Source organism: Actinomadura alba, assembly GCF_014323705.1.
GTDB classification, from domain to species: Bacteria; Actinomycetota; Actinomycetes; order Streptosporangiales; family Streptosporangiaceae; genus Actinomadura_C; species Actinomadura_C alba.
Window position 1 is genome coordinate 1 of sequence record NZ_JABVEC010000030.1, and the last position, 55,602, is coordinate 55,602.

Genomic DNA, 55,602 nt, shown 5'->3' on the forward strand with positions numbered 1-55,602 from the left:
ACGATGGAGTCGTGGACGGCGACTTCGCGGCAGGTGAGGCGCGGTGGCGGGAGCGGCTCGGCCGGCTCCGCAATGTCGTCCGGCAGGAACTCGTCGCACGCAGGCTCCGCGACCACCTGCCCGACCGGCCGTCCCGGCATGTTCTCGATGTCGGATGCGGCCAGGGCACGCAGGCTCTCGCGGCGGCCCGCCGCGGTCATCGCGTGACCGGGCTCGACTCCTCCCCGGTGCTGCTCGAGGACTTCACGGCGGCTCTCGCGGCCGAGCCGCCGGAGGTCCGCGAGCGGGTCCGCCTGGTCCACGGGGATGTGGGCGAGCTGCCCGCACCGTTCGCGCCGGCGGAGTTCGACGCCGTGCTCTGCCATGGCGTCCTCATGTACTTCCCGGACCCGGCGCCGATCCTGGACGGCATCGCCGCCGTGCTCGCGCCGGACGGCATCGTGTCCCTGCTCGTGCGCAACGCCGAGTCGCTGGCGATGCGGCCGGGCCTCTCGTGGGACTGGGCGGCGGCCCGGCGCGCCTTCGACGACGCCACCTACCGCAACCGGCTCGGCGTGACGGCGCGGGCCGACCGGCTGGGCGAACTGACGGCCGCGCTGGCCCGGCGCGGGCTCGAGGTGCGCGCCTGGTACGGCGTCCGGGTGTTCACCGACCTCGCCCCGGGCGACGCCCCCGTACCGGAGCCCGCCGAGCTCGCCGCGCTGCTCGCGTGCGAGGAACGCGCCGGGCGCACCGATCCCTATCGCGGCGTGGCCCCGCTCATCCACCTCATCGCGGGCCGGGCATAAGCCCGTCCCGACGTCCCGCCGTCCTGCCGTCCCGGCGGGCGGCTCGGCGCGAGCCGCTCAGGAGAGCGCCGCTCCGGCCTGGTCCGGCACTTCGCGGGCCCCGGGACCGGCCGGCCGGCGGGCCACGAGCGGCTCGCACAGCAGCACGACGAGTGCGCAGGCCGCGATCGCGGCACCGGCCAGCGGGATGGCGCGCGGTTCCGTGTGCGGCAGCAGTACGCCGCCGATGAGGGCGCCGCCGGAGATGCCGACGTTGAAGGACGCGGAGGTGCCGGCGGCCGCGATCTCCGACCGGCCGGGCGCCACCTGCAGTGTCCTGCTCTGCAAAGCCGTGACGAGCGCGCCCATCGAGAAGCCCGACAGCGCCATCAGCGCGGCCGCCGGGAGCCGTGCGGCGCCCGCGGCGTACAGCCCGAGCAGTGTGACCGTCAGCAGCGCCACCGGAATCACCATCGCCGTGCGCGGGGCGCGGTCGACGAGGAAGCCGAATCCCGCCGTGCCGGCGATCCCGGTCAGCCCCGAGAGCAGCAGGAGCGGGCTGATCGCCGCCGCGGAGAAGCCGCTCACGTCGGTGAGGAAGGTGGTGATGTACGTATGGCAGGTGAACTGGCCGAGGATGATCAGCCCGGTGGTCACCACCACGATCCAGTAGCGGCGGGCGTCCGGCGTGGTGCCGGTGGCGGCGTGGCCCTGCCCCGGTGGCTCCGTCGGCAGCAGGACGATGACCGCGACGAAGGTGAGCGCGCCGAGTGCGCTCAGGGCCAGGAAGGCGGCGCGCCAGCCGGACTGCTGGCCGAGCCAGGTGCCTGCAGGCACGCCCGCGACGATGCCGAGGGAGCTCCCGGCGAACAGCACGGAGATGACCCGGCCGCGTACCTCGGGGCGGAACAGGCCCGCGGCCGTGATGCCCGCCACCGACCAGAACACCGCCTGCGACAGCGCGGTGATCACCCGGGCCGCGAGCAGCACCGTGTAGCTGGAGGTCGAGACCGACACCACGGTGGCGAGTACGAACACGGCCAGCAGGCCCGAGATCAGATGGCGGCGCGGGATCCGCCGGGTCCAGTGGGTCAGCGGGACGGAGACGATCGCGACCGTCACGCCGTAGCCGGTCACCAGCAAGCCGACGGCCGGCAGCGATACGCGCAGATCCTCCGCGATCACCTGGAGCAGGCCGATCGGCAGATTCTCCGTCGTGACGTAGGCGAACGCCGACACCGCCAGGGCCACCAGGGCTCCGACCGCGGAGAGCGGACTGCGTGCGGCGGCGGTGGTCCGGCCGGTGGGAGGGCTTGGCTGGTTCATGCGTCCTTTCCCGGGTGCCGTTCCGGCGCGGTCAGCGCGGGTCGCCGGGCAGTCCTGTGTACTCGAACCAGTCGAAGTCGGCGACGTTGGTGCTCTGTGCCCCGTTGGCGCTCGCGTACATCCCGATGTAGGCACCGGTGAAGCCACCGGCCACGGGGGAGCTGAGGATCCGGCCGTCGACCGGCCCGCCGAGCGGCCGCCAGCGTCCCGGCTCGGTGGCGTAGCGCATCTGGTACTCCTGCCCGTGCGCCTCCACCGCCAGGTGGACGCGGCCCGCGTCGACCGGTTCCTCGGCCAGTACCGTGTCGACCCCGTCCGCCCGCCAGACCAGCCGCAACCCGCGTGTGGTCACCACGAGCAGGATGTGGAACTCGTGGTTCTGCACCAAGGCGAGCCCGGCGCATTCGCCGTCCCCCTGGGGCGTGAAGTCGAGCGCGGCGTGCGCCGCGAAGTGGTGGTGCTGTTGCCGCCGGGCGACCAGGCTGGGGTTCGCGAGGTCGGCCAGGCTCTCGGGGCGGAGCCGGAGCCGCAGGTGGCCGGGCCGCTCGGTGAGGCTCCAGAACGGCTCGCGTGGCGTGCGCAGGAAGTTCCAGTACGGAGCCGGCTCGGGAGCGTCGAAATGGTCGCAGGCCGGTTCGGCGGGCCACCGGCAGGCGGGCAGGCCGGGCGTGGGGAGGACGTCCTCGACCGGCCCCGCGACCGGCCAGCCGTCCTCCCAGCGGACCGGTGCCAGGAAAGTCTCCCGGCCCAGGTTGTAGAAGTAGCCTCCGCTGGGCCGCATCGCGAGCAGGACCATCCACCATTCGCCCTTGCCGGTGAGCACGAGATCGGCGTGCCCGGTGCCGACGATCGGATGGTCGAGCCCGAGATGCCGGTGGGTGAGGATCGGGTTGCGCGGATCGCCCTCGTACGGTCCGGTGACCCGGTCGGCGCGGGCGACCACGACCGCGTGGTCGTGTTCGGTGCCTCCCTCGGAGGTCAGCAGGTAGTAGCGGCCGTCCACCCGGTAGAGGTGCGGGCCCTCGGACCAGATCGCGTCCTTGGCCGCGCCGTCCCAGATCACGTGCTCGTCGCCGACGAGCCGCAGGTTCTTGGCATCGAACTCCCGCAGCCAGACCTCGGTGTGCCCCTCGTAGCGGCCGGTGAGCCGGGAGGCGGTGAACCACGCCCGCCCGTCGTCGTCGAACAGCAGCGACGGATCGAAACCCGCACCGTCGAGCCAGTGCGGCTCCGACCACGGACCGGCCGGGTCGGTCGCCGTGACGACGAAGTGACCCGACCGCGCCGGGCCGTCCACCAGTGTGCACACCACGTAGAAGGTGCCGCCGGCGTGGCGGATGGTGGGGGCGTAGAGGCCGCCGGACGGCCTGATCCCGTCGAGCGCCAGCTGGGCCGGCCGGTCGAGCACGTGACCGAGCGGCCGCCAGTGGACGAGGTCGCGGCTGTGGAAGATCGGCAGGCCCGGGAACCACTCGAAACTCGACGTCACCAGGTAGTGATCCGACCGGACCCGGCAGACCGACGGATCGGGATGGCAGCCGGGCAGGATCGGATTCCGGAACCCTCTCGTGTCGCCTTCCGCAGGCACCCTCATGCTTCCTTTCGTCGTCACGCCCTGCCGACCGGTCAGTGTCGACCGGTCAGTGTTGACCGGTCAGTGTTGACCGGTCAGCAGGGGGTGACCCGTACCGGCACCGTGAGCACCCGGTCGGACCCGAGGACCCGGGTCGGGCCGTCCAGGGTGAAGCAGCCGCGCAGCGGCAATTCCTCGCTGGAGGGGCCGATGCCGACCTCGATCAGTCCAGGTTCGACGATGCGTTCCAGGTCACGGCCGGTGAACGACGTCCGGTCGGCGTGCACGGTGAACTCGGCCCGCGCCGCCCGGCCGGGCTCCAGGCGGACTCTGGCCCATCCGGCCAGCCAGCGCACCGGCCGTACGACCGAGGCCACCGGGTCGGTGAGGTACAGCTGTACGACCTCGGTGCCGGCGTGCTCTCCCACGTTGCGCACGACGGCGCTGATCTGTACGGAGCCATCGGTGGACGCGGAAGGGGTCACGCTCGCGTCGGAGTATTCGAAGCGGGTCCAGGTCAGGCCGTGACCGAACGGGTAGAGCGGTGTGGGGTCCACCGAGCTCCACGCGTTGCGCCCGCCCAGCCGGGGGTGCAGGTACGTGCCGGGCTGCCCGCCGGGGTGACGCGGCACGCTCACCGGGAGCCGCCCCGACGGCTCGACCCGGCCGGAGAGGATCCCGGCCAGTGCCCCGGCGCCCTCCTCACCGGGGAAGAACGCCTGGACCACCGCGGCGGCCCGGTTGGCGAGGTCGCCGAGAGCGTACGGCCGACCGGACAGCAGCACGACGACGGTGGGCGTCCCGGTGGCGAGCACGGCCTCGGCCAGCTCGGCCTGGCGGCCCGGGAGCGCGAGGGTCTCGGCGTCACACCCCTCACCCGAGGTGCCCCGGCCGAACAGGCCGGCGCGGTCTCCCAGCGCGAGCACGCACACCTGCGCCCGTCGTGCGGCGTCGACGGCGGAGGTGATGTCGGCGTCCCGCGAGACGGCGACGTCGGAGGCGGGCGCCGCGTCGAGCACCGCGCCGGGCAGTTCGGAGCGCAGCGCGGCGGCGAGTGCCGGGAACTCCACGCCCACGGGCATGTCGGGATGCTGGCCGCCCATGTGGTTGGGGAAGGCGTAGCAGCCCATCATGCCGAGCGGGTCGTCGGCGAGGGGGCCGACCAGCGCCACCCGGGTGGCCCGCAGCGGCAGGGTCCCGTCGTTGGCGAGCAGGACGATCGACTCCTCCGCCAGCCTGCGCGCCAGGTCGCGGTGCTCGGGCGGGTCGAGACGCGTGGCGTCGGTCACGGGCGCCACGGTGTCGGCCAGGCGCTGATCCCAGTCCTCGTCGAGCAGGCCCAGCTCGCCCTTGAGGGAGAGCACCCGGGCCGCGGACCGGTCGAGGAGCTCCTCGGGCACCGCGCCGCGGCGTACCTCCTCGAGCAGCGGCTCACCGTAGCAGCGCACCGTCGGCAGCTCTACGTCGATGCCGGCGCGCAGGGCGAGCGCGCCCGCCTCGCCGTGCGAACCGGCGACGGCGTGCAGGCTCGCCAGGTGGGAGATCCCGTAGTAGTCCGCGACGACCAGGCCGGTGAAGCCCAGCCGGTCGCGGAGCAGGCCGGTCAGCAGACGTTCGTCGGCGGCCGCGGGGACCCCGTCGATGTCGGTGTAGGAGTGCATGACCGCTCGCGCGCCGCCCTCGCGCAGCGCCATGACGAACGGCTCCAGCACGACGTCGGCGAGCTCACGGGGTCCGATGGCCGTCGGCGCCATGTTCCGGCCGCCGCGCGAGGAGGCGTAGCCGGCGAAGTGCTTGAGGGTGGCCACCACACCGGTTCGTTCGAGCCCGCGGACGTAGGCGCTGCCGATGACCCCGACGAGGTACGGATCCTCGCCGATGGACTCCTCGACCCGGCCCCACCGGTAGTCGCGGACCACGTCGAGCACGGGCGCGAGGCCCTGGTGCACCCCGACCGACCGCATGCTCGCGCCGATCGCCGCGGCCATCTCGCCGACCAGCTCCGGGTCGAAGGACGCGCCCCAGGCCAGTGGGCACGGGAACACGCTCGCCGACCAGGTCATGAAACCGGTGAGGCACTCCTCATGCACGATCGCGGGGATGCCGAAGCGGTTCGCGCGGGAGACCTGGGTCTGCAGCTCGACGAGCCGCTCCACTCCCTCCAGGGGCGACACCGGAGCGGTGCCGAACACCCGGGTGAGCTGGCCGAGGCCGGCCTTGATGATCTGGTCGAGTGAGGGCGCGGGCTCGCTCCCGTCGTCGTCGACGGGCGCCACGGGCGCCTCGGGGTCGGCCGGCGTCGCCCAGAACGCCGAAAGCTGACCCGCCTTCTCCTCCAGGGTCATGAGCCGCAGGAGCGCTGCCACCCGGTCGGCCATCGGTAGCCGGGGGTCCCGCCAGGTCTCGGCCGTGGCCTCGTCCTCGCCTGACATCGCGCTCATCGGCTGCTCGCCTTCCTCGTCGCGTCGCTCATCAAGAAGCCTCCGTCTCGGGAACCTGGGCGGCCGGTCGGCCTAGTCGCGTGGGGGAGCGGCGGTGGAGTGCCGGATGCGCAGTTCCGTGGCGAGCTCGACCCGCGTGCTCACCAGCGTCTGGCCGTCGAGCAGCTGGAACAGGGTGCGCGCCGCGGTGCGCCCCATCTCCTCGAGCGGCTGTCGTACGGTCGTGAGCGGCGGGGACAGCCACTCGCACATGGGCAGGTCGTCGAACCCGACGACGCTGAGGTCCTGGGGAACCCGCAGGCCCGCCTGCCGGGCCGCCTCGTAGGTGCCCATGGCCTGCTGGTCGCTGCCGGCGAAGATCGCGGTCGGCGGATCGTCCAGGTCGAGCAGGTCCTGCGACTGGCGGAACGCCCCCTCGTGCCGGAAGTCGCCGTACCGGATCAACCGGCGGTCGATCTCGATGCCCGCGCGTTCCAGCGCCGCGCGGTAGCCGTCGATGCGGGCCTGGCTGCAGAGCATCTCGCGGGGGCCGCCGATCACGGCGATCCTGCGGTGCCCGAGAGCCAGCAGGTGCTCGGTGGCCGCGAGCCCGCCGGCCCAGTTGGTGGCGCCCACGCTGGCGATGTCGGTGTCGGGGAGGTTGACCGGATCGATGACGACGAGCGCCACCCCGGCGCGTTCGAGCTGCTCCCGCTGCTTGTGCGTCATGCGCGACGTCACGAGGATGACGCCGTCGCTGTGGTGCAGCGCGGGAAGGCTCGTCCAACTCGGCGGACGGGCGTCCTCGTCGCGGACCAGCGAGATCACGGCGCCCACCCCGCGCTCGGCGCACTCCGACTCGACGCCGCGCAGGATCTCGATGGCCCAAGGGCTGTCGAGTCCGTTGATGACCAGGTCGATCAGGCCGGAACGGCGGGCGCGCCTGCCGCCCGGCGCGAGGTAGTTGTGCGACTTCAGCAGGCCCTCGACACGCTCTCGGGTCGCCGGGGCGACATCGGTCCGGCCGTTGAGGACCTTCGAGACGGTGGCCTGGGACACCCCGGCCTCCTCGGCGATGAGAGCGAGCGTGGGGCGAGAATTCTGCTCACTCACCGGCCCGCCCCCCTCCGAACTGCACGCCCACAGGCGTTCTCCTTACTGTTGACTGCGAACAGTATCGCAATGTTTCGATGAGTCCTAGACCCCGCCGAACGCCGCATGAACGCCGATGGGCGCGCGGGTTTCCGACACCGGACAAGATCCTTGGATAAGGGCCTTGACCGATGGAGAGGGCTTTCCTAGGGTACGGCAGCAACACGGTTCGACAAATTTTCGAAACAGTTGCGAAATGCGGTGGAAATGCCGCACCCCCATCAACGGCAGTGACCGACCCCGAGCCCAGGAGGTCCCTGATGGGCCCCGAACCCTTCTCACGCCGCACCTTCCTCTCCGCAGCCGGGCTGGCCGGCCTGTCCGTGCCGCTCCTCGCCGCCTGTGGCGGAGACGACTCCGGTGACTCCGGCGGCTCCGCCGAGACGGTCACCATCGAATGGTGGAACATCGCGACCACCGAACCGGGGAAGACGCTCTGGCCGAAGCTCGCGAAAGAGTACGAGGCCGCGAACCCCAACGTGAAGATCAAGTTCGTCGCGACGGAGAACGACGCGTACAAGGCCAAGATGACCGCGCAGACCGCGTCGGGCAAGCTGCCCGACATCTTCCACACCTGGGGCGGAGGTGTGCTGAAGCAGCAGATCGACGCCGGTCTGGTGAAGGACCTCACGAAGGACGTCGCGCCCTGGTTGGGCACGCTCTTGCCGATCTCGCTGGAGGCCTACAAGTTCGACGGGAAGACCTACGCGGTCCCGTTCGACATCGGCATGGTCGGCTTCTGGTACAACAAGGCGCTCTTCACCAAGGCCAAGATCGACAAGCCGCCGGCCACCTGGGCCGAGCTCATCGAGGACGTCAAGAAGCTCAAGGCGGCCGGGATCACCCCGATGGCGCTGGCCGGCAAGGAGAAGTGGCCGGGCCATTACTACTGGGCCTACCTCGCCATGCGCATCGGCGGGCTCCCCGCCCTTCAGCAGGCCGCCACCAGCAACGACTTCACCGGTCCCGGATTCGTCGAGGCGGGCCGGCGGCTCAAGGAGCTCGCCGACCTCGACCCGTTCCAGCGGGGCTTCCTCAACGCCAGCTATCCGTCGTCCGACGGGCAGGCCGCGCAGATGGGCAACGGCAAGACGGCGATGGAGCTGATGGGCCAGTGGGCGCCGTCCGTGCAGAGCGATGCGGGCAAGGGCCTCGGTGACGACCTCGGCTTCTTCCCCTTCCCCACCGTCGACGGCGGCCAGGGCGCCGCGACCGAGGTCTTCGGCGGCGGTAGCGGCCACGCGCTCAGCAAGGACGCGCCCAAGGCCGCTGTCGACTTCCTCAAGTGGTTCGCCTCCATCGACGTCGATCGCCGTCTCGTGGAGTCGAAGGGGTACCAGCCGGTGGTCAAGGGTGCCGAGAGCGCGCTCACCGACCCGAATCTGAAGATCGTGAACCAGACGCTGGGCAGTGCCACCGGGTTCCAGCTCTTCCTCGACCAGGCGTTCCCGCCCGCGGTCGGCCAGGAGGTCAACGACAGCGTCGCCGCGCTCATCGCCGGCAAGTCGACCCCCGAGCAGGTCACCCAGAAGATCACCCAGACCGCCAAGAGCCAGTAGCCGACCTGCCCGCGACGACGAGGCACGGCCGGAGCGCACGGGTCCGGCCGGCGCGTGGAGTGAACGAATGGCACTTTCCACCCTGAAAGACGGGCAGTCCGAGGACGCGGTCGCCGAGTCCTCGGCCGGCAGTGCGGCGTCCGGCCGCGCGACGCGCCGCCGCAGACGCTGGAACCGGCTGACGATCATCCTGTTCCTGCTGCCGGCGCTGGTGCTGTTCACCCTGCTGGTCCTGGTGCCGATCCTCATCGCCCTGTACGCGAGCTTCTTCAGGTGGGGCGGCTTCGGCCTGCCGAGCGACTTCGTGGGGCTCGACAACTTCACCCGGCTGTTCCAGGACGAGGTCTTCCTCGGCGACCTCTGGCGAGGGCTGGTCCTGATCCTCTTGTCGATCGGGATCCAGCTGCCGTTCGCGCTCTCCATCGCCGTGCTGCTCAACCAGCGGCTACGGGGACGCGCGTTCTACCGGCTGCTGTTCTTCGCGCCGTACGTCCTGTCCGAAGTGATCACCGGCGTTCTGTTCACCATGATCTTCTCGCCGGACGAAGGGCTGGCCAACCATCTCCTCGAGATGGTGGGTCTCGGACATCTCAACCCGACGTGGTTCGCCGACGAGTCGCTGGTCCTCTTCACGCTGTTCCTCGTCATGACCTGGAAGTACTTCGGCTTCCACATGATCCTCTACCTGGCGGGCCTGCAGAGCATTCCCAAGGAGGTGCTGGAGGCCGCCTCGATCGACGGCGCCGGCAGCTGGCAGCGGTTCCGCCACGTCACGCTGCCGCTGCTCGGCCCGACGATCCGGATCAGCATCTTCCTGTCGGTCATCGGGGCGATCCAGCTGTTCGACCTGGTGTGGGTCATCACCCAGGGCGGGCCCGTGCACGCCTCGGAGACGATGTCGATCACGTTGTTCCAGTTCGGCTTCAAGCGCTACCAGGTCGGCTACGCCAGCGCCATCAGCGTCGTGATGTTCGTCATCAGCTTCGTCTTCGCCATCTTCTACCAGCGCTACGTGATGCGGCGCGACACCGAAGGAGCCGTCACCGCCATGCGAGGCCTGCGATGACCACTCACACCGCTCACCGCAAGAGGCCCCGCAGGCCGGCGGCCGTGTTCCGGTCGCTGTCCACGCACGCGCTCATCTGGGTGATCGGGGCGTTCATCGTCGTCCCGCTGCTCTACGGCCTGATCTCCGGATTCAAGACGACCAGCGACCTGTCGACCAACCCGATCGGCCTGCCGGAGGACTGGGTCACTGGGAACTACACCGAGCTCCTGCAGTCCGGCCCCTTCTGGCGGCAGATCTTCAACAGCACGTTCATCGCGCTGGCGACCGCGTTCATCACGGTCGGGGTGGCCGCGCTCGCCGCTTTCGTCTTCGCCCGCTTCGCCTTCCGCGGGCGCGAGGCGATGTTCACGCTCTTCACGATCGGCCTGATGTTCCCGTTCGCCGTGGCGATCCTGCCGCTGTTCGTGATGCTGAGGAGCTTCGGCCTGCTGGACAACCCGCTCGGGGTGATCCTGCCGCAGGCGGCCTTCGGGCTGCCGATCACGATCATCATCCTGCGCGGTTTCTTCCGGACGATCCCGGGCGAACTCGAGGAGGCCGCGACGATCGACGGCTGCACCGCGTTCGGCTTCTTCTGGCGGGTCCTGCTGCCCATGGCCCGGCCGGCGCTGGCGACCGTGTCGGTGCTCGCGATCGTGACGAGCTGGAACAACTTCTTCCTGCCGCTGCTGGTCTTCACCGACCAGCAGTGGCTCACGATCCCGGTCGGGATCCAGCAGTTCAAGGGCCAGTACTCGCAGGACACGGCCCGCATACTCGCCTACGTCGTGCTCGCCATGGCGCCCGCGCTCGCCTTCTACTCCGTCGCCGAACGGCATCTCATCGGCGGTCTCACCACTGGCGCGACCAAGGGCTGACCGGTCCCCCCCACGGCCCGTCCCCGTCCCCCGTTAAGGAGACAGCAATGGCAGTGCCCCGCCTCGTACGCAGGACCGCGCTGGCCCTCGGCACGGTCACGGCGCTCGCCGCGCCCGCCGCGCCCGCCCTCGCCACCGCGCCCGCCCTCGCCACGGGCGCGACGTCCGGCAGCGTGGACTTCCGCGCCGAGCTGCAGCCGATCGATGGCTTCGGCTTCTCGCAGGCCTTCCAGCGCGCCGGCCTCATGCGCGGCACCCCGGCACCGGGGAACACCGAGGGGCTGCCGCCGGCCAAGCAGCGCGAGGTCCTCGACCTGCTGCTCAGCCGGGACAAGGGTGCCGGCCTGTCCATCCTGCGGCTCGGCATCGGGTCGTCGTCGGACAACGTGTACGACCACATGCGCTCCATCCAGCCGGCCGACCCGGGCGGCCCCGACGCGCCGCCGAAGTACGAGTGGGACGGCGACGACGGCGGCCAGGTGTGGCTGAGCAAGCAGGCAAAGGCGTACGGAGTGGAGCGGTTCTACGCCGACGCGTGGAGCGCGCCCGGCTACATGAAGGACAACGGCACGGACGCCAACGGCGGCACGCTCTGCGGGCTGAGCGGCACCGCGTGCGAGAGCGGCGACTGGCGGCAGGCCTACGCGGACTACCTCGTGCAGTACGCCAGGTTCTACCGCAAGGAGGGCATCAAGCTCACCGACCTCGGGTTCACCAACGAGCCCGATCTGACCGTCTCGTACGCCTCGATGCGCTTCACCCCGGCCCAGGCGGCGGAGTTCATAAAGATCTTCGGCCCCACGGTCAAGCGCTCGGGCCTCGGCATGAAGGTCGCCTGCTGCGACGTCGCCGGCTGGGACGGGCAGCGCGAGTTCACCGCGGCGATCGAGGCCGACCCGCAGGCCGCGAAATGGGTCGCCACCCACACCGGCCACCCGTACATCACCCCGGTCACCGCGCCGCTGCCGACCAAGCGGCATGTATGGATGTCGGAGTGGTCGCCGAACGGCACCACCTGGAACGAGAACTGGGACGACGGCAGCGGCTACGACGGCTTCACCGTGGCCGAGGACATCCACCGCACCCTCACCACCGGGAACGCCAACGCCTACGTGTTCTGGTTCGGCGTGTCCATCGGAGCCACGCGCGGGCTGATCCAGCTGGACGGCGCGAACTACAACGTGTCCAAGCGCCTGTGGGCGCTGGCCGCCTACGGCCGCTTCATCCGGCCCGGCGCCACCCGCGTCAACGCCACCGCGGCCGACCCGGCACTGAAGCTCTCGGCCTACCGCAACGCCGACGGCACCAAGGTGGTCGAGATCCTCAACACCGCGACCGCCCGGACCCGGACGGCGCTCACGCTCGACCGGCCGGCGCACGGGCGGGTGACGTCGTACCTCACCGACGACGAGCACGCCCTGGCCAGGACCGACGCGGCGAGCGCGCACGGCAGCCGGCTCGCGGTCGACCTCGCCCCGCGCTCGCTGACCACCGTCGTGCTGGGCCGATGACCGAGGCCGGCACCGAGGGGCGCGGGATCAGGGTCGCCATCGCCGGCACCGGCGGGATCGCGGGGATCTGTCACATCCCCGCGCTGCAGGGCGAGGCGCACCGGGCCGAGGTGGTCGCGGCGATGGACGTGGACGCCGGCCGGGTGAAGACCTTCTGCGACGAGCACGACATCCCGGCCGCGTTCACCGACCTCGACCGGATGCTGGACGAGGTCCGGCCCGACCTGGTGCACGTGTGCACGCCGCCGGTCGCGCACGCCGAGCAGGTCGTCGCCTGCCTGCGGGCGGGCGCGTGGGTGCTGTGCGAGAAACCGCCCTGCCTGTCGCTGGCCGAGTACGACCGGATCACGGCGGCCGAGGGCGCCGATGGCAGCGGCGGGCCGTACGCCGCGATCGTCTACCAGCACCGGTTCGGCTCCGGCGCGCGCCGGATGCGGGAGCTCATGGCGGGCGGCGAGCTCGGCCGGCCGCTCGTGGCCCAGTGCGTGACCGCGTGGTACCGCGACCACGCGTACTTCGAGGTGCCGTGGCGGGGCCGGTGGGACACCGAGGGCGGCGGCCCGACGCTGGGCCACGGCATCCACCAGATCGACCTGATGCTGTCGCTGCTCGGCGAGTGGTCGGAGGTCCGCGCGATGGCGGGACGCCTGGACCGCGACGTGCAGACCGAGGACGTGTCCATGGCTATGGTGCGCTTCGGGTCGGGCGCCATGGCGAGCGTGGTCAACAGCGTGCTGTCGCCGCGCGAGGAGAGCTACCTGCGCTTCGACCTCACGGACGCCACCGTCGAGCTGCGGCACCTCTACGGCTACCGGGACGCCGACTGGAGCTACACGCCCGCGCCGCACGTCGCGGCGGCGCGGGCGGCGGCCTGGACCGCGCCGGCGCGGGCGGGCGGGGCCGATGTCCCGAGCTCGCACGGCGCACAGCTCACCGCGCTGCTCGACTGCCTCGAACGAGGGGAGCGGCCGCCCACCAGCGGGGCCGGTGGCCGGCAGACGCTGGAGTTCGTCACCGGTCTCTACAAGTCCGCGCTCACCGGCCGCCCCGTCTCGCGGGGCGAGCTGGTGCCGGGCGACCCCTTCTACCGCCGGCTGCACGGCGACACGCCCGGCTGGGCCCCGGAGGTCGGGCCATGACGCTGCGACTCGTCCGGTTGCACGGTGCCCTGTCGGTACGGGTCGGCACCGTCGAGATCATGAGGTACGTCTACGAGCCCGAGACGGACGCCTTCGAGGGGGCGAAGCCGTACCTCCACCCGGTCCGCACGCTCGCGGGGGACGTGGTCACCGGCTACCGGCCGCACGACCACCGCTGGCACAAGGGCGTCCAGATGACCGCGTCGCACGTGTCGGGGCAGAACTTCTGGGGCGGCGGCAGCTACGTCCGCGACGAGGGCTACGTCGACCTGCCCAACGTCGGGTCCATGCGGCACCGGGAGTTCACGCACCTGACGGTGGGCGACGACCGGGTCGAGGTGGCCGAACTGCTCGGCTGGCACACGCAGGCCGGTGAACACTGGGTGGACGAGCTCCGGTCCATGACCGTGACCGATGTGGGCGACGTCTCCTGGGCGCTGGACTTCCGGACGCGCCTCACCAACGTGCGCGCCGAGCCGCTGGAGTTCGGCAGCCCGACCACCAACGGGCGCCCGCAGGCCGGGTACACCGGGCTGTTCTGGCGCGGCCCGCGGGCGTTCACCGGCGGCGCGGTCATCGCCGCCGACGACCAGGGCGGCCCGGAGATGATGGGCCGGCCCGCCCGCTGGCTGGCCTACACGGGTCGCCACGACGAGGTCGACCGGAGCTCCACCCTCCTGTTCGTCGACGGCCCGGACAACAAGGCGGCCCCGACGCACTGGTTCGTGCGCAACGAGCCGTTCCCCGCGGTCAACCCGTCGTTCGCCTTCCACGAGGAGTGCGTCCTGGACCCAGGTCGCACGCTGGAGCTGCGCTACCGGATCGTCGTCGCCGCGGCGGCGTGGGACCACGCGCGGCTGGACTGGTACGTGCGGACGCACCCGTGGTGAGCGACGGCGCGGCGGCCCTGTTCCCCGGCGGGGTCGGGGTGTCGGGGCTGCGGGTCTACGACTGGCCGTCGGCCGACGGACTGTGCGGCGGCTCGCCGCACGTCCACCTGGTGTGCGCGGAGGCGTACGTCGTGGTCGGCGGCACCGGGCACGTACAGACCCTGACCGCCCAGGGACTCGCGGAGACCCCCCTCGGCGCGGGCGCCGTCGTGTGGTTCACGCCGGGGACGATCCACCGCCTCGTCAATACGGGCGGGGACCTGCACATCGTCGTCGTCATGCAGAACAGCGGGCTGCCCGAGGCCGGCGACGCCGTCTTCACCTTCCCGCCCGCCACGCTCGCCGACGCCGGGGCGTACGAGAGGGCCGCCGCGCTGCGCGGCGATCCGGGCGAGGCGGCACGGCGTCGGCGCGATCTCGCCCTCGAGGGCTTCGCGGAGCTCGGCGCTCGGGTGCGGCCGGGCGACGCCGGAGCGCTCGAGGACTTCTACCGGGCCGCGCGCGATCTCAAGGCCGGTTCGCTCGACGACTGGGCCGCGCGGTGGCGGGCCGGGGCGCTCGCAGCCGCCGACCGTACCGGCGAGCAACTGCGGCGGCTGGCGGAGGGCGACTGGAGCCACCTCACCGAGGCGCAGGTCCGCCGTCTTGACCCGCCCGACGAGCGCGCGCACGGGATGTGCGGACGGCTCGACACCTACGACCCCTCGGCCGGGCGGCCGCCCGGCGCGGAGCCCCGCTGACCCTCGCCCATTTCCGTCCCGTACCCACCCACAGGAGGAACGCCATGAAGTCACGCGTACTCGTCACCGTGCTGGCGGCGCTCGCGCTCACCGCCACTACGGCCGCTCCGGCGTCCGCGCATCCGGGCCGGACCCCCGAGGACCTCCGCGGGCTCGCGCACAAGACCGGCGTGCGCATCGGCTCGGCCGTCGCGGTGGACCCGCTCACCGCCGAGGCCGACTACCGGCGGGTGCTCCGGCGGGAGTTCACCAGCGTGACCGCCGAGAACGCGATGAAGTGGGAGTCGGTCGAGCCGGAGCGAGGCCGGTACACCTGGGAGGGCGCCGACGCGGTGGTCGACTTCGCCCGGCACAACCGGCAGGCCGTGCGCGGGCACACGCTCGTCTGGCACAACCAGCTCCCCGCCTGGCTCACCGAGGGGACCTTCACCGACGAGGAGCTGCGCGGCATCCTGCGCGACCACATCACGACCCAGGTACGCCGTTACCGGGGCAAGGTCGGCTCATGGGATGTCGTCAACGAGGTCTTCAACGAGGACGGGACCCTGCGCTCGTCGCTGTGGCTCACCCGGCTCGGGCCCGGCTACATCGCAGACGCCTTCCGCTGGGCGCACAAGGCGGACCCGAGGGCCAAGCTGTACGTCAACGACTACAACCTCGAGTGGATCGGCCCCAAGAGCGACGCGGCCCTGGAACTGGTCAAGGGACTCAAGGCCGAGGGCGTGCCGGTACACGGCGTCGGGTTCCAGGGGCATCTCTCGCTGGAGTACGGCTTCCCCGGCGACTTCGCCGACAACATGCGCCGCTTCACCGCGCTCGGGCTCGAGACCGCCATCACCGAGATCGACGTACGGATGCACCTGCCGGTGACCGAGGAGAAGCTGGCCGCCCAGGCCGACTATTACCGGCAGGCGCTGTCGGCCTGCCTGAGCGTGCGGCGCTGCGCGGAGTTCACCGTCTGGGGCTTCACCGACCGCCACTCGTGGATACCGGGCTGGTTCGAGGGCCAGGGCGCGGCCTGCCTGTTCGACGAGGCGCTGAACCGCAAGCCCGCCTACCACTCGCTGCTGGCGCTGGGCCGGCGGCGCTGAGCCCGGGAGCCCGATCCGTCAGTGGAGTCCGGTCCGTCAGCGTGGGTCCGGGCCCTCGCGCGGAACGCGGTCGGTCGGTCGCCGGGGTCGGCCACGCACGTGCCGTACTTGTCGGAACCGGCCGCCGCCTCCTTCGCCGCAGGCCCGAGCGAGGCGGGGACCGCCGTCCACGACGGCTCCGCCGAGGGAGGTTCGGACGCCATGCCGCCGATCACGAGCGCGATGTCGACGACGAGCAACGGTACGAGGGGGGCGAGGAGCATCCAGCGGCAGCGCCGCCGATCCCGTGGTGACCGGGCCCTCCCGAGGGCGCTGAGAGGGCCGTACGGTCGGTGTTCCATGGGCGCGTCTCCTGCCTTTCGGGCATGCGTGAACCGCTTTCCCGGCATGCGTGATCAGGCCGATCAGGCCGGCGTTCGGGGGCGGTGACCCGAGCCTCAGGGATGGAGAGGACACGCACAAGATCTCGTGCTGTCCGGGCTTGTCCGTATATGTCCGTACAGGTCAGTGCCGGTCTCGGACAGGCGGGCTCGGACAGGAGAGGTGGCGCGCCGAACGGAGCGGGGTGCTTCCTCGGTCGCCTCCGCTGGACGCTTATCGATCATCGTCGATAGATTTGCGCCGTGTCCGCGAACGGTTCGCCGCCCGACCCGGACGAGGCCCTCTCGGTAGCCGACTTCGTCGCTCTGCTACGCGGGCTCAAGGGCTGGTCCGGACTGACTTACCGCGAGCTCGAGAAGCGGGCACTGGACAACGGGGACTTCCTTCCGCGCAGCACCATCTCCACCGCGCTGGGCCGCGGGTCCCTGCCGCGAGAGGACCTGGTCAGGGCGCTCGTGACCGCGTGCGGTTGCGACTCCGACACCGTAGACGCCTGGCTTTCGGCGCGTCGGCGGCTGGCGGCCGGTCCGGACGTCGCCCGGCTCATCGCAGGGCGGCCCGTGGACGGCACGGCTGACGAGGTGTCGGCCGACGACGACCTCCCGTCGCCCCTGCCTCGCGGCCGGCTCCGCCGGTGGGCCGCCTGGGCGCTTCTTCCCGCCGTGGCGGTCGCCACGCTCATCGGCGTCGCCTCGGGCGCGGTGCCGGGCCTCCCGAGACCGGGCTCCGGGGCGAGCGTCTCGCCGCGACCGTCCGGGCCGGCCGGTACGGCACCGATCCCGGACCCGGCGGCCTGGTGGCGCTTCGAAGAGGCCGGCGGATCAACGGTGTCGGACTCATCCGGTCGTGGTCGTACCGCGACGCTGCGCGGCGGCGTCGAGCGCGTCGCGGGGGCTTCCGGCGGTGGTGCGCTGCTGTTCGACGGCGCAGGGCACGCCGCCACCAAGGGGCCCGTCGTCCGCACCGACGCGGCCTTCACGGTCACCGCGTGGGTTCGCAACGACGCGCCCGACCGCTGGACCACCGTGATCAATCAGCACGACGGCACCTACCCGGCCTTTCTGATCAACTACGACCCCGACCACTCCGAGTGGGCGCTCATGATGCCCCACCCGGTCAGTGGCTCGATCAGCGGTGACCGGGGCCTGTTCAGCGGCGTCCCGGCGGCGCGCGGCAAGTGGGTCCACCTCGCGGCCGTCTCCGATCCCGGGGCGGGCCAGGTGAGCCTCTACACCGACGGCGTTCTGGCGAAATCCGGGCCCGGCACCGCGATGCGCCGGGGCGACGGCCCGCTCGACCTCGGACGCGGATGGCGCGACGGCAGGGCGATCGACGGCTGGCGCGGCGCCATCGACGACGTACGGGTCTTCGACCGCGCTCTCACCGGCGGCCAGATCAGAGAGGTGCTGAGCCGTCGGACGTAGCGGTTCCGCCGGGACAGGCCGCGCCGCCTCGCCTCACGTGGAGGGTTCGTACTTGTAACCGACGCGGCGGACGGTCCGCAACCGGTGCCCGTGCGGGCCGAGCTTGCGGCGCAGCCGGTGGACGTGCACGTCCACCGTCCGCGCGCTCGGCCCGTACTCGGCACCCCAGACCGAGGCCAGCAGCTGCCGGCGGCTGAAGACCTGGCCCGGGCGGGCGATCAGATGGGCGAGCATCTCGAACTCCAGGTAGGTGAGATCGAGCGCCCGGCCGGCCGACCAAGCACGCCGCGTCGCCCGGTCGACGACGACATCGCGCGCGGCCGGTCCGGGAGGCTCCGGCTCCGGTCTTTCCAGCGCCATTCCCTCGATGGCCGAGACCAGATGGGCCACGATCGCGACGGCCGTGCCGGTGCCGGGCACCGGGACGACGCCGAGGAGCGTGCCATGCTCCCCGGCCGGCGCCCCCGTGCCGGCCGGGTCGGCTCCGGTGGGGTCCTCGACGGCGGTGTCAACGGCGTCCCGCACGCGTGCGAGGAGGTCGATGACGTTCGTGAGCTGGGGCTGGGACATGGCGATTTCCGTTCCAGTGGTCGTCGCGGCAGGTGGGGGTTCCGGGACGGCGGGCGCAGCACAGGGCGCTCGCCTGAAACCGGAGGTCCACATGCAGCCGCGCCACGAGAAGCGGATCGGTCGTCATGGCGTCATCATCGAAGTAGTTTCCGATTAAGTCAACCAATTAAGTTGAGAATTCCCTCACGGTGCTGAGATCGGGAGCGGCAGGATCAGGACGTCCATGACCACGGCGTGGGGGAGGTCGGGGCGGAGTTCGCCGGCCTTGCGCCAGCCCCAGCCGGTGTAGGCGCGGTAGGCCCTGGCGTTGCGCGGACGTACGAGCAGCACGGCCCGCGACTCGGGCCGGGCCGACAGCAGTTCGTCGTGCAGGGCGTGCCCGATGCCCTGGCCGGTCCAGGCCCGGGCGACCATGATCTCGGAGAGGGCGAAGGTCCTGCTCCCGTCCTCGTGGGTGAAGCCGGGCTCCGGCTCGTGGGCCAGCCCGCGCCACCACGCCTCGCCGGACCGCACGGTCAGCGGCCAGCCCCACGCCTGCGCCACCGGTTCGCCGCCGCACCAGGCGATCACCATGTCGAGGTCCGGCCGCGTCGCGTAGGCGTCGAAGCGGCGCATGAACGCCTCCTCGCCGGCGAACGGGTCGTCCGCGGCGATCTGCTCGGCATAGGCCTCGCGGTGGACGAGCGCGACCGCGTCGCGGACGGCGCGTGCCCGCTCGGCGCCGTAGCGCCGGAACTCCGGTTCCACCAACGAAGGACCCTCCCTGTGGCCGGACGACCTGCGATATCGGCGCCCCACCATGGGCACGCCGCGTCACATGGTGTCGCGATCGCCGGATTCACGCGAGCGCGCCCCCGCTGTCACCCGCACGACAGCCCGTGATCATGCAGTTGTTCGCGCGGGCTCCAACGCCACGGGCACACCGGCTTCATGGAATAACTGCATGATCACGGCCTGGAACCCTCCCTGATCGAGGGGCGTCCTCGGGCGGTCCCGGCGGGCTGTCTAACCTTGGTGGCTGGGCGAGGCCCGGCGTACGACCTGGGCGCTCGATGACGATCAAGGAGAGATGGCGTGCGACTGGTCCATTCCGGGAAGGTGCGCGACGTTTACGAGGACAGGGGAGACCTGATCCTCGTGGCGTCGGACCGGGTGAGCGTGTACGACGTCGTCCTGCCCACGGAGATCCCCGACAAGGGGAAGATCCTCACCCGGCTCTCGCTCTGGTGGTTCGAGCGGCTCGCCGACATCGTGCCGAACCACGTGATCTCGGCGACCGACGTACCGCAGGAGTGGGCGGGCCGGGCGATCCGGTGCCGCCGGCTGGAGATGCTCCCCGTGGAGTGGATCGCCCGTGGCCACCTGGCCGGCCTCGGGCTGACGGAGTACGAGAAGCACGGCACCGTCTCGGGTGTCGCCCTGCCGCCCGGCCTGGTCGAGGCGTCCCGGCTGCCCGAGCCCGTCTTCACGCCCACGACCAAGGCCACCGAGGGCCACGACGAGTTCATCACCTTCGAGGACGTGGTCGAGCGGATCGGCGCCGGCGCCGCCGACGAGCTCCGCCGGATCACCCTGGAGGTCTACCGGCGGGGCTCCGAGCTCGCCGCCGAGCGCGGGATCATCATCGCCGACACGAAACTGGAGTTCGGCCGGGCGGCGGACGGCACCCTCGTACTCGCCGACGAGGTGCTGACGCCGGACTCCTCGCGGTTCTGGCCGGCCGGCGACTGGACACCGGGGCGGGCCCAGCGAAGCCTGGACAAGCAGTTCGTCCGCGACTGGTCGGCCACGCTCGACTGGGATCGCACGCCACCCGGCCCGCCGATCCCGCCCGAGGTCGTCGAGGCGACCCGGGACCGCTATGTCGAGGTGTACGAACTGCTCACCGGGCTCCGCTGGTAGCCCTGGTCAGGACACTGATCGCTGCTGGTCAGGCCAGAGGAAGCCTGAGCACGAAGCGGGCACCGCCGAACGGGGAGTCTCCGACGTGGAGGGTTCCGCCGTGGTCGTGGGCGATCTCTCGCGCGATCGCGAGCCCGAGACCGGTGCCATTCCCGTCCCGGCGCACCGCCGGGGCCAGCCGGGTGAACCGTTCGAACACCCGCTCCCGATCCGTCTCGGCGATCCCGTCGCCGTCGTCGGCCACGGTGAGCTCGGCCCTGTCCCCGCTGCGGTAGACCTCGATCTCCAAGTTACGGTCGGCGTGCCGCTGGCCGTTGTCCAGCAGGTTGCCGAGCAACTGGGCGAATCGGTCGGGGACGGCGTTGACGATCACTTCGCGGTCGAGGATGCATCGCACGGGGATCCGATCGGCCCGCTGGGAGACCTCCGCCTCGACCAGCTCTGCGAGATCGACGATCTCCCGTTCCCGGGGTACGCCGGCGTCGATGCCCGCGAGCAGTAACAGGTCGTTGACGATCTGTTCCAGGCGGCCGACGTCGCGCAGCGCCCCGGCGGCCAGGTCGCGAAGTGGGGCGTCCTCCGGATGCAGCCCGGCCTCCTCGAGCCGGGTTCGCAGGCCGGTGATGGGACCGCGCAACTGGTGGGCCGCGTCGTGCACGAAGCCGAGCGGGCGCTCGGGCCGGTCGGCGGAGTCACGGGCCGATAGCGCGCTTTGGAGGCCCCGGGACCTGTCGCAAGCGTTGTGGCACCTGAATCCGTGGTTCCGTAGTCGAACCTGTGGGCGGTTCGGTGCGACGGCGAGACTGGACATGCTGGAGAAAGGCCTTCCTTGATCGGTGACCAGAGAGCATCCGTCAACTGGCGACGGCTACCGCACATCCTCGCCCGGGGGGCCACCGCCCCATATCCCTCATTCGTGTAGCTGTTGTGCCAAGTCCGCGCAGGTCAAGGGCCATAGGGCCATTGCGTCACAGTGTGCGGGGGTGTGGGATGAAGGCATGGTGGACCGGGCGCCTCATGAGCCTCGGGGTACGGGGACGGCCGCCATTCCCCGGCGGTCCTGGCCAGGCTGGCGCGGCCGGGAGCGGGAATGGGAGATCGCCGTGGGCATGCTGTCGGCGGCGGAGCGTACCGGCCGCGGTGGTGCCCTCCTCGTGGAGGGCCGGCCGGGCATCGGCAAGAGCCAGTTGCTCGGTGAGGCGGCCAAGACCGCCGCCCAGCTCGGCATCGGGGTCGCGCAGGGCTGTGCCGACGAATTAGGGCAGCTGACGCCGCTCGTTCCGCTGACCGAGGCGCTCGGTGAGCAGAGCTTCGCGCAGGCTCGTCGCGACGGGGACGGCGGTGCCGAGACGGTCGACCTTCGGCTGGCCCTCGTCGATCGGCTGCGTGAGCACGTGGAGGAACGCGGCCGGCACGGACCGCTGCTCATCACTCTCGACGATCTTCAGTGGGCGGACCCCACCACGCGGCTGGCGCTGCGATCACTGGTACCGGAACTGGCGTCCTACCCGCTCGTGTGGTTACTGGCGCGTACGACCGGGAAGGGCGACCCCGGCATGGACGCGCTCTTCAAGCTGCTGGAACAGGAGGGCGCGGTCCGGCTGGCGCTGAAGCCCCTGGACGACCGCGCGGTGGCCCAGGTCATCAGCGACCGGCTCGGCGCGCCGGCCGGTCCGGACGTCCTGGCCCTGGCGGCCGGCGCCAGGGGCGTCCCGTTCCTGCTCATCGAGCTGCTGCGGACGTGCCGAGAGGAGGGCGTGGTCGAGGTGGCCCCGGGTCATGCGCGGCTCACCTCGGTCCAGCGGATCCGGCAGATCACGCGGAGCAGCCTGGACGAGCTGTCCCCGGAGACCGGTCATCTGCTCCGGGTGGCCGGGATCCTCGGCTCGTCCTTCGCGGTGAACGACCTGGCGGATCTGCTGGCCGAACCGGTGAGCCGCCTGCCGCCGCGGCTGGACGAGGCGATGGCGGCGGGTGTGATCGTACCCGTGGCCGACCGGCTGGCCTTCCGCCACAATCTGCTGTGGCAGGCCGTGACCGACGCGCTCTCCGCGCCGGTACGCGCGGCGTTGCACCGGCAGGCGGGAGAGATGCTGCTGGAGCGCGGCAACGTCGTCTCGGCGGCGGCCCACTTCATGCGCTGCGCCGAGCGCGGTGAGGCGCGGGCCCTCGACGCGCTCGACCGGGCGGCTCGCGAAGTGCTGCCCTCGTCGCCGCAGACCGCCGCGGACCTTGCGATCCAGGCACTCGCGCTGACCGAACCGGCCGATCCCGAGCGGTTCGCCCGGTCGGCCACGGCGGTGGACGCCCTCACTGCCTCGGGACGCCTGACCGAGGCGATGGAAGCCGCCAAGGACGCGCTGCGCCAGGCGCCGCCCCAGCCGTGGGCGGCCCGCCTCCAGTACGAGCTGGCGTCCACCCTGCTCCTGAGCGGCCGGTCGGCCGAGGCGGTGGCCGAGGCCGAGTCCCTGCTCGCGCAGGGCGGGCTCTCCGAGGAGCTGCGGGGGGCCGCCGAGCTGGCGGTGTTCCGGGGACTGATGGCACTGCACGACTTCGGCCGGGGCAGGAGGCGGGCGGAGGCCATCGTCGCCGAACCCGCCGGGCAGGCGGACACCGCGCTGGTCGGTGCGCTGATGCTCCGCGCGCACGCCGCCTGGGAAGAGGCACGGGCCGCCGACGCGTTCCATGACCTCCACGAGGCGGTACGGATCGCGAGCAGCGGATCCATCGAGGCCCGCCGCTCTCATCCACGCCTCTACCTGGCCCGTTCGCTCATCGGTGTCGGAGAGCTCGAGGAGGCCGATGCCGTCATCCAGGCCGCCGCCGCCGATATCGGGGCCCTCGGGCACACCGCGCACGCCGCCAGCCCGTCGTTCTTCCGGGCCTGCCTGTGGCTGGACTCCGGCCGTCTCGCCGACGCCGCCGCCGAGGCCGAGGCCGGGCTGAGCACCGCGGACCGGCTGAAGGCGCACAAGTTCACCCTGATCGGGCTGGCCGTACTGGCGATCGTCGGGTTACGGCGCGGCGACATCGACACTGCCGCGCGGCACATCGAGCGCTTCCTTTCCGAGCTGCACGCCGCGCACGGAGCGATGTTCGGCTCGTTATGGGGCACCTGGGCCGTGGCGCTGGTCGCCGAGGCCCAGAGCGGACCCGAGCGCGCGGTCGAGATCCTGCACCGCTGCTACGGCGACGAGCGAGACCGCCGCTGGATGCTCATGCTGGAGCTCAACGCGGCGGCGTGGATGACCCGTACGGCATTGGCCGCCGGGCAGGACGCGGCGGCCCGGGGCATCGTCGACACGGCCATGCGGGTCGCGTCCGACAACCGCGCCTACCCCGCGCTCGCCGTCGCCGCGTCCCACGCCCGCGGCATCCTGGACCAGGACGCCGCGGCCCTCGCCGAGGCCGCCGAGCTCTCCCGTGACCCGTGGAGCAGGGCGTCCGCCGCCGAGGATCTCGCGGTCCTGCAGAGCGCCGGTGCGGAGGAGACCGACCGCGTAGCCGCCGTCGGCCGTCTCGAGCAGGCCGCCGACGGCTACGAGCGGATCGGCGCGCTGCGGGATGCGGCCCGGGTGCGCGCCCGGCTGCGGCGGCTCGGTGTGCGGCGCCGCCACTGGACCTCCGGCCCGCGACCGGTGTCCGGGTGGGACAGCCTGACCGACACCGAGCGCAACATCGCCTTGCAGGTCGCCCAGGGCATGACCAACCGTCAGGTCGCGTCCCGCATGTTCCTGTCGCCCCACACGGTGTCGTTCCATCTCCGCCAGGTGTTCCGCAAGCTCGGCATCGGCTCGCGCGTCGAGCTCGCCCGCATCTCCGCGGAGCGGGGACACCGGCCGTAGCCCGGGGATCGCCGGCACCGGCCGTGGCCCGGGGATCGCCGCCCGGCCCGATGCGCTGGCCGGGGACCGCGAAATGCTGCCACGATGTGCGGATGCGCGAGGTACGTGATCTCAAGGCGCTGCCCAAGGCGCATGTGCACCTGCATCTGGACGGCGCGATGCGCCGCGAGACGCTGGCCGACCTGGCCGAGGCGGCCGGGATCACCGCCGTTCTGCCCCGCGGGTACGGGTCGTTCGCCGCGTTCATGGAGACGATCACCACGGCGGCCCGTTGCCTGCGCACGGCGGCGGACGCCGAACGCCTCGTCGACGAGGTGGTCGAGGACGCCGGTCGCGCCGGTGCGGTGTGGGTGGAGCCGTCGATGTGGCCGGGCCTGTTCGGCGGACGGCTCGGCTCGGACGCCGAGGCCGTCGACATCGTGCTCGCGGCCGGCCGCGAGGCGGTGCGGCACCACGGTGTCGGGTTCGGCCTGATCGTGGCGGCCAACCGGGACCGGGGTCCGGCGGACGCGCTGGCCGTGGCCCGGCTCGCGGCCTCCCGCGCGGCCGACGGCGTCGTCGGGTTCGGCCTCGACGGTGACGAGACGGCGGCGCCCGGTGCGTGGTTCGCGGAGGCGTTCGCGGTGGCGCGCGCCGCCGGGTTGCGCGTGGTGCCCCACGCCGGTGAGCTGGCCGGTCCGGAGTCGGTCCGGGAGGCGCTGGACGTCCTCGGCGCCGACCGGATCATGCACGGTGTGGGCGCGGTGCGCGAACCGGCGCTGGTCGACCGGCTGGCCGAGACGGGCACGCCGCTCGACGTGTGCCTCACCAGCAATGTGATGCTGGGGGTCGTGCCGTCCATCGACCGGCATCCGCTGCCCGTCCTGCTCGCCGCCGGCGTGTCCTGCAGCGTCAACGCCGACGATCCGTTGCTGTTCGACACCGACCTGCTCGCGGAGTACGAGACCGCGCGCAGCGAGCTCGGCCTGATCGACGAGCAGCTCGCCGCGGTCGCGGGCACCTCGCTGCGGCACAGCGGCGCGCCGCGCGACCTGGTCGACCGGGCGCTCGCGGAGATCGACGCCTGGCTGCACGGGGACGAGCGGGGGCAGGCCTGACGCGGGTCAGGCCTGCCGGGCCGCTCTCCGTCCGGTACTACTTCGTGGGTCTCTGCCCGACCTTGTCGGTGATCGTCAGCGTGAGGGTCGCCCTGGTGTAGAGCACGGTGCCCTCCTTGGCCGATCCGATCGCATCCGGTGCCCTGCCGGACTTCGGCGGGGCGGACTTGCCACCGGAGGGCTTGAACGTGTCGTCGTGGTCCACCACCTGGCGTTCGCCGAGCAGTCGGTACGTCTTCGCTTCGAAGATCAGTTCATGCCGGATTCGGTTCCAGGTCTGCCCGACCGCGATGCCCTTGCGTCCGGCGAGGTCCACGGTGTCGCCGGTCACCGTGACTCCCGGGATCGTCGCCGCGGCCTTGAACATGGCGGCCTTCGCCGCGGGTGCCACGTACGACTCCCGGAGGGTGTCGCCCACGGTGATGAAGGCCTGCACGTCCGGGGGGTTTCCGCCCCGGCTCTCGCGGTAGAGCCATGAGCGCATCGTGCGGGGATCGGTCGGCAGACCGGGCCGGTAGGCCGGAAAGGCGTGGCACTCGCGCGGAGGCCGGGTGAGGTCGACCTCGGGGAGCTTCTTCGGCTCCCGTCCCTTCGCGTTCGGCGCCGTGTCGCAGAGCCAGGTCGGGTCCTCGCCGTCGTTGTGCAGCAGGCCGGCCCGCTCTCCGTTGACCGACAGCCAGACCCTCCGGTGGGTGACCTGGCCCGGCTGGACGGGCTGTCCGGCTACGACGCGGAGGGGAGCCTGCCGGCTCTTCGCCTCGACGTAGACGAACTGGTCCGGACGGGGCTTGATGTCCGGTTGGCCGGCCGCCGTGGCGGCGGCCCGGTCGAGGATCTGGGGCGCGCCGGCGAGCGCCACCGTCGGCTCGTGGTCGACCTCGGCGGTCGGGGCGATGACCAGGGCGGCGGCGACTCCGCCGGCGAGCGCCGCCGTGGTCAGGCCGCCGATCAGCACCCGGCGGCCGGAACGGCGGCGGTGCCGGGTGGTCATCTCGCTCATGAGGTGCGTGCGCCGGGCGGCGTGGTGCCCGGCGGGCATGTCCTGCCGTGGCGGGGGAGTCTGGTCGTTCATGAGGTTTCCTCCGTGAAGAGCGTCGTGGGGCGATCTCCCCTCTTATGTCCGTTCGCCAGGCCCGGTTCCGTGTCCTGACGCAGCCTCGCTCTCGCTCTGGCCAGGCGAGATCGGACCGTGCCGATGGGGATTCCCAGTGCCTCGGCGGCCTCGGCATAGCCGAGCCCCTCCCAGACGCACAGCACGAGCACCTCCTGGTCGCGTCTGGACAGGTTTTTGATCGTGTCGAGCACCTGGCGCATCAGCTGTTGCGCTTCGAGGCGGGCGGAGGCCGCCGCCGCGTCGTTCGGGGCCTCCGGCAGGGCGCTGAGCCGGTCGAGCGCGGCGCGGTGCCGACGCAGGCTTCTGCGGTGGTTGTGCAGGACGTTCGTGGCGACGCCGTAGAGCCAGGGCAGCAGGGAATCCGAGCGCAGGTGCACCTGCGCGCGCCTGCGCCAGGTCTCCAGGAAGACCAGGGAGGTCAGGTCTTCGGCAGCCGCCCAGTCCGCCGTACGCCGGAAGCAGTAGTTGTAGACGGTGCGCGAATGCCGGTCGAAGAGCTCTCCGAAGGAGTGCTCATCGCCGTCACGCGCACGAGTCCACAGCACGGCGTCCGTGAGGGGTTCGAGGGTCATGACCGCTTAGTGTCCGCTCGGGTCTTCCGGTTCCCTGCCCGGCTCATCCTGATCGAGCGCTCCCGCGCCGGGCCGCCCGCCGGCTTTCGTCCGGGCGGGTTTCCCGACGCGGACAATCTCCATCCGGCCTCTGGACGCCGTTTTTTGAGTCCGTTTGTCGGCCGTGCCCGACGATTGTCGTGACGGAGAGGCTTGGGGACGCGATGACCGGCACCTGGCGTACAGATCCATTCCTGACGGACGGGCTCCTCAACCGGATCCTGGCCGACTCGACGATCCTCTACAACCTGTACAAGAAGCACCACCGGCTGGTCCGCGGGCCGCTCTCGCACCAACTGCACCTGCTGCTGGACAAGCACGCCGAGGAGCAGCTCAAGGTGATCGACCTGGTGGGCGAGCGGGTCCACCGGCTCGGCGGGGTGGCCGTCGCCGATCCTCGCCAGGTGGCCGAGATGACCATGGTGCCGAGGCCGCCCGACGGGGCCGAGGACGTCCCGGCGATGCTGTGCCGCCTCTTGGAGGCGCACGAGATCGTCATCGGCGCGGTCCGCGAGGCGATCGAGCGCAGCGCGGCGGACCGCGACGACGGCACCGCGGGCCTGCTGATGGGCGAGGTGCTCAGGACCAACGAGCTCCAGGCCTGGTTCGTCGCCGAACACCTGGCCGCCGCGCCTGTGGTGGGGGTCTGAGGGCGGCCCTCAGACCCCCGGACGGCCGTCGACGCGGCGCCCGCCCGTACGAGGTCAGACCCGGGTCAGGCCTCCAGGCGGCCGTCGACGCGGCGCGGGAGCCCCAGCGGGTTGTCGTCGCGCAGCGCGTCGGGCAGCAGCGTGGGCGGCGTGTCCTGATGGGTGATCGGCCGCAGGAAGCGCTGCATCGCGGCCGTGCCCACCGACGTGGTCGCGGCGTCCGTTGAGGAGGGGTAGGGCCCGCCGTGCTGCTGCGCCCAGGTGACGGCCACACCGGTGGGATGGCCGTTCCACACCACGCGCCCGACCCGCTCGCCGAGCCGGGCACCCGCGCCGGCCGCCACGTCGTCGGCGCCCGCGCCCGTGTGCACGGTGCCGGTGAGACTGCCCGGCACCCGGTCGAGCGCGGACAGCAACTCGGCCTCGTCGGCGTACGAGACCACCACGGTCACCGGGCCGAAGCACTCGTCCAGGAGCAGCTCGGCGGCGTCCGCGTCGGAGAGCACCGTGCTCGGCGCGGCGAGCAGCCGGGCGCTCACGTACCGGTCCTCGCCGCCGGCGCCCGAGGCGACGACCCGTACGCCGGGCAGTGCCTCGCGCTCGGCCAGGCCGGAGCGGAACGCCGCGCGGATGCCGTCGGTGAGCATCGCGCCGGGGGCGACCTCGGTGACGCTCCGGGCCATCCGGTCGACCAGCCGGTCGCCGGTCTCGCCGGCGGGCACGAACACCAGGCCCGGCTTGGTGCAGAACTGCCCGACGCCGAGGGTGAACGAGCCGGCCAGGCCGACCGCGATCTCCTCGGCGCGCTCGGCCGCCGCCGCGGGTGTCACGACGACCGGGTTGAGGCTGCCGAGCTCACCGTAGAAGGGGATCGGCTCGGGGCGGGAGCGTGCGATGTCGAACAGCGCCCGTCCGCCGCGTACGGAACCGGTGAAACCGACCGCCTTGACCCGGGGGTCGCGCACCAGCGTGGCACCGGCCTCCTGACCGTGCACGATCTGGACGACGTCGGCCGGCAGCCCGGCCTTCTCGGCCGACGCGCGCAGGATCCGGGCGCACCGCTCGGACAGGTCCGGGTGGGCGGGGTGGGCCTTGACGATGACGGGGCATCCGGCGGCGAGGGCGCTCGCGGTGTCGCCGCCTGGCACGCTGAACGCCAGCGGGAAGTTGCTCGCGCCGAACACCGCGACCACGCCGAGGGGAACGAGCATGCGACGCAGGTCCGGGCGCGGCACGGGCTTCGCCGACGCGTCGGCGTGGTCGATCGTGACGCCGAGCCAGGAGCCCTCCTCGAGGGCCTCGGCGAAGAGCCGGAACTGGAAGGCGGTGCGGGCGAGTTCACCGCGCAGCCGGGGCTCGCCGAGCGCCGACTCGGCGTCCGCGACCTCGACCAGCTCGTCGGCGGCGTCCTCGAGACCGCTCGCGCACTCCCGCAGCAGGGCGGCACGGCCCCGGATCCCCGCCGCGTCGAGTGCGGCGCGGGCCGCGTCCGCCGCACGACAGGCGTCCGCGACCTCGGCCGAGGTCGCCTCGACGGCGACCGCGACGGCATCGCGGCGCTCTCCCGTGCGCGCGTCGACGCTCCAGACCGGTTCGCTCATGAGATCAACCTCCAGGTAATGAGATTCGATTATGGACACTACTGACGAAGCTGAACAAACGCTGGCCGGCCTCGTCGAACTGGCCGGGCGGCGGCGTCCCCGGTGGCCGTCCGCCGACGCCGGTCTCCGTGGGCGGCTGGACGAGGCCCCCGGGATGCCACCGCCCGGCGGGCATCCCGTGGACGTGCGCCGGGAACGCGGCTGGATCGCGGACGGTCTCGGCGCAATACCGCACCGATCGACCTCGGAATGCCCTCCAAAGCGGCTCCAAGGCACCCCGGCTGCCGAGGCGATGAAGTCGGCGGTCTCACGGGCCCGCCGCATCGGGCTGCTGAACACCGCGTTCAGCCCTACCTGACGAAGCCACAAGGCAGTGCGGCCGGCCTGCTGGCGGCCGAGATCAGTCAACCCGGGGTCACCAGGCCGCGACTCCTTCTCCCCGTGCTGGACCACATAGAAGAGCGTCATGGTGCATAACATTCCGCGCCGGCTCCAGGCTCGGTGCCTCAGCAGGAGGTCAGAGTTCGAAGTCCTGGTAGCCGTACGTGGCGGTGTGCTCAAAGTGCCCGAGGAGCGGGTGCAGCGCGACCACGTCTCCCTCGCGCGCGACCTCCCCGCGCAGGGGCGGCACCTCGATGCGGTCCCAGTGGACGGTGACGTTGACCGCGTCCCCGAGCTCCCCGGCGAACATGCGGAAGGACAGGGTCTCCGTCTCGTCCTCTGCCTCCTCGTCCGCCTCGAAGTCGTACCCCACCGGCTCCTCGGGGCCGGTGAACGTGATGTCCGGGTAGCCCGCTATCGAAATTGTGAGGAACGGATGCAGGTCGATCGAGTCGGTCTGCTTCCCCTTCTGGTAGACGTCCAGAGTCAGGCGGGCGCCGTACCAGCAGAGCAGGTACAGGTTGATCTCCTCCGCGAGCTCCGCGGCCAGATCGTGCTTCAGCTCTTCGAGGCTGCCTCGGACGTAGTGGGTGTCCTTCCTCGCTCCCCCAGGATCGACGCCGAAAGCCAAGTCGTAGAAGCTGTGCGACATGCGCGCGACCCTATCGGTGGGCCACAGCCGCGTCGCCGGCCATGCGGTTGCGTCCACGGGGGTGGTGTACGAACCTTCCACCCGCCGCGTCGAGACGCCCAGCAGGTTTCCGAAGCTGCGCTCGGGTTCGCCATCGTCGGCGGCTCGCCCTGCTCGTCGGCCCGGAGGGGTCGTGGACCAGCCACGAGATCAGCGACGCCGCCGCCCACGCCGCCCGGTCGCAGGGCGCCGAGCTCGTCGTGCTCGGGCCGAACTCGCCCACCGAGCACGGCGGCCAGGTCGCCGCGCCCGAGGTGCTGAGCGCCGGCGCCACGGCGGTGCTCGCCTACAACGACCTGGTGGCGATCGGCCTCATCGAGGGCCTGGCCGAGCTCGGCGTCGAGGTGCCCGACGCCATCAGCGTCGTCGGGATCGACGACATCATGCCCGCGCGGATGGGCCGGCCGAAGCTCACCACGATCGCCATGCCCACCGTCGCGGCCGGGCGTACCGCCGTCGATATGCTGTTGCAGCTCGTCGGCTCCACCGAGCCCTCCGGGGCGGCGCAGACCTCGAGACCACGCTCATCGTCCGCCGCGTGGCCGATCCCGGCCCCTCCGCCGGGCTCGAGGCTCACCAGGGAGGCATCTTGACCGAGGGCACCGAGGGCGTAGCGGCGGGAGGCGTCGCCGAACGGCTCGGGACGACGCCGGACGGAACTCCGGTGGCGCGCTACACGCTGGCGAACGGGCGCGGTCTGCGGGCACGGGTGCTGACGTACGGCTGCGTGGTGGAGAGGCTCGAGGTGCCGGACCGCGAGGGGCGGTGGGGCAACGTCGTTCTCGGCTGTGCCTCGCTCGGCGATTACTTGACCAAGAGCCGGTACTTCGGTGCGGTGGTCGGGCGGTACGGCAACCGCATCGCGGGGGGCCGGTTCCGGCTCGACGGCACGGAGTACCGGCTGGCCCGCAACAACGGGGGCAACAGCCTGCACGGCGGTGAGCGAGGGTTCGACAAGCGAGTGTGGGAGGTGCTCTCCGCCGATGAACGCCGGCTGAGCCTCGGCCATCTGAGCGCCGACGGCGAGGAGGGCTATCCGGGCGCGCTCCAGGTGTCGGTGACCTACACCGTGACCGACGACGACGCCCTGCGCATCGATTACCGGGCCACCACCGACCGGCCGACCGTGCTCAACCTCACCAACCACTCCTACTTCAACCTCGCCGGTGAGGGGTCCGGAGAGGTGTACGACCACCAGGTGACGATCAACGCCGGGCGTTACGCCCCGGTCGACGCCGGACAGATCCCGACCGGAGAGCTCGCGCCAGTCGAGGGCACCCCGTTCGACTTCACCCGCGCGTGCTCGATCGGGAAGCGGATCCGCGACCCGCATCCGCAGCTGCTCATCGGGCACGGGTACGACCACAACTACGTGCTCGACAAGAGCGCACCCGGCGTGCTGGAGCCGGCCGCCCTGGTCGAGGAGCCGACGTCAGGGCGGGTCATGGAGGTGCTGACCACCGAGCCGGGCGTGCAGTTCTACTCGGGCAATGTCCTGGACGGCGGCGTCACCGGTCCGAGCGGGCGCGCCTACGGCAAGGGCGCCGGCCTGTGCCTGGAGACCCAGCACTTCCCGGACTCGCCGAACCAGCCGCACTTCCCCTCCACCGTGCTTCGTCCCGGCGAGGAGTTCACCTCGACGACCGTCTTCCGCTTCCACACGAACTAAAAGCGTTCGCCCGCGCCGGAACCACGAGTCCCCTCCACCGTGATCATGCAATTGTTCGCCGGGGTCCGGCGCTGGGCGGAGATGCTCGCGAACAACTGCATGATCACGTCAGAGAGTTCTAGTCGCATGATGCCGGTGCGGCACGGCTCTCTGAGTCAGGAGGGCGTTGGAGCTCGCGAACAATTGCATGATCACGCCGGGGTTCTCTCTGCCGTGATCATGCATTTGTGCGTCGATGGGTCCGTTTCGGGGGCGGGATGCGTATGTTGCGGGTCTCGGTGCTCGGGTGGCTGGCGTTGATCGAGGGTTGTCGTGGCTCTGGTGCTGGGTGCTTGATCGGTCCGGTGGGATCGCGCGTGGTGGCGTATGTGGGCGGGTCCGGTAACGCGGAAAATCTGCTAGATGACTGACGACTTTTCAGTACATAACGCCAGTTCTTAGGAAGTCGCACCACAAAATATGCTCAGGCCGACCTCATCCAGGTCATGCGGCAAACGCTTGCTCTCAACAGAGGAAGGCCCCCCGCCATGCTGCATCGCACAGTCACGCGCGCCCTGATCGGTGCCGGCGCGATCGCGCTCTCGGTCACCGTGCTCCCGACGGCGAACGCCTCACCCGCCCCGGCGCCGGATCTCGCCCCGCTCGCCATCACCACCCTCTACTACGACGACAGCCAGGCCGCCGAGTTCAAGAGCGCCGTGGCCGCCGGTGCCCAGTCCTGGAACTCCAGCGTCCAGAACGTCCGCCTGGTCAAGGCCGCCTCCGGAGCGCCCGCCGAGATCCGCGTCATCGCCGACGACGGCTGGCCGCGGGCCACACTCGGCCCGGTCCGCCCCGGCGGGCGGGTCACCGTGTGGTTCGGCCGGCAGGCGGTGAACGAGGGGTACAACACCACCCGCATCGCCGCGCACGAACTCGGTCACAGCCTGGGCCTGCCGGACCGCAAGCCCGGCCCCTGCTCGTCGCTGATGTCCGGCTCGACCGGCGGCGTCTCGTGCGCGAACGCCACTCCCAACGCGTCGGAGCGGGCCACGGTGGAGTCCCGCTACGCGAGCGTCCCGAGCGCGGCCCGTGATGCCCGCAGCGGCGGCGTCGTGGTCGTGGACGCCCCCTGACGATCCCGGTCCCCGCCCGTACTGTCGCTTCCAGATCGCCTCGCGCGTCTCGTGAGGTGGGGCGATCAGGGCAATAGGCGGGCGGGGTCGGCGATGACGCGTCTTCGTAACCCTCCGACCATCTGGGAAGACAGGGCGTGTTCTCCGTGTGGCAACAGGAGTCACGGCCGCACTCGTCCCCGGTCTGACCGGTCGGGGCCCTCATGGCGGCCCGGCGTGACCCGGCCGGGAGTGTGCGCGGCGGACCGAGACGCATGCGATCGCGAGCCGGTTTGGTGTCCGTGCCTGTTGGCCATCGGCGACCGCTGGTCATGGATGGGCCGCTGGGAGGAGGGCGTGGCCTTGCTGCGAGGCGGCCGGCCGGTCGTGCAATGGCCGGGGGTCTTCCGGCCGGGCGGGGCGGAGCTCACCGGGCCGGGCCCGTTCTTTCGCTCGCGGGGGCTGCACCATCCGTTCGGTGCCTTGCGCGAGTCGGTGGGGGACGGTGCCGTGGTGGAGGCCGGTGACGTACGAGCCGTACCGGTCGGTGGCACGAGCGACCGCGGGCTCGTCCCGGCCGGGATGTGTACGGTGGTCGGCCGCTCGCTCGGCGAGTGTACGGATGGTGTTCCAGTAGCGGCGGCGAAGGCGACGCCCCCGAGCAGGGCGACCACGAGTGCCACCGCGGCCTTCGTGCTCAGGATCCGCGCCGGGACCGCACGGCGGCGTGCCGCCGGTTGTGTGCGGTGTGCCCGGCGGAAGGCGCTCAGCGCGGAGTGCAGGCCGGCGACCTCGTCGGGACGGGCGGGCACCGTTGCCGCGGCGAGCAGTCCGGCGAGCTCGGTCTCGGGGCCCTCGTCACCTACGGCATCCCTGAGCAGCCGCTCGCGTGCAGCGGACCCGAACAATAAGATTCAGTGGGATACCAAAATATTCATTCACCGTGTAGGGGAATAATGAGCATCATAAGAAGATCTCGCCGCCGCTTTAAGTGGCCCAAGATCGAGGTCTACGGATTTCGTTCCCGCGGTGATATCAAGTTCCTCTCGGTGCAGGAATTGGAGCGGCTTACAGTCGCAGTCTCCACGAATCCAAAATGGAGCGCTAACGGTCGTCCTGAATGGCTCCAGGAGCAGCGAACTCACATAAACACCTTGATGCTGACGGTTTTCGGCACGGAGGGAAGGGGTGTTTATCGATGTCTGGTCATGGCCGTACTCGACGATAAGTCAAAATGCAGCTTCACTCTCGATGTTTCCGTCGATGACTTCGATCGCCTGCCGGATGTGCCGCTGGAAGATATCCTTTCTCTGGCCCATAAGTACCTTATCGGCTTCCCGCCCCTTGAGCTTGACCCGGCGCAGAAGGAGAGCTGGCATCGGCTGAAGGAGAGTGCCGGCGGTTAGCTCTTGCCTCCGATGGTGGGAAGGCTATTGGTGCGGCGTTGCCACAGCAAACGCGATGAGCTGGCGACTCTGTTCAGCCTTGACAATGGTTCGCTGTCGAACCGTGCGCTGATGTATCGCGAGCTGACGCCGACGGTCACGCCAAAAGGGATATCGCTGGGTGATCACTGCATCTAAGTTAACCAAAGCGGCGTCGCAGTTGGCCGGCGCAGCTACGGCCGGCCGCACTGGCTCCGCCCGCGTCGACCTGCCCGTGTGCGGGTGCGATCCATGCTTTCAAAGCCGTCGCGATCTATTCGCCGACCACGTCGATGACGGTCGACTACGCGTCCCGCCCTCCAGTGGGACCGGGCGAGATCAGAACGCGACTGCCGACGGCCGGGCATCGGGGCGGCTAAGGCCACAACGCGCCGCGGCCCATCACGAAGCTGATCGATGGCGTCATCATCAACATCGAGAAATGCCTCAATCTCGTGGTCGTCCAACCCCAACACGTCCAGACTGTCGGCAGCGACCTCGATGTGAAGCGCCTTGTCAGAGGTTCCGGAAGGCTCGATGCCATGATGTGGGCAATGTGCGGAGGAGGCGACTGAGGTGGACGCCCTGGAGACGCTGCGGCGGCTCATGCCACCCACATGCGAGAGCGGCACGTCGGTTGACTGGGCCAGGCTCAGCGAGTCGTGGGGCAAGGAGTTTCCCGACGACTACCGGCAGTTCATCGAGATGTACGGGGCCGGGACGATCGAGAACTTTCTGGTCGTTGTGAAGCCCGGCCCCAAGGGGGAGTCGCCGGAGCAGGAGACCGGCGTCATGTTCAACGAGACGGCGACCGCCGAGTATCTCTGGACGGATGCGCGCAGGTCGCCCGAGTTGGCCGACGTGGCGCCTGAGCTGATCGCATGGGGGGGCGATGAGAGCGCGGACCTCCTGTGCTGGGACGCCTCGGATGACGACCCCGGCAGGTGGCCCGTCCTGGTGTACAACAGGGGTAAGGCCCTGTGGAGCCGTTACGACTGCGGGATGGTGGAGTTCCTCGTGCGCATACTGCGAGCGGACTTCGACGAGCGCCCCCTCAGCGACCTGTCCCTGTGGGGGAAGGAGTCGGCGACCTTCCTGACCTCGAGTGAGGAGGAGCGTCGGCTGAAGGCAGGACTGGACCCGTGGACAGGGGAGCCGGACTCGTACGCCGGAATGTACGGCGACTGACCGATGCGCGGCATCCCAGCTCGATCGGCAAGTGGAAGTCGCAGCTCCTGGAGATCGGCAGGCAGGGCCTGGCTGCGGGTGGGTCTTCGGGCCCGTTCGCTGCGGGAGGAGCAGCGCTACCTGGAGAATCCCGAAGTGCAGGCAGCGCTCGCCACGGTTGCGCTGGTGGCGCTGCCGCTGCGGAGCCGGCCACGAGTCCCTATCGCCGGACCGCTTCCTTGAGCAGGCGTGACACCTGTGCGGCTTCGTCTTCGGTCACAGACCGTTTCGGCAGGTAAATCGTTCGGTAGGCGTCGAAGGCAATGCACCAATGCATCGGCGCCTCGGTCGCCGAGCATACTTTCGACCAGGCGACCTGCGACGACATCCCCGGCATCGCCACTCGGATGCCGGCGTCAGATAGCGTGATCTCGCGTTCGTCCATGGGCCGGTTTTGGAGCTCGTCGCGCACGCCCTCTTCCACGCTTCGATACGGCATCACCATGATCCAGACGCCGACCGCACCCGCGAGCGCCGAGCAACCGGTGATGAGGCCGGTCGATGGAGACGCCGCGAGCTTCGCCAGCACTCCGATCCCCAGCAAGGTGAGAGGCGCCCCGACAAGCCACCAGAAACGAAGCTTGGTGATAGGAGTCGATTTGAGCTCCAACCTCCGGTCCTCGGCGGTGGGGGTGTAGGAGAACGTGATGTCCACGGGCGGCCTCCAGGCGATGGGTGATCGTAGAGGATCGTGGCACATCACGATGACAAGCCAGGCGCCGAACGACAGCGCTCGTAATAGGGTCTCCGGTCACCGAGTTGGAAGGATACCCGCGATGACACTTCGTACCGGGCGGGCCGTCACACTCGAACGATCACCTACCAGCGTCTCACCATGGTCCTGGTGGCCCGGCGATGGCGCGTAGGAAGTCCCGGTCGTAGGGCAGACCAACACGCGCGAACAGGTAGTCCGGTCTCTTTCCTGTCTCCCAAGGGTTCTCCAGCGGCGTCTTGGGCGGTGGTACCGGACGCCAGATGTCCTCATTGGCGATCAGGGCGTGCAGGTATGCGCGCTGTGCATCGGTAAGCGATCCGGTCTCGGAGAACGGCTCGGGAAAGGCCGCCTCCAACAGTGGTCCCCAGTCGGAGTCCCCCGACTCCCGGGTCGCCCTGGCCACCAGCGAGAGGGCTACCGGCAGTAGTTCGTCGAAATCCTCCGTCCTTCTGATGGCGTGGTCAACGAGAAGATTCCACGGGTCGTTGAAAAGCAGTAGGTTGAAGTCGGGGTACCAATCAGGTACGGCATCGGGATCGATTAGCGCATCCATGATCTCACGCGTGGCATTGCGATCGTCGATCATATTTGACGCGGTCGCCGCACAAAGCCGAATCCCTGGATGAGGATCGGCGAGAAATACCCTGTCGACGGCGCCGAGCCGACCTAGTTCAAGCAATACCTTGGCCCGTTCGTAATAATCATCGGCGACCCTGACAATCCATTCGAGCTTTTCGATTATCTCGGCCCGCCTAGATGTCAGTGTTGGAACTTGAATGAGCGCTGCCGCAGTATCGGCGGCGGCCACACGGACCACTACATCATCGTCACGCAGGCATCCCAGGACCGGTTGCAGAAGGGCAGGGGCGATGGTCCGGCAGTCAAGGATGGCCTGAAAATCCATTCGGCCGGATTCCGGGTCCGACGATGAGGACCAGGGGTCATCGGGATCGGCGTCCCGGGGGCCGCAGTACGCGTCCCACAGCTGGTCCTCTGTCCGGTCCGGCTCGGTGCCTTCGGCCACCGCGCTGAGAAACCCGAGCAAGTGCGCTCGGATCGGTTCCGGCTCGCGCCATTTGCTCGGGACGAGACGGGCCAGCCGCGGATCCGGCAACAGTCCGGCGACCACCAGCGCGACCGGAGCCGTCGCCGGATAGATGCTGCTCTGGTGGGTGACGGATCCGAACAGATGACCGATCGCTTCGGACCACCCATCCTCGTCATCACCGACGAGCCGGCGCAGATGACCGGGAGTGTCGATCGCTGGGCCGTAAGCATGAGACAGTCGCGACCAATCAGTTTTGACCAGAACATCCCACCCGATAGGCATGCGGAGCATACTAAGGGCACCGTCGTCGCCACCGCAGGAGCCCCTTCGTGAAGCACGTTTGGGAGCGGCGGCGATCCAGTGCGCGGTCGGCCCGGCACGACCGCATCAGAACTGCGAAGACTCGTTGTCGCATGCGGCCGACCCGGGCGTGATCTGGCTGTCGCCCATGGTGCGCTCGCTCGCCCGGGATGCCTTTACCCATCCCGGAGCTTCTGGGGTGCGCTGGTTTTCCCCTGCTGGCCGAGCCGCTGGTATTCGGGCTTCCCGGGTTCAAGGTGGCGCAGTATTCCAGTGGCGTGATCGGCGGCGGCTGTTACGGCGCGGTTGCCTGGTTGCCTCTCAGCGTCGATCGAACCGATTTTCATGCCCGGTTGGTCGGCGGGGTGATCGGCGCCATCGCTTTCGCGACGCTGGCTCTCGGTGTGTACGCACTTGCGTTCCGCGCTTTCGGCCCACATGACGCTCGCGCCGCCACACGCCCAGATCGTGAATTGCATCAGCCTGTTGACTACGAGGTGCCGGCGGGCGAGCAACTGCCCGTCGGTGGCGGTCGTAGATGGTGCGGTCCGGGAAGGAGTGATGGTGGACAACGAATGGCTTGAACGCACTGGTCTGGTTTATGGCGACACTGATGTGGTGGACCGGTGGGATATTTCTGCCGTCGAGCGGGATGTGCTGCTGCAGAATGGGCTGCCACGATTCGTCCCACCTTTCTTTGAGGCGACTCTGCAGAGCGAGACAGAGCCCGTCATGGCCTCCAAGAATCACGGGATGCTGTACAAGATAGGCTGGGGCCTGGGGAACAATATTGGAATCGCGCAAAAGGGCGGAGGTGTCTACGCGGCAGATGGTGGTGTCTACACGGCAGATTCCGAGGAATTGGAGGACGATTACTTCGTAAATTCATCACTGGGGCACTTTGTTAAGTTAATCCATCGAGTGGGATATCATCAGGCGAAGGTGATTACGAGTAGCGAAGAAGATGCCGACCGAGCTCTCGCTCTCCTGAGGCGGGAGGTGGTGGAAATCGATCCGCCTGCTTTTGTTGAGGGCTGGTGGTCACTGGTCTTCGAGCAAATGGAGCATGGCTTGATGTGAACTGTGCCGCGTCAACTCACCATGATCACGGCGGGTATCGTGCTGCGTGTGTTCCCGGCCCGCCCTGTTCGCCGGAACGGTCCTGGGCGGTGCACCGGCAGTGACTCACTCAGCATTGGCGGCTTCGAGGACGGGGACGGCCGCGGCCCGGCGCGCGGGCAGCGCTGAGGTCGCCAGCGTTGCCACCGCCGCGCCCGCCGCCACCATCGGGAACAGCCACCACGGCGGATCCGGGCGCAGGAACGAGCTGCCGGTCGTCACGTGCAGCAGTGTCAGCGTCCCCATCGCGATCACGATGCCGAGCATCGTGCCGAGGGCGACCACGGTGGCCGCCTCCCAGCGGACGATCGAGCGGATCTGCCTCATGGTCGTGCCCACGGCGCCCAGCAGCCCGAACTCCCGGGTGCGTTCGGCGACGCTCATCGACACCGTGGTCGCCATCCCGAACAGCGCCAGCAACAGCGCCATGCCGACGAAGCCGTACGTCGCCCGCAGTGCCCGGGTGAGCGAATCCGACGCCGCGTTCACGTACGCGTCACGGTCGAGGACGCGCACGCCGGGCACTCCGGCCACGGCGCGCGCCAGGGCCTCCGGGGAGCCGCCCCGTACGAGGATTGCCTGGGTCGCCGCGTTGGTGTCGAGCCGGTCCATCGTCGCGGGCGCCACGAGCGCCTGCTCGGCGAACAGGTGGGACGGATCGTGGTACGAGCCCGCCACCGTGAGTGTGGCCCGACCTTGAGCGCCCCGCACGACGATCTCCTGGCCGCGCCGGAGTTCCCGCTCCTGCATGACGGTCGACGACAGCGCGATCTCCCCGGGACGCAGCACGGGCGGCCGGCCGCCCAGCCGCAGGACGTCGGGCAGCCCGGTCTGGTCGGCGCCGCTGACGAGGAAGTGGAACGGCTCGGGCTTCTCGCCCGGTTCGAGACGGTCTGACGGGGGCGATACCAGCTTGACCTCGGTCTGCGTGAGGGCGGCCGCCCGCGATACCCCCGGCGCGCCCGCCACCAGGGCCGCCACGTCCCGGGCCAGCGGCGCGGGCGCGCCCTCGGTGGTCCTGGCGGTCGCGGCGATCGCGTGCTCGGCCGCCATGACCTGCCGTCCCGCCTCCCTGAAACGGTCGTGCACCGACAGCGTGACCAGCGCGACGGAGGCGACCAGCGCGACGCCCAGCATCAGCGACGAGGCGGCCGACGAGACCCGGCGCGGGCTGCGGGTGATGGTGGCGTGCGCCAGCCGTCCGGTCTCCCCGCTGACCAGCGTCCCGAGGCGGCCCACCAGCCCGCCCAGCGGCCCGACGAAGAACGGGGTGAGGACGGCCAGCCCGGTCACGGCCAGCATCGAACCGAAAAGGATCATAAGCGAGACCGCGAACGTACGGTCCGGGCCAGGGGGATCACCGACGCGGACCGCGACCGCCACCGCATACCAGAAGCCCGCACCGGCGAAGATCGCGGACACGGCCAGCAGCCGCGGCCAGCGACGTCCCCGGGTTTCGGTGACGGTGGTGCGCAACGCCTGTACGGGCGAGATGCCCGCGGCGCGGTGCGCCGCCCGCCAGGCGGCCAGCTGGGTGACCAGGATCCCGGCCGCGGCCGGTACGGCCAGCGCGACCCAGCCGAACTGGGCGTCGGCGGCGGAGACGTCGAACCCGTCCCGCGCGAACAGCCGGGTGATCAGCGCCGACAGCGGAAAGCCTGCGGCCACGCCGCCCACCGAGGCGATCGCGCCCATCGCGAGCGCCTCCAGCCGGATCAGCCGTTTGATCTGCCGTGGCGTGGCGCCGATCGCCCCGAGCAGCGCCAGCCGCCGGGTCCGCTGCCGCACCAGCGTGCCGAACGTGTTGGCCACCACGAACAGGCCGACGAAGATCGCCACGGAGGCGAGCATGCCGATGACGCCGGCGATCGAGGCGCCTTCGCTCGCCGCGGCGGCGGTCTGCGCGTGCCGTACGGACTCCGCGGTGCGCACCGTGGCCTCGCCGCCCAGTTCCCGGGCCAGCTCGCCACGCAGCCGATCGGCGGGCACGCCCGGGGCGGCCTTCAGCCAGACGCTCTGCCAGCTGCCCGCGGGCAGCATGGCGACGCGCCGTACGGTCTCGGGCGGGGCCAGCACCAGGTTGCCGGCGGCCACCGCGCTGCGGCCCTGGACGCTGACGACGCCGGCGATCCTCACCCGGCGCGTCTCGCGGGGCAGCGTCAGCGTCATCGTGTCGCCGACGCCCAGCTTCCCTGCGCGCGACATGTGCCGGACGACCGCCACCTCGCCGTCCGTGGCGGGGGCGCGCCCCGCGTCCAGCCGGTAGGGGTTCAGCCGCGGGTGGGACACCCAGGGACGCAGCAGAGTGCGGCCCTCGGCCGACGCCATGATCGCCTGTCCGTCGGGACGGGCGGCCGTCACCGCCACCGTGGCGTCCCCGGCGGCCGCCGCCACCCCGGGCCGGGACGCGATCCTGTCCATGCGGATCCGGCCGTCGGGCGGCGCGTACGGGTCGTCGGGATCCACTGTCCCGCCCTGCACGAGCACGTCCGCGCGGAAGTACTCGCTCGCGTCGCTGCCCGACACCGCCTCCTGCGTGCGCAGCGCGAACTGCAGCGAGCCCGCGATGAGCGCGATCGATCCCAGCGCCGCCAGCAGCGTGGCGGTCAGCCGCAGCCAACCCTCGGTGAACGAACGGCGCGCGATGAGCCACATGGCGCTCCCCACGGCGTCAGCCCTCCATCTTGCGCATGCGGGCGTGCACGGCGTCGATGGTGGGCGCGGCCAGCTCGTCGACGATCGTCCCGTCGGCCAGGAACAGCACCCGGTCGGCGTACGCGGCGGCCACCGGATCGTGTGTCACCATGATCACCGTCTGCTGGTAGGAGTCGACGGCGGCACGCAAGAAGCCCAGCACCTCCGCGCCAGAGCGGGAGTCGAGGTTGCCGGTCGGCTCGTCGGCGAACAGCACCTCCGGCCGGGTCAGCAGGGCCCGCGCCACGGCGACCCGCTGCTGCTGCCCGCCGGACATCTCCGCAGGCCGGTGGTCCAGCCGCTCGCGCAGCCCGAGCACGTCTACGATCGTGTCGAACCATTGCCGGTCCGCGCGACGGCCCGCCAACCGCCCGGTGAGCCGGATGTTCTCCTCGGCGGTCAGCATCGGCAGCAGGTTGAACGACTGGAAGACGAAGCCCATCCGATCGCGGCGCAACTCGGTGAGCCGGGTGCGCGACAGGCCGGTGATGTCGACCGCACCGATGACGACGGCGCCGGAGGTCACGGTGTCCAGACCGGCCAGGCAATGCAGGAAGGTCGACTTCCCCGACCCGGACGGTCCCATGATCGCGGTGAACTGGCCCCGGGTGAACGCCGCCGACACCCCGCGCAGCGCGGTCACCGCACCATCGCCGGAACCATAGGCCTTCATCACGGCGGTGGCGATCATGACCTGGTCGCGGACGTGCTCGTCGGGTGGGGTTCCGGTCATTGATGGCATCCCGCAAGTGAAGCGTCACGAGCGCGCCGGGACACTGGCGCAGCCTGTAGAGATCGTGGTGGGGAGAACCCCCGATACTCAGCCGCCCCTCACACCTCAGCGACGAGACCACCAAGGAGAGACCGAAACGACCCGAGAGACCGAAACCGAGCCCCAAGCGCTGAGAGCGGCACTCGCGCGGGTGCCGCCCTCGACGTGCCCTGCCTTGTGCGGCGAGCGCAAAGGTTCTTGCGACCGGACCGCGGTGGACGGTTTCGATGCCCAGGCGCGCGGCGTGGTCGATGAAGCGGGTGCGGTAGGCGCTGTCGCCCATACCTTGGTGATCGACGGGTGCGCGCCGGCAAAACCGACAGCACGGGTGGACATGGACTCTCGGCTTGGCCGTGCCATGGAAGCCACCGCGGCCATCGTCAGCTGCTGCCCGATGTCGCCCTGAGATAATCCATGCCATGGAATTGCGTCCGGAACTGCAGCCACCACTGGTGGACGAGGACAGGCTTACACTGCTTACACAAAGGATAGAGGCGATAGCCGATCTGCTAGACAGAGGTTCAGCAGCTGAAGTTGAAGCCGCGATCCGGGAGTTCAATGAACTTACCGGTAGTTCGTATGAGCCATACGACTTCCGTTATTATGCGGCCAGCCGCAGCGCACGCGACTTCGCTCTGGAAGCGGCACGTCCAGTGGGACGGGTGCCGGATATCGCTCGTGAAGAGCTCATTGAGATCGTAAGGAGGATCCAAGACGTTGATCCCGAGGTGGACTACTACGTTGATCTATTCGAGGCGAACATCCTGGATCCGAGGGGAAGTGGTCTGATCTACTGGCCACCCGAGGAGCTTGAGGATGCCACACCCGAGGAGATCGTCGATGTGGCCCTGAGTTACCGACCCATAGAACTGTGATCTCCAGCGGTGGATCTGGTTGTTTGTAAGCTGGTCGTCGTTTGCCGGTGTGAGTTCAGTTCGGGGTGGTGGCCTGGATTTCGCGGTCTTGTGTGGTGGCCGATATTACAGGGCTTGATGCGGGCCGATCGTGAGATCATCGGCGCCATGCTGAAAGAGCACAGGCGCTTGGTGACGCTGGCGCGTCGGCACCTGCCGCCGGCGGTGGCGGAACGTTGGATCGCTTTGATGAGGCCTGCTGTTCGGCTCCGAACCCGTCAGGAAGGCCAGAAGCTCGTAGGTCAGCTGGGTGGTCTCCCAGCTCTGCCCGATGGCCTGCCCTGGCCGGAGTGGGAGGGCGAGGGGTCGTTGGGCTTCGTCGCGTTGATCGACTGCGGGCGTCTGCCGCTGGATCGGCTCGACATCGCGCTCCCGGACAGCGGCACGCTGCTGTTCTTCTACTTCGACCCTGAGGACGGCTACTTCGATCCGGAGTACCCGCCGAGGGCCGTCGAGGGTAGGAACCCAGAGACGCTCGCCGGGGCGCGCGTCATCCACATACCTGCCGGCGTGCCGACCACCGAACGTGCCGCGCCTGCTGACATCGACCCGTACGACCACGTTCCCCTCACCGCGGAACTCATTTCCACCGGTCCGGACTGGGAGCACCCCGCCCTGCGGGCGGCGGTCCGCGCTCTGTCCGATGACGACCGCGCATTCATGAACGGCCATGGCAACAGCGACCCGTTCCGAATGGCACTGTCCAAGCCGCCACAGTTGCCTCAGCATCGGATCGGCGGCTATGCCTACCCAGTGCAGGGAGCGGTCGAACTCGACGTGGCGGCCACGCAACTCGGCGGTGGGACCCCCGTGGATGACACAGCCTGGGAGAAAGAAGCACGGCGTTGGACGCTGCTCGCTCAAATCGATACCGACGACGAGGCTGGGATGATGTGGGGTGATGTCGGTTCTCTGTACTGGCTGATCAAGCCAGAGGATCTGGCCGCCGGTAGATTCGATGCGGCCTCCTTCACCTGGCAGTGCAGCTGAATGAGTACGAGAAGTCGCTGGCGAGATGAGCCGCAAGTCCCGTTGGGCGCGTTCTGAGGCCGGGACAGTACGTAGCGCAGCATGAAGGCCGCCGGACGTTGTCGGCGGCCGGCCGTATGGTCCCCGCGGTCCAAGGCGATGGATGGGGAGGGATCGTGGGGGATTGGTTTCAGACGATCGTGGACGTCCAGGCGGCATCCGGGGAGGCAGAGGCTCTGGCGGCGGACGTGCGGGACTGGCTGATCTCTTCGGGGGTCGTGTCAGCCGAGCGCACCGACTGCGTCCTTGGTAGCGACCTCGGATACCCGCCCGGTCCGCGCGTCGATGAGGTGGTGGACAACTCGGGCTGCAGCTTGCCCTGGCAGAACGTCTCCGCCAACGGCCTGGACATCATTACCGGCCGGACCATATTCCACGCGTGGCAGGGCGGGCCCCGGTCGTCACCTGCCCGCACTGCGCGGCGGAAGTCGAACTGGTCGACGAGGCATGGGAGCCCTTCGACGAAGTCCTGAACGGCTGGGCCGAGGGACGTGATGCCATCATTGCCTGCCCAGCCTGCGCGCAGCCGGTCGAACCGACCTCATGGAAGTGGGCCGACGACTACTTCGCACTCGGGCATCTGGGTTTCACGTTCTGGAACTGGCCACCGCTGCGGCCCGAGTTCGTCGCCGAGTTCACCCATCGCCTGGGCGGCCACCGCACTGTGCTGCTCGCTGGCAAGTCCTGATCGCCGGGCCGCACGACACTTCGTCGTGGAGGTACCGACAGGCGGCTGTGCACGTTGAAACAGTTGCAAGCCGTCCGGGGCCGCTGGCGCGGCGCATCGGCGACGTGAAACGGTCCTGTCTTTAACCAGATCACACGGGGTGAGGTTTGCTTCAGGTCAGGTCGTGTCGGCCGGCTTTGGCGTACGCGGTGAAGGTCTTCCATTCGCCGGGAGTGAAGGTGAGTTCGGGGCCGCCTGGGTCCTTGCTGTCTCGTACCCCGATGGCGGCGTAGAGGTCTGCGACCTCTACGCACTGGTCGCCGGACGAGCCGCTGCGGCTGCTCTTGCGCCATTGGGCGGACGAGACATCGAACGTCATGGCATGTCCTCCAAGACCGTGCGGATCAGTTTCTCCGAGTCAGCGGCGGGCAACGCGACGGACCCGATTCGATCGAAGAGTACTCCGAGCTCGCTCACCTGGCTGCCCGGCTCGATCACCCGGCCGAGGCCGTTCTCGCCGACCGCGTATCCGACGTCCGGTTCGTTGTGGAAGCCCAGGACGGTGAACGGTGCGGTCGGATAGATCGGGACCCCGTCCGGGACGATCCTGACGGTGATGTTGGGCTCGTGGATCGCCTCCAGGAGCCGCTCCAGCTGTGGCCGCATGATGGCCGGGCCGCCGACAGTCCGGTGGATCACCGAGTGGTCCAACAGCACGACCAGCCACGGCGGGTCGTCGCGCCGCAGGATCTCCTGCCGGTCCATTCGCGCCGCGACGATCTCGGCGAGTTTGTCCGCCCGCAGCCCGGCTCGCACGATCTCGCGTGCGTACTCCTCGGTCTGGAGCAATCCGGTGACCAGGAAGTTCTCGTAGATCTTGATGGAGGAGGCGAGGGTCTCCTGCTCTGTGTACTCCCAGAAGTCGGAGGGATCCCTGACTCACGTTTGATGCCGGCGTAGATGCCCTCGAAGAACTGGACCAGGTCGAATGCCTTGTCCATGCCTTTGGAGAGCCGGAGAGTCGGCGGCCGGTAGCAGTTCTCCACCGCTCCGATGAGCTTGCCCGACACCACCACGTCGGGATGACCGCCAAGGTCGGCCTGTGTCATCTTCGCAGCAATGCGCATCCGCCTGAGCTGTACGGCATTTGGACGCCGAGGAAACCTGAGGTACTTGGGTGCCATGGCAATGGACGTGGGTGATGACCGTGACCGCAGGAACCAAACGCCGAGCGCCGCTGAAGATCGATCCCGCGGCGGATGAGCTGATCTCGCCGGCAGCACACTTCCTCGGCATGACCAAGAAGGATTTTGTCACCGATGCCGCCAAGGCCTATCTGGAGCAGCGGCGCGAAGAAATCCGCCGGGGGATGATTGAGGCCATGAAGGTGCTGGACGGCTCGCTCACCTCAAGTGTCGCGATGCTGACCGGCCTGTCGCCCGAGCGGATCGAACAACTCGGTGGCGTCGGCGACTGGGAGGACTGATTCCGTGCCGGTCCGCCCTACCCTCCGGTGCCTGCGTGAGGACCTGGGATGATCGCGCCGTGCATCGCCTGCATCGCCCTAGCCAGTGCGGCGACTTCCTGGGCCAGACCCACCGACGGACGCTTCAACGCAGGTCCGTACGGCTCAGCGCACACATCGCGAGACGGCCGTCACTTAGAGCACCCGCGGGTCGATACCGCTAGAGAACGGTCATGACCATCCCTGGCGGAAGGGGCGACCTCATCTGCTGTGAGCGCATAGCCGAGGTTTGGGTCGTCAATGTGGTCGGCGAACACCACGCCGTAGACGGTGCCGTCCGTCGCGAGTAGCGGAGCACCGGACATGCCCTGCTCGACTTTGCCCTTGATCCCATAGATCCGGCGGGTGACCTGGCCTGCGTGGTAGATGTCTGGTCCATGGGCTCGTTGTTCGGCTCGAATCCAAGCGGCGCCTGCGGACAGTGAGGTGTCGTTTTTCCGGAATCCGGCTATAACAGCGCTGTCACCGGGACGGGCTCCGAAGTTGAACTTCAATCTGGGAAGCGTCAGGCCAGGGACGCGGAGTACGGCGAGGTCGCGGCGTGGGTCGTACAGAACCACCATGGCCCGATAGCGAACACCGTTCTTTGTGATCGCCTCGATGCCGCGACGTGCTCCGGCAACGGTGTGGGCATTGATCATTACGCGTTCGTGTGCGTACACGAACCCGGTGCCATGCAGAGAGTGCTGACACTGCGGCGCCGATCCCACGATCCGCACAATGCTCTGCCTGGCCGCCGTCAGCCCCGGGGATGTGGGCAAGGCCTCATCTGGCTCTGGCTCATTCGGGCCAGTCTTCGCAGGGCCCGTCAAGGGTTGTGGGGCCGACCTCGACGGCACCGCGGAAGTATGCGTCCAGAGCACTACGCCGAGCGCTGTGAGAATGAGGACAAGGGTCAGGGCCATGACGAAGGCGAGCACGTAAAGTCTCCGCGCTGATCTGGCCGGGGCGGGCGGTGCTACGGAAAGTTCGGTGGCCGGCATGGTCGATACGCCATCAGATCCCGGCCAGTCGTGTCCAGCATGACGGAGAACCTCTGCCCACGACCGATGATGGCACGAGGTGATCCACCTCGTTCTTCTAGGAGAACGTGATTTCCACGGGTGGCCTCCGGGCGAAGGATGATCGTGCACGAAGAATGTCATAGCCGTGCTCCATGCTCTGGCCATGGGTTTTGGGGGTTCTTCATCGTGGCGCGTTCGGAGGAACCGTTGACCGACCTGGGCGGTTCAGGAGCTGTGCTCGCCCACGCACGAGTTCGAGTGGCGCGGAGTAGTAGACGGCTGTCACAGGGACGGGCCCTGGCAGATCGCCCAAGTGAGCAGGGGAGACCCGGATGCCCTCGAGTGGTTGGCCGAGCGTCTGCGCACTGAGACCGGAGCACCCGCGCTGACGATCTATGTACAGGACAGCGACTCGGGTACATCGTCGCGTCGAGTCCTACGGGGGCGGGTTGGGAGGGATATCTCGCCCCCGACATCGCCGTCGAGGGTTACGACATGCTCCCCTTGGAGATGACGACCGAGCAGATCGCACATGCTGAGGCCGATTGGGCGGTGGAGGCGGAGCGTCGGCCTGCCGACGTCACGGTGATCGCCACGGCGCTGGCCGAAAGCCCCGGCCCGTTCGGGGAGGGCGTGGACGCCTTCATGGCGACCTTAGGGTTCCGTTTCGACGAGTAGCGGATCCTGGCCGCCTTCTGCCTCGCACTTGGGCAGCGCGGCTTCTCGTCCATGCTCGTTCACCCGAGCGCCGGATGATCTACACCGGGGCGGCAAGCCCCTCACCCGTGAACAGGACGGCTACCACTCCACCTACCGCTTTAGGGGACGCGGGCGACGCCGCACAGCATGGAAACATCACTGATGGCCGGTCGTTGTTCCGGAGGGGTGTCGGGGCGCCATTCGACGACCGATGTGATCCCTGGCGAGAGAAGTTGCAGCCCGGTGAAGAAACGAGCGAACTCCTGCTGGGACCGGAGCCGGAAGGGCACTCCGCTCCGCTGGTTCGCCGCCTCCGCCTCCACGAGTTCCTCCGTCGTGAGGTGGTCATTGGTCGCGTGGGTCATGACCACGTAACTGCCCGAGGGGAGTATCCCGCGTAGGTGCTCAATGATCTCGTAGGGCTGGTGCTCGTCGGTGATGAAGTGCATGGTCGCGACCAGCATCAGCGCCATCGGCCGGGACATGTCCAGGGTGCGCAACAGGTCCGGATGTGAAGTGATCTTGTCGGGCTCGCGCAGGTCGGCTTCGAGGTAGGCGGTGGCTCCTTGCGGGGCGCTCGTGAGCAGCGCACGGGCGTGCACCAAGACGATCGGATCGTTGTCGACGTAGACGATACGTGACTCCGGCACGACGGCCTGGGCGATCTCGTGGACGTTGCCCGCCGAGGGCAACCCGGTGCCGATGTCGATGAACTGGTCGATCCCCGCCTCCTCGACCAGATAGGTCACCACCCGCCTGAGGAACCGGCGGTTCTCCACCGCCGCGAGACGGACGGTCGGGAAGCCCGATGCGACCACGTTGGCGGAGGCCCGGTCGGCCGCGAAGTTGTCCTTGCCGCCGAGCCAGTAGTTGTACCTGCGGGCGGGATGTGCCTTCGCCGGGTCGATTCCGCTGGGTACCTGCTCAGAGCACACGACGAACCTCGATCTTCAGGGCTGGCGGGACGCTTGATCGTCCCCATTGTGCATGTCTTCGGCGCACGCGTGGCGGGCACACACGCCCTTCTGGACTGAGAACCGGTGGCATATCCGCTTAAGTCAGGACATGATCGTCCACACGCGGCGGTGACGAGCCGGCAACCACGATCCGGAAAGGCGGGCCATGAACCTGTCCTACAGCCCGTTCGACCTCGATATTCAGGACGACCCTTACCCGGTGTACACGCGCCTGCGGGAAGAGGCGCCGGTGTACCGGAACGAGACGGACGACCTGTGGGTGTTGTCCAGGCATGCCGACGTGGTGGCGGCCCTGCGTGATTCGAGCCGGTTCTCCAGCATCAACGGACTACGGATCGAACCCGCTTTCTGGGGGCCGGATGCGGAGAAGTTCTTCTCGTTCGTCGCCATGGACCCGCCCAAGCACACGCGGATGCGGGGGCTGGTGTCGCGGGCCTTCACCCAGCGTCGCGTACAGGAACTGCAGCCGCGACTCCGCCAGATCGCTCATTCCCACCTTCAGCCACTCGTGGAAGCCGGAACGTTCGACCTGATGACCGACTTCGCCGCCCGGTTCCCCACGGATGTGATCTCCGAACTCGTCGGCGTCCCCGAGGCCGACCGCGACAAGCTGCGCGACCTGGGGATGGCCATCATGTACCGGGAGGACGGATCCACCGATCTGCCCCCGGAGGCCTTCGCGGCCATCGGCGAGCTGGTCGGGTACTACACCGAACTGACCATCGAACGCGCCGGCGAGCGGCGAGATGATCTGTTGTCCGGACTGCTGGACGCGGCCGACGGAGACGACAGGCTCACTCCGGAGGAGATCGTCGGAGTGTTGATCCTCCTCGTGGGCGCGGGTATCGAGACCACGATGCTGCTGCTCGGCAACGCTTGGCACGCCGCTTGGCAGCATCCCGAGCAGCGGGCCAAGGCGTTCGCGGGGCGCGTCGAGGACTGGGTGGAGGAGAGCCTGCGGTTCGACCCGCCGACCCAGGCGATCGCGCGCACCACCACTGAGGAGATCGAGTTGCACGGTGTGACGATCCCGGCTGAGGCACGCATCCTCCTGCTCACCGGCTCGGCGAACCGGGATCCGCGCGTCTTCCCCGAGCCCGATCGTTTCGACCTCGACCGGGACACGGGACCCTCGGTCGCTCTCGGCAGCGGGCGTCACCACTGCCTCGGCGCGAACCTCGGCCGCCTCGAGGCGCGCATAGCGCTCCAGGGGATCGTCGATGCCATCGCCGACTACGAGATCGACGCCGAACGAGTGCGGCGCGTGTACTCCTCCAATGACCGCGGCTTCGCATCCCTGCCCACCCGGGTGACCGCTCATCGGTGACGACCGGCGGACGTGCGAGACCCCGCCCTCCACGTTCCGGTGCGGCCGCCGACTCAGGCGATCCCGTTCTGGTGGGCGTAGATGACGGCGTGGATTCGGTCCCGCAGCCCGAGCTTGGCCAGGATGCGGCTGACGTGGGTCTTGACGGTGCCCTCGGTGACGTAGAGCCGCTCGGCGATCTCCTGGTTGGACATGCCCTCGGCGATGAGCGCCAGCACGTCCCGCTCCCGTACGGTCAGGACGGCCAGCCCCGTCGTGTCCACGATGCGCGGCGCAGTGTCGACGAAGTGCTTGATCAGGCGGCGGGTGACCGTGGGCGCCGCGACGTTCTGACCGGCCGCGACCGTACGGACGGCGGTGACCAGGTCGACGGCGAGGGTGTCCTTCAGCAGGAATCCGGCCGCTCCGGCGTGCAGTCCGGCGTAGATGTACTCGTCGAGGTCGAACGTGGTCAGGATGATCACGTGCGGTGGGCGATCCGCGGGCGCCGCGGCCCGGAGGCGGCGGGTCGCCTCGATGCCGTCGATGCCGGGCATCCGGACGTCCATGAGCACCACGTCGGGCTCGGTCCGGGCCGTGACCTTGAGCGCACCCAGGCCGTCGGCGGCCTCCCCGGCGACGACGATGTCGCCGGTCTCATCGAGGATCATGCGGAAGCCGGTGCGGACCAGGGCCTGGTCGTCGGCGATCACGACGCGGATCATGCCGGGATCTCCAGGGGCAGGGTCGTGCTCACCTCGAAGCCGCCGTGGTCGGCGGGGCCGGCGTGCAGGGTGCCGCCGAGGGCGGTCACGCGTTCGGTGATGCCGCGCAGGCCGTTGCCGAACACCGGCGGAGCGCAGGTAGTCCCGGTGTCATGCACTCGGATCCGCAGCCGATCGGTGGCGAAGTCGAGCTCCACGCCGCAGCTGCTGCCGGGGTCGGCATGCTTGAGCGTGTTGGTGAGGGCCTCCTGGATGATCCGGTAGGCCGACAACTCGACCCCAGTGGGGAGCGTGGCCGGTTCGCCGGTGAGGTGAAAGGCGACCGGAGTACCGCTGGATCGGACCCGTTCGATGAGCTCGGGAAGTGCCGCCAGGCTCGGCTGGGGTGTGAGGGCCGGCCCGGGCTCGGAGCGCACCAGGCCGAGGAGCCGGCGCATCTCGGCCAGCGAGGCCCGCCCCGTGGTGATGACGTTGGTGAGGGCGACCTCGCTGCGCTCGGGATGGCGGCGCAGCGCGGCCTGCGCTCCCTGGGCTTGGACGACCATCACCGACAGCCCGTGCGCGACGACGTCGTGGAGTTCGCGGGTGATCCGGCCGCGTTCGGTGGCCACCGCGAGGGCGGTGCGCTGCTCCTGCTCACGTTCGAGGTCCGCGGCCCGGGCCTCGAGCGTCGCGAGGTGCGCCCTGCGGGTCCGCGCGTTGTCACCGGCCGCCCACGCGATGGCGAGCAGCAGGGCGGGTACGACGCCGAGCCAGGCCGCCTGCGCGATCGGGTCGCCATTGGACTCTGTCATAGGCGGGGCGTTGAAGGTGAACTTGCCGGCTTTACGCAACAGGGCGAACTCGCCCGACGTGACGGCCAGGTTGATCCCGTACAGGCCGGCCTCGATGGCGATGAGCGCCGCCACCGAGACGCGCCTGCTCCGGGCGGTGCCGGCCAGCGTGAACAGGGTGACCAGCGTCACCAGGTCGAGGGGCAGGTGCGGGATGAGGGGGCTCATCACGTGCCCTGCCGTGCCCGCCGCGGCGAGTGCCAGGGCCGTCACCGGCCAGCGGTGGCGGAGGAAGACCGCCGCCACCGTCGGCACCGTGGCCAGCCACCACCAGAGGACCTGCTCCTGCCACTCCTGCACCGAGCGGAAGTCCTTGTAGAGCATCGGCCCCTCGGGCGTGCCCAGCAGCACACCGGAGCCCATCAGCAGGTTCGCCCCGAGCACCACGGCGACCAGCCCGCAGTCGAGCAGCAGCGTTCGCGCGCCGGCCGGCGACCTCCAGTACACCCGCATGGGGGCAGGCTATGCGTCCGAAGATCGCAGGGTATCTGTCGTGAGATATACATCGGAGTCCGCCGGGCGGCAGACGCGGCACCACTGTGGCGGGCGGCAGCCTCTGGAGCATGAATCGCAGACTCGCGGTCGCGGCCCTGGCCGCCGCACTCACGCCCTGCCTCGCCGCCTGTTCGCCGGGCGGCCCTGCGCAGCCGTCGGCTTCGCCCTCCCTAAACGATGTCCAGAAAAACCTGGCGGTCACCAAGCGGTTCGTCAAATGCGCACGAGAGCACGGCTACCCCACGTTTCCCGATGCGGTGGTCGACAACGGCGAGGTCACGTATGCGCACAGCAGTGACGCCGAAGGAGCGGCCATCAAGAGCAAGATCGCGGCTCTGGAGCGGGTCCCCGAGTGCAAGGCGATCCTGACCGAGATGCAGGCGCTGAGACCCCGCAACGTCGGGCCCAGGAATAGGCCGACGGGCAAGCCCAGCGCCGAGATCATGCAGAAGCTCCGGCGTTTCGCGCAGTGCATGCGCCAGCACGGCGTCCCGGCCTGGCCCGATCCCAAATCCGACGGCTCGTTCCCCGTCAGCCAGACCACGGTGGGCGACCCCAAGGCGAACCCCACCGCCCGGGCCGCGGGGGAGGCGTGCGAGCAACACCGCGCCGGCACCGAGCCCTTTGGGTATTTCTCATGAGGGCCGGTGTCGTCCCGGCGGCCATCGCCGTGGTCCTCGCCGCCGGTGGAGTGGGCGCGTGGCAGGTCACCCGGCCGCGTCCTGCCGCGGACGAGAACGCGCCGCGGGTGGCCGTGACCTCCGCGGTGGTGAGCCGCGGTGACATCGTCGCCCGCGTCCAGCTTCCCGGCGTGCTCGAATTCGACGGTACGTACTCGATCGCGAACCAGCTCCCTCCGGGGGTGGTCACCTCCGTGGCCCGTACGGGCTCCGTGCTCGCGCGCGGCTCCCGGCTGTTCACGGTGGGCGCCACCCCGGCGGTGCTCATGTACGGATCGCGGCCCGCCTACCGGGACTTCGCGGCGGGCATGACCGACGGCGGCGACGTCAGAGACCTGGAACGCAACCTGGCCGCCCTGGGCATGGATCCCGGCCGTGCGATGACGGTGGACCGGCACTTCTCGGCGGCGACGGCGGCGGCGATCCGCCGCTGGCAGAAGGCCCGCGGGCTGCCCCTCGCGGCCCGCACCGGCCGGCTCGCCCTCGGCGAGGTGGTGTTCCTCCCCGGCAGGATCCGGGTCAAGAGTGCCGAGACCACCTCCGGATCATCGGCCGGACCTGGCGCCAGGATGCTGGCGGCCACCTCCACGAACCAGGTCGTACGGGTGACGTTGAGCACCGACCAGCGGTCTCAGGTGCACGTGGGCGACCGGGTGGAGGTGACCCTCACCGGTGTGCCCCGCGGTGTCCAGGGACGTGTCCGCAGCGTGGGAACGGTCGCCACCGCGCCCACCCAGGCCGGGGGCGGGGGCGGGGACGGCCCGAACGCGCAGGGCCCGGCCACCGTCCCCGTGACGATCGTGCTGATCAGGCCGGGCAAGGCGTTCGCCGGTCTCGATCTCGCCCCGGTCCAGGTCGCCGTCGCCGGCTCGCGGCGGCAGGGCGTGCTCACCATCCCCATCACCGCGCTGCTGGCCCGGCCCGGCGGCGGCTACCAGGTCGCCCTCCTCGAGGGAACCTCCCGCAGGCTCCTCCCGGTGCGGCCCGGACTCTACGACCAGGACACGGGGACCGTCGAGGTGACCGGCGCCGGCGTCCGCGAGGGCGCCCGGGTGGAGGTGCCGGTGTCGTGACCGACGTCATGAGCGATGTCGTGAGCGATGTCGTCCTGTCCTTCGACGGCGTGACCAAGACCTACCCCGGCACGCCGCCGGTGGAGTCGCTGCGCGGCGTGGACCTGACGGTGCGCGCCGGGGAGATGGTCGCCGTCGTCGGCCCGTCCGGATCCGGCAAGACCACGCTGCTCAACCTGGCGGCGGGACTCGACCGTCCCACGCTGGGTTCCGTACGGCTGACCGGCCGGCCCATCGAGACGCTCTCCGACAGCGGACTGTCGGGGCTGCGCGCGCACGCCCTCGGCGTCGTCTTCCAGCAGTTCTTCCTCCTGGACCACCTCAGCGCGGTGGACAACGTCGCCACCGGACTGCTCTACCGGGGCGTCCCGGCCCGGCATCGCAGGGAGGCCGCGCTGACCGCCCTCGACCGGGTCGGCCTGGCCAACCGCGCCCACCAGCACACCCGCACGCTGTCCGGGGGAGAACGCCAGCGGGTCGCCATCGCCCGGGCCCTCGTCGGCAGACCGGCCCTCGTGCTCGCCGACGAACCCACCGGCAACCTCGACAGCGTCGCCGGCGGCCGTCTGCTCGATCTGCTCACCGAACTGAACGCCGACGGAGTCACCTTGCTCATCATCACGCACGACCCGCAGGTCGCGGCTGCCTGCCCCCGGCAGGTCCAGATCCTCGACGGCCGGGTCGGCGCCGACACCCACGCGAGTGTCCGATGACCGCGCCCCGGACCGCGCCCCGGTCACGGGTCCGCCCGGCCGACCTGCTGCCGCTGGCCACCATGGGCCTGCGGAGCCGTCGCCTCCGCACCGCCCTGTCCACCCTGGGCATCGCCATCGGCATCGCCGCGATCGTCGCCGTCCTCGGCATCACCCGCTCCAGCCAGTCCGAGCTGATCAGCCGGATCGACCGGCTCGGCACCGACCTGCTCACCGTCGCCACCGGCCAGTCCGCGGGCGGTGACGAGGTCCCGCTTCCGCGGACCGCCCGGCTCACCACCGCGCACACCGACGGCGTCGAACGCGTCACCGCCACTGCTCAGCTCGACGGCGTCGGCGTCTTCCGTACCGACCGGATCCCCGCCTACAGCAGCGGCGGCCTGGACGTACGAGCCACGGAGCCCACCCTGCTCGGCACGCTGGACGGCCACCTGACGTCGGGGACCTTCCTCACCGCCGCCACCAGCCGCTACCCCGCCGTCGTCCTCGGCCACGACGCCGCCCAGCAACTGGGCATCGCCCATCTCGACCCGGCCACC

General features: G+C 70.0%; 54 protein-coding genes and 2 pseudogenes (1 of these 56 only partly in view). 32 read left to right on the top strand and 24 right to left on the bottom strand.

All coding sequences use genetic code 11. From position 1 onward, the window contains the following. A partial coding sequence (locus HKK74_RS29745) for a class I SAM-dependent methyltransferase (RefSeq protein WP_222722899.1) occupies positions 1-788 on the top strand: 788 nt, incomplete at its 5' end. 57 nt (positions 789-845) lie between these two features. Here HKK74_RS29745 and HKK74_RS29750 read toward each other — a convergent pair. The 4 genes from HKK74_RS29750 to HKK74_RS29765 all read right to left on the bottom strand — a co-directional run bounded on the left by HKK74_RS29750 (position 846) and on the right by HKK74_RS29765 (position 7,199). Beyond that, positions 846-2,093, bottom strand: a complete 1,248-nt coding sequence (locus tag HKK74_RS29750) for an MFS transporter (RefSeq protein WP_187246702.1) — start codon at positions 2,091-2,093, stop codon at positions 846-848. Between the two features lie 31 nt (positions 2,094-2,124). After that, a complete protein-coding gene (locus HKK74_RS29755; RefSeq protein ID WP_187246703.1) occupies positions 2,125-3,687 on the bottom strand; it encodes a glycoside hydrolase family 43 protein in 1,563 nt (520 codons plus the stop codon). Between the two features lie 74 nt (positions 3,688-3,761). Continuing rightward, the gene (locus tag HKK74_RS29760; protein WP_222722900.1) at positions 3,762-6,107 is read right to left on the bottom strand and encodes a beta-xylosidase/alpha-l-arabinosidase; all 2,346 of its coding nucleotides are present in this window, start codon (positions 6,105-6,107) and stop codon (positions 3,762-3,764) included. A 72-nt stretch (positions 6,108-6,179) separates the two neighbouring features. Further along, the gene (locus tag HKK74_RS29765) at positions 6,180-7,199 is read right to left on the bottom strand and encodes a LacI family DNA-binding transcriptional regulator (protein WP_187246704.1); all 1,020 of its coding nucleotides are present in this window, start codon (positions 7,197-7,199) and stop codon (positions 6,180-6,182) included. 299 nt (positions 7,200-7,498) lie between these two features. Here HKK74_RS29765 and HKK74_RS29770 point away from each other — a divergent pair, with 299 nt between their 5' ends. From HKK74_RS29770 to HKK74_RS29805, 8 genes are all read left to right on the top strand, one after another. Then, entirely contained in the window at positions 7,499-8,797 is a 1,299-nt protein-coding gene (locus HKK74_RS29770; protein WP_187246705.1) for an extracellular solute-binding protein, read from the top strand. A 67-nt stretch (positions 8,798-8,864) separates the two neighbouring features. Further along, complete coding sequence (locus HKK74_RS29775; RefSeq protein WP_187246706.1) at positions 8,865-9,863, top strand: carbohydrate ABC transporter permease; 999 nt, start codon at positions 8,865-8,867, stop codon at positions 9,861-9,863. Then, complete coding sequence (locus HKK74_RS29780) at positions 9,860-10,723, top strand: carbohydrate ABC transporter permease (RefSeq protein WP_187246707.1); 864 nt, start codon at positions 9,860-9,862, stop codon at positions 10,721-10,723. The genes HKK74_RS29775 and HKK74_RS29780 overlap by 4 nt, the downstream gene beginning before the upstream one ends. Positions 10,724-10,770: 47 nt before the next feature. Beyond that, the gene (locus HKK74_RS29785; protein ID WP_187246708.1) at positions 10,771-12,234 is read left to right on the top strand and encodes a glycoside hydrolase family 30 protein; all 1,464 of its coding nucleotides are present in this window, start codon (positions 10,771-10,773) and stop codon (positions 12,232-12,234) included. Continuing rightward, complete coding sequence (locus HKK74_RS29790; RefSeq protein ID WP_187246709.1) at positions 12,231-13,373, top strand: Gfo/Idh/MocA family protein; 1,143 nt, start codon at positions 12,231-12,233, stop codon at positions 13,371-13,373. Before HKK74_RS29785 ends, HKK74_RS29790 begins: the two co-directional genes overlap by 4 nt. After that, entirely contained in the window at positions 13,370-14,263 is an 894-nt protein-coding gene (locus HKK74_RS29795; RefSeq protein WP_187246710.1) for a DUF6807 domain-containing protein, read from the top strand. The genes HKK74_RS29790 and HKK74_RS29795 overlap by 4 nt, the downstream gene beginning before the upstream one ends. Then, on the top strand, positions 14,260-15,003 hold the full coding sequence (locus tag HKK74_RS29800; RefSeq protein WP_312881911.1) for a cupin domain-containing protein: 744 nt from the start codon (positions 14,260-14,262) through the stop codon (positions 15,001-15,003). The genes HKK74_RS29795 and HKK74_RS29800 overlap by 4 nt, the downstream gene beginning before the upstream one ends. A gap of 44 nt (positions 15,004-15,047) precedes the next feature. Then, positions 15,048-16,094, top strand: a complete 1,047-nt coding sequence (locus tag HKK74_RS29805) for an endo-1,4-beta-xylanase (RefSeq protein WP_187246711.1) — start codon at positions 15,048-15,050, stop codon at positions 16,092-16,094. Here the strand turns inward: HKK74_RS29805 and HKK74_RS29810 are convergent. Continuing rightward, positions 16,058-16,435, bottom strand: coding sequence for a hypothetical protein (locus tag HKK74_RS29810; RefSeq protein ID WP_187246712.1), 378 nt, complete (start codon positions 16,433-16,435; stop codon positions 16,058-16,060). The genes HKK74_RS29805 and HKK74_RS29810 overlap by 37 nt on opposite strands. A gap of 282 nt (positions 16,436-16,717) precedes the next feature. Here HKK74_RS29810 and HKK74_RS41645 point away from each other — a divergent pair, with 282 nt between their 5' ends. Next, on the top strand, positions 16,718-17,899 hold the full coding sequence (locus tag HKK74_RS41645; RefSeq protein WP_187246713.1) for a LamG-like jellyroll fold domain-containing protein: 1,182 nt from the start codon (positions 16,718-16,720) through the stop codon (positions 17,897-17,899). Positions 17,900-17,932: 33 nt separating this feature from the next. Here HKK74_RS41645 and HKK74_RS29820 read toward each other — a convergent pair whose 3' ends face one another. After that, positions 17,933-18,469: a winged helix-turn-helix domain-containing protein gene (locus HKK74_RS29820; protein WP_187246714.1), complete on the bottom strand. Its 537-nt coding sequence runs from the start codon at positions 18,467-18,469 to the stop codon at positions 17,933-17,935. A 183-nt stretch (positions 18,470-18,652) separates the two neighbouring features. After that, positions 18,653-19,216: a GNAT family N-acetyltransferase gene (locus HKK74_RS29825; RefSeq protein ID WP_312881932.1), complete on the bottom strand. Its 564-nt coding sequence runs from the start codon at positions 19,214-19,216 to the stop codon at positions 18,653-18,655. 327 nt (positions 19,217-19,543) lie between these two features. On the opposite strand from HKK74_RS29825, the gene HKK74_RS29830 reads away from it, so the two are divergent. Continuing rightward, positions 19,544-20,371, top strand: a complete 828-nt coding sequence (locus tag HKK74_RS29830) for a phosphoribosylaminoimidazolesuccinocarboxamide synthase (RefSeq protein WP_187246715.1) — start codon at positions 19,544-19,546, stop codon at positions 20,369-20,371. Between the two features lie 28 nt (positions 20,372-20,399). Here the strand turns inward: HKK74_RS29830 and HKK74_RS29835 are convergent, their stop codons facing one another. Further along, positions 20,400-21,029 (bottom strand): sensor histidine kinase, encoded by a 630-nt coding sequence (locus HKK74_RS29835; protein WP_187246716.1) that lies wholly within the window; start codon positions 21,027-21,029, stop codon positions 20,400-20,402. A 340-nt stretch (positions 21,030-21,369) separates the two neighbouring features. Here HKK74_RS29835 and HKK74_RS29840 point away from each other — a divergent pair, with 340 nt between their 5' ends. Together HKK74_RS29840 and add are read left to right on the top strand one after the other, a co-directional pair. Continuing rightward, positions 21,370-24,216 (top strand): helix-turn-helix transcriptional regulator, encoded by a 2,847-nt coding sequence (locus HKK74_RS29840; RefSeq protein ID WP_187246717.1) that lies wholly within the window; start codon positions 21,370-21,372, stop codon positions 24,214-24,216. 92 nt (positions 24,217-24,308) lie between these two features. Next, complete coding sequence (gene add, locus HKK74_RS29845) at positions 24,309-25,313, top strand: adenosine deaminase (protein ID WP_187246718.1); 1,005 nt, start codon at positions 24,309-24,311, stop codon at positions 25,311-25,313. 37 nt (positions 25,314-25,350) lie between these two features. Here the strand turns inward: add and HKK74_RS29850 are convergent, their stop codons facing one another. Then, positions 25,351-26,385, bottom strand: coding sequence for a CU044_5270 family protein (locus HKK74_RS29850; RefSeq protein ID WP_187246719.1), 1,035 nt, complete (start codon positions 26,383-26,385; stop codon positions 25,351-25,353). Next, a complete protein-coding gene (locus tag HKK74_RS29855; protein ID WP_187246720.1) occupies positions 26,382-26,999 on the bottom strand; it encodes an RNA polymerase sigma factor in 618 nt (205 codons plus the stop codon). Before HKK74_RS29855 ends, HKK74_RS29850 begins: the two co-directional genes overlap by 4 nt. 179 nt (positions 27,000-27,178) lie before the next feature. Here HKK74_RS29855 and HKK74_RS29860 point away from each other — a divergent pair, with 179 nt between their 5' ends. Continuing rightward, positions 27,179-27,688: a Dps family protein gene (locus HKK74_RS29860; RefSeq protein WP_312881914.1), complete on the top strand. Its 510-nt coding sequence runs from the start codon at positions 27,179-27,181 to the stop codon at positions 27,686-27,688. A gap of 65 nt (positions 27,689-27,753) precedes the next feature. Here HKK74_RS29860 and HKK74_RS29865 read toward each other — a convergent pair whose 3' ends face one another. Then, positions 27,754-29,289 (bottom strand): aldehyde dehydrogenase (NADP(+)), encoded by a 1,536-nt coding sequence (locus HKK74_RS29865; protein WP_246492128.1) that lies wholly within the window; start codon positions 29,287-29,289, stop codon positions 27,754-27,756. 31 nt (positions 29,290-29,320) lie between these two features. On the opposite strand from HKK74_RS29865, the gene HKK74_RS40400 reads away from it, so the two are divergent. Beyond that, positions 29,321-29,647, top strand: coding sequence for a hypothetical protein (locus HKK74_RS40400; protein WP_246492129.1), 327 nt, complete (start codon positions 29,321-29,323; stop codon positions 29,645-29,647). Here HKK74_RS40400 and HKK74_RS42015 read toward each other — a convergent pair. Continuing rightward, positions 29,611-29,769: pseudogene (locus HKK74_RS42015) on the bottom strand (histidine phosphatase family protein); the annotation flags it as partial. The gene HKK74_RS40400 and the pseudogene HKK74_RS42015 sit on opposite strands and share 37 nt — an antisense overlap. A gap of 37 nt (positions 29,770-29,806) precedes the next feature. Next, the gene (locus HKK74_RS29870) at positions 29,807-30,322 is read right to left on the bottom strand and encodes a hypothetical protein (protein ID WP_187246722.1); all 516 of its coding nucleotides are present in this window, start codon (positions 30,320-30,322) and stop codon (positions 29,807-29,809) included. A 41-nt stretch (positions 30,323-30,363) separates the two neighbouring features. On the opposite strand from HKK74_RS29870, the gene HKK74_RS29875 reads away from it, so the two are divergent. The 3 genes from HKK74_RS29875 to HKK74_RS29885 all read left to right on the top strand — a co-directional run bounded on the left by HKK74_RS29875 (position 30,364) and on the right by HKK74_RS29885 (position 33,145). Then, positions 30,364-30,954 (top strand): substrate-binding domain-containing protein, encoded by a 591-nt coding sequence (locus HKK74_RS29875; RefSeq protein ID WP_187246723.1) that lies wholly within the window; start codon positions 30,364-30,366, stop codon positions 30,952-30,954. Then, positions 30,951-32,030 carry an aldose epimerase family protein gene (locus tag HKK74_RS29880; RefSeq protein WP_222722902.1) on the top strand — a complete coding sequence of 360 codons (1,080 nt, stop codon included), beginning with the start codon at positions 30,951-30,953 and terminating at the stop codon, positions 32,028-32,030. The genes HKK74_RS29875 and HKK74_RS29880 overlap by 4 nt, the downstream gene beginning before the upstream one ends. 527 nt (positions 32,031-32,557) lie before the next feature. Further along, the gene (locus tag HKK74_RS29885; protein ID WP_187246724.1) at positions 32,558-33,145 is read left to right on the top strand and encodes a snapalysin family zinc-dependent metalloprotease; all 588 of its coding nucleotides are present in this window, start codon (positions 32,558-32,560) and stop codon (positions 33,143-33,145) included. Between the two features lie 161 nt (positions 33,146-33,306). On the opposite strand, the gene HKK74_RS29890 is transcribed toward HKK74_RS29885, so the two are convergent. Beyond that, positions 33,307-34,032, bottom strand: coding sequence for a hypothetical protein (locus tag HKK74_RS29890; RefSeq protein WP_187246725.1), 726 nt, complete (start codon positions 34,030-34,032; stop codon positions 33,307-33,309). 48 nt (positions 34,033-34,080) lie between these two features. Here HKK74_RS29890 and HKK74_RS29895 point away from each other — a divergent pair, with 48 nt between their 5' ends. Both HKK74_RS29895 and HKK74_RS29900 read left to right on the top strand, forming a co-directional pair. Then, positions 34,081-34,530: a hypothetical protein gene (locus tag HKK74_RS29895; protein ID WP_187246726.1), complete on the top strand. Its 450-nt coding sequence runs from the start codon at positions 34,081-34,083 to the stop codon at positions 34,528-34,530. 594 nt (positions 34,531-35,124) lie between these two features. Beyond that, positions 35,125-35,736, top strand: coding sequence for an SMI1/KNR4 family protein (locus tag HKK74_RS29900; RefSeq protein WP_187246727.1), 612 nt, complete (start codon positions 35,125-35,127; stop codon positions 35,734-35,736). Between the two features lie 199 nt (positions 35,737-35,935). Here the strand turns inward: HKK74_RS29900 and HKK74_RS29905 are convergent, their stop codons facing one another. Beyond that, positions 35,936-36,430, bottom strand: a complete 495-nt coding sequence (locus HKK74_RS29905; RefSeq protein ID WP_187246728.1) for a YcxB family protein — start codon at positions 36,428-36,430, stop codon at positions 35,936-35,938. Positions 36,431-36,605: 175 nt separating this feature from the next. Further along, positions 36,606-37,820 (bottom strand): hypothetical protein, encoded by a 1,215-nt coding sequence (locus HKK74_RS29910; protein ID WP_187246729.1) that lies wholly within the window; start codon positions 37,818-37,820, stop codon positions 36,606-36,608. A gap of 188 nt (positions 37,821-38,008) precedes the next feature. Here HKK74_RS29910 and HKK74_RS29915 point away from each other — a divergent pair, with 188 nt between their 5' ends. Both HKK74_RS29915 and HKK74_RS29920 read left to right on the top strand, forming a co-directional pair. Next, entirely contained in the window at positions 38,009-38,422 is a 414-nt protein-coding gene (locus HKK74_RS29915; RefSeq protein WP_187246730.1) for a hypothetical protein, read from the top strand. Continuing rightward, the gene (locus HKK74_RS29920; protein ID WP_222722903.1) at positions 38,403-38,918 is read left to right on the top strand and encodes an SUKH-4 family immunity protein; all 516 of its coding nucleotides are present in this window, start codon (positions 38,403-38,405) and stop codon (positions 38,916-38,918) included. The genes HKK74_RS29915 and HKK74_RS29920 overlap by 20 nt, the downstream gene beginning before the upstream one ends. Before the next feature lie 105 nt (positions 38,919-39,023). Here the strand turns inward: HKK74_RS29920 and HKK74_RS29925 are convergent, their stop codons facing one another. After that, positions 39,024-41,624 carry an FtsX-like permease family protein gene (locus tag HKK74_RS29925; RefSeq protein WP_187246732.1) on the bottom strand — a complete coding sequence of 867 codons (2,601 nt, stop codon included), beginning with the start codon at positions 41,622-41,624 and terminating at the stop codon, positions 39,024-39,026. Between the two features lie 4 nt (positions 41,625-41,628). Then, positions 41,629-42,393: an ABC transporter ATP-binding protein gene (locus tag HKK74_RS29930; protein ID WP_222722904.1), complete on the bottom strand. Its 765-nt coding sequence runs from the start codon at positions 42,391-42,393 to the stop codon at positions 41,629-41,631. A 449-nt stretch (positions 42,394-42,842) separates the two neighbouring features. Between HKK74_RS29930 and HKK74_RS39330 the strand changes: the two genes are divergently transcribed. The 3 genes from HKK74_RS39330 to HKK74_RS39335 all read left to right on the top strand — a co-directional run bounded on the left by HKK74_RS39330 (position 42,843) and on the right by HKK74_RS39335 (position 45,054). After that, entirely contained in the window at positions 42,843-43,298 is a 456-nt protein-coding gene (locus tag HKK74_RS39330) for a bacteriocin immunity protein (protein ID WP_222722905.1), read from the top strand. A 117-nt stretch (positions 43,299-43,415) separates the two neighbouring features. Continuing rightward, positions 43,416-44,327 carry a YwqG family protein gene (locus tag HKK74_RS29940; RefSeq protein ID WP_222722906.1) on the top strand — a complete coding sequence of 304 codons (912 nt, stop codon included), beginning with the start codon at positions 43,416-43,418 and terminating at the stop codon, positions 44,325-44,327. 418 nt (positions 44,328-44,745) lie between these two features. Then, on the top strand, positions 44,746-45,054 hold the full coding sequence (locus HKK74_RS39335; RefSeq protein ID WP_222722907.1) for a hypothetical protein: 309 nt from the start codon (positions 44,746-44,748) through the stop codon (positions 45,052-45,054). Positions 45,055-45,205: 151 nt separating this feature from the next. Here HKK74_RS39335 and HKK74_RS29950 read toward each other — a convergent pair whose 3' ends face one another. Further along, entirely contained in the window at positions 45,206-45,412 is a 207-nt protein-coding gene (locus tag HKK74_RS29950; protein ID WP_187246734.1) for a DUF397 domain-containing protein, read from the bottom strand. Beyond that, a pseudogene (locus HKK74_RS29955) lies at positions 45,409-45,933 on the bottom strand (DUF5753 domain-containing protein); the annotation flags it as partial. The gene HKK74_RS29950 and the pseudogene HKK74_RS29955, both read right to left, overlap by 4 nt. A 301-nt stretch (positions 45,934-46,234) precedes the next feature. On the opposite strand from HKK74_RS29955, the gene HKK74_RS29960 reads away from it, so the two are divergent. Further along, positions 46,235-46,519, top strand: coding sequence for a hypothetical protein (locus HKK74_RS29960; protein WP_187246736.1), 285 nt, complete (start codon positions 46,235-46,237; stop codon positions 46,517-46,519). 170 nt (positions 46,520-46,689) lie between these two features. Here HKK74_RS29960 and HKK74_RS40405 read toward each other — a convergent pair whose 3' ends face one another. Further along, positions 46,690-47,478 carry a trypsin-like peptidase domain-containing protein gene (locus HKK74_RS40405; RefSeq protein ID WP_222722908.1) on the bottom strand — a complete coding sequence of 263 codons (789 nt, stop codon included), beginning with the start codon at positions 47,476-47,478 and terminating at the stop codon, positions 46,690-46,692. A gap of 594 nt (positions 47,479-48,072) precedes the next feature. On the opposite strand from HKK74_RS40405, the gene HKK74_RS29970 reads away from it, so the two are divergent. After that, the gene (locus tag HKK74_RS29970) at positions 48,073-48,240 is read left to right on the top strand and encodes a hypothetical protein (protein WP_222722909.1); all 168 of its coding nucleotides are present in this window, start codon (positions 48,073-48,075) and stop codon (positions 48,238-48,240) included. A 140-nt stretch (positions 48,241-48,380) separates the two neighbouring features. Here HKK74_RS29970 and HKK74_RS29975 read toward each other — a convergent pair whose 3' ends face one another. Next, a complete protein-coding gene (locus HKK74_RS29975; RefSeq protein ID WP_187246739.1) occupies positions 48,381-49,196 on the bottom strand; it encodes an SAM-dependent methyltransferase in 816 nt (271 codons plus the stop codon). 187 nt (positions 49,197-49,383) lie between these two features. Between HKK74_RS29975 and HKK74_RS29980 the strand changes: the two genes are divergently transcribed. Beyond that, positions 49,384-50,565 carry a cytochrome P450 gene (locus HKK74_RS29980; protein ID WP_187246740.1) on the top strand — a complete coding sequence of 394 codons (1,182 nt, stop codon included), beginning with the start codon at positions 49,384-49,386 and terminating at the stop codon, positions 50,563-50,565. A 53-nt stretch (positions 50,566-50,618) separates the two neighbouring features. On the opposite strand, the gene HKK74_RS29985 is transcribed toward HKK74_RS29980, so the two are convergent. Then, entirely contained in the window at positions 50,619-51,269 is a 651-nt protein-coding gene (locus HKK74_RS29985) for a response regulator (protein ID WP_187246741.1), read from the bottom strand. Further along, a complete protein-coding gene (locus HKK74_RS29990; RefSeq protein WP_187246742.1) occupies positions 51,266-52,555 on the bottom strand; it encodes a sensor histidine kinase in 1,290 nt (429 codons plus the stop codon). Before HKK74_RS29990 ends, HKK74_RS29985 begins: the two co-directional genes overlap by 4 nt. 110 nt (positions 52,556-52,665) lie before the next feature. Here HKK74_RS29990 and HKK74_RS29995 point away from each other — a divergent pair, with 110 nt between their 5' ends. The 4 genes in view from HKK74_RS29995 to HKK74_RS30010 are tightly spaced (each overlapping or abutting the next) and all read left to right on the top strand, a layout consistent with a single transcriptional unit that may run on beyond the window. Next, positions 52,666-53,238 carry a hypothetical protein gene (locus tag HKK74_RS29995; protein ID WP_187246743.1) on the top strand — a complete coding sequence of 191 codons (573 nt, stop codon included), beginning with the start codon at positions 52,666-52,668 and terminating at the stop codon, positions 53,236-53,238. After that, complete coding sequence (locus tag HKK74_RS30000) at positions 53,235-54,350, top strand: peptidoglycan-binding protein (protein WP_187246744.1); 1,116 nt, start codon at positions 53,235-53,237, stop codon at positions 54,348-54,350. Before HKK74_RS29995 ends, HKK74_RS30000 begins: the two co-directional genes overlap by 4 nt. After that, positions 54,347-55,063, top strand: a complete 717-nt coding sequence (locus tag HKK74_RS30005) for an ABC transporter ATP-binding protein (RefSeq protein ID WP_312881921.1) — start codon at positions 54,347-54,349, stop codon at positions 55,061-55,063. Before HKK74_RS30000 ends, HKK74_RS30005 begins: the two co-directional genes overlap by 4 nt. Continuing rightward, positions 55,060-55,602: the start of an ABC transporter permease gene (locus HKK74_RS30010; RefSeq protein WP_187246745.1), read on the top strand. Its footprint extends 666 nt past the window's final position; only the first 543 of its 1,209 coding nucleotides appear in the window; the start codon lies at positions 55,060-55,062; its stop codon lies off the right edge, out of view. Before HKK74_RS30005 ends, HKK74_RS30010 begins: the two co-directional genes overlap by 4 nt.

Bases quoted from the DNA above. Each gene is read 5' to 3' on its own strand.
- HKK74_RS29750 (WP_187246702.1), bottom strand. From the start codon at position 2,093: ATGAACCAGCCAAGCCCTCCCACCGGCCGGACCACCGCCGCCGCACGC.
- HKK74_RS29755 (WP_187246703.1), bottom strand. From the start codon at position 3,687: ATGAGGGTGCCTGCGGAAGGCGACACGAGAGGGTTCCGGAATCCGATC.
- HKK74_RS29760 (WP_222722900.1), bottom strand. From the start codon at position 6,107: ATGAGCGCGATGTCAGGCGAGGACGAGGCCACGGCCGAGACCTGGCGG.
- HKK74_RS29770 (WP_187246705.1), top strand. From the start codon at position 7,499: ATGGGCCCCGAACCCTTCTCACGCCGCACCTTCCTCTCCGCAGCCGGG.
- HKK74_RS29775 (WP_187246706.1), top strand. From the start codon at position 8,865: ATGGCACTTTCCACCCTGAAAGACGGGCAGTCCGAGGACGCGGTCGCC.
- HKK74_RS29780 (WP_187246707.1), top strand. From the start codon at position 9,860: ATGACCACTCACACCGCTCACCGCAAGAGGCCCCGCAGGCCGGCGGCC.
- HKK74_RS29785 (WP_187246708.1), top strand. From the start codon at position 10,771: ATGGCAGTGCCCCGCCTCGTACGCAGGACCGCGCTGGCCCTCGGCACG.
- HKK74_RS29790 (WP_187246709.1), top strand. From the start codon at position 12,231: ATGACCGAGGCCGGCACCGAGGGGCGCGGGATCAGGGTCGCCATCGCC.
- HKK74_RS29795 (WP_187246710.1), top strand. From the start codon at position 13,370: ATGACGCTGCGACTCGTCCGGTTGCACGGTGCCCTGTCGGTACGGGTC.
- HKK74_RS29805 (WP_187246711.1), top strand. From the start codon at position 15,048: ATGAAGTCACGCGTACTCGTCACCGTGCTGGCGGCGCTCGCGCTCACC.
- HKK74_RS29810 (WP_187246712.1), bottom strand. From the start codon at position 16,435: ATGGAACACCGACCGTACGGCCCTCTCAGCGCCCTCGGGAGGGCCCGG.
- HKK74_RS29820 (WP_187246714.1), bottom strand. From the start codon at position 18,469: ATGTCCCAGCCCCAGCTCACGAACGTCATCGACCTCCTCGCACGCGTG.
- HKK74_RS29840 (WP_187246717.1), top strand. From the start codon at position 21,370: ATGGTGGACCGGGCGCCTCATGAGCCTCGGGGTACGGGGACGGCCGCC.
- add (WP_187246718.1), top strand. From the start codon at position 24,309: ATGCGCGAGGTACGTGATCTCAAGGCGCTGCCCAAGGCGCATGTGCAC.
- HKK74_RS29850 (WP_187246719.1), bottom strand. From the start codon at position 26,385: ATGAACGACCAGACTCCCCCGCCACGGCAGGACATGCCCGCCGGGCAC.
- HKK74_RS29855 (WP_187246720.1), bottom strand. From the start codon at position 26,999: ATGACCCTCGAACCCCTCACGGACGCCGTGCTGTGGACTCGTGCGCGT.
- HKK74_RS29865 (WP_246492128.1), bottom strand. From the start codon at position 29,289: ATGAGCGAACCGGTCTGGAGCGTCGACGCGCGCACGGGAGAGCGCCGC.
- HKK74_RS40400 (WP_246492129.1), top strand. From the start codon at position 29,321: ATGGACACTACTGACGAAGCTGAACAAACGCTGGCCGGCCTCGTCGAA.
- HKK74_RS29870 (WP_187246722.1), bottom strand. From the start codon at position 30,322: ATGTCGCACAGCTTCTACGACTTGGCTTTCGGCGTCGATCCTGGGGGA.
- HKK74_RS29875 (WP_187246723.1), top strand. From the start codon at position 30,364: ATGCGGTTGCGTCCACGGGGGTGGTGTACGAACCTTCCACCCGCCGCG.
- HKK74_RS29885 (WP_187246724.1), top strand. From the start codon at position 32,558: ATGCTGCATCGCACAGTCACGCGCGCCCTGATCGGTGCCGGCGCGATC.
- HKK74_RS29895 (WP_187246726.1), top strand. From the start codon at position 34,081: ATGAGCATCATAAGAAGATCTCGCCGCCGCTTTAAGTGGCCCAAGATC.
- HKK74_RS29910 (WP_187246729.1), bottom strand. From the start codon at position 37,820: ATGCCTATCGGGTGGGATGTTCTGGTCAAAACTGATTGGTCGCGACTG.
- HKK74_RS29915 (WP_187246730.1), top strand. From the start codon at position 38,009: ATGCCTTTACCCATCCCGGAGCTTCTGGGGTGCGCTGGTTTTCCCCTG.
- HKK74_RS29930 (WP_222722904.1), bottom strand. From the start codon at position 42,393: ATGCCATCAATGACCGGAACCCCACCCGACGAGCACGTCCGCGACCAG.
- HKK74_RS39330 (WP_222722905.1), top strand. From the start codon at position 42,843: ATGGAATTGCGTCCGGAACTGCAGCCACCACTGGTGGACGAGGACAGG.
- HKK74_RS29940 (WP_222722906.1), top strand. From the start codon at position 43,416: ATGCGGGCCGATCGTGAGATCATCGGCGCCATGCTGAAAGAGCACAGG.
- HKK74_RS29950 (WP_187246734.1), bottom strand. From the start codon at position 45,412: ATGACGTTCGATGTCTCGTCCGCCCAATGGCGCAAGAGCAGCCGCAGC.
- HKK74_RS29960 (WP_187246736.1), top strand. From the start codon at position 46,235: ATGACCGTGACCGCAGGAACCAAACGCCGAGCGCCGCTGAAGATCGAT.
- HKK74_RS29970 (WP_222722909.1), top strand. From the start codon at position 48,073: ATGACGACCGAGCAGATCGCACATGCTGAGGCCGATTGGGCGGTGGAG.
- HKK74_RS29980 (WP_187246740.1), top strand. From the start codon at position 49,384: ATGAACCTGTCCTACAGCCCGTTCGACCTCGATATTCAGGACGACCCT.
- HKK74_RS29985 (WP_187246741.1), bottom strand. From the start codon at position 51,269: ATGATCCGCGTCGTGATCGCCGACGACCAGGCCCTGGTCCGCACCGGC.
- HKK74_RS29990 (WP_187246742.1), bottom strand. From the start codon at position 52,555: ATGCGGGTGTACTGGAGGTCGCCGGCCGGCGCGCGAACGCTGCTGCTC.
- HKK74_RS29995 (WP_187246743.1), top strand. From the start codon at position 52,666: ATGAATCGCAGACTCGCGGTCGCGGCCCTGGCCGCCGCACTCACGCCC.
- HKK74_RS30000 (WP_187246744.1), top strand. From the start codon at position 53,235: ATGAGGGCCGGTGTCGTCCCGGCGGCCATCGCCGTGGTCCTCGCCGCC.